The organism is Natrialba hulunbeirensis JCM 10989 (genome assembly GCF_000337575.1).
Classification (GTDB): Archaea; Halobacteriota; Halobacteria; order Halobacteriales; family Natrialbaceae; genus Natrialba; species Natrialba hulunbeirensis.
On the sequence record NZ_AOIM01000034.1, the window covers coordinates 114387 to 171887 of the forward strand.

Sequence of the window (57501 nt, forward strand, 5' to 3'; positions counted from 1 at the left end):
GTTGGTGGCACACCGCCGGTGACCGCCCAGCCGAAGTACAGCATGTAGGCGTCCATCGCGGTTCCAGTGGCGGGCGCGAGCAACACTGCCAGTGCGACGGCGGCGACGACCAGGTTGTTCGCCACGCCCGCGGCGAAGACGCGGAGCCGGCTCCGTCTCGAGGCTGTATCCAGTTTCTCACCGGGGAGGACGTACGCCGCGAGGGGGACGACGCCGAACAGGAGTGCGATGCCGGTCTCCTGCAACGGAATTTCCTCGCGCCGGCAGGCGATTGCGTGTCCGAACTCGTGGGCCACCGTCGCGATCACGAGCGCGGCGATTACGGACGGCGCGGCGGCGAGCGGCATGAACGCGTTGATGCCCGGAATCGCGATCGTGTTCTCGGGTGCGTTCAACGCAGTAGGCTCTGGCTGCTGGAGCGCCAGCCACGCTCCCGTCAGGACGAGGCCGAGCACCGCGACCTGACACGCGAGCAGTAGCCCGATCGAGCAGTCGTGCCATCGGTCCCACCCCGGCCGTTCGGCCAGTGTGTCCAGTCGCTCGCTCCCGCCGCTTCGGTGGAGATACAACACCCCTGCACCGATCTTCACCTGTCGCGGGAGCCGCTCGTTGATCCGCTCCTCGAGACCATCGATCCTGGACCGTACTGACATGTTTCGTGGTCGAACACTACGTTCTTAGCCACTCTATATAACAGTTGACCTGAATGACACGCGTTTCGGGACGTGAGGATGTTCGACCACTAGCTTCTATGGGCGTGCAGCGCCGAGCGTTCGGCACCGACACTGACACTGCACTCGTGCTCGGATCCGCACCGATGATGACATGAAACCAGTCTACTTCTGCGCCCGCTGCGGCGAGGAACTCTCGCGCACCGTCGAGGAGTGCCCACACTGTGGCTACTGCCCGAAATCGATTGCCTGGCGGACCGGCGTCGGCGCACTCATCTTCGGCGGTGCGCTGACGCTCGTCTCACCGCCGGTTGGACTCCTCGGCGTCTTCGCTGGTAGTCTCGCGATCTGTGGGAGTTACCTGCTCTCGCCTGCGGAGTGACTGGCTGTTACCGTTCGTCTGGTCACTGTTTGTCTGTCAGTATTCGACGGCCGTTTTCCCCTTCTTGTTCTCTTTCTCCAGAACCGCACGGTAGTGCTCACTTTCCGGCGACCTGAGTACGTCTGCCACCACCCACGGCGTTCCAGTCGCTGCCTCCCGCAGCCGTTCCGGTGAACACAGCAGAAACTGCAGCGTTCGACCCACCTCACGACATCCGTGGTGCGTCGGCGTTCCACCACTAGATTCGATTTCGCGCTCGAATTCGAAGTGAAAACACCGGTGGGCAATTCCCTCTCGCGGATCCGATCTGTAGCCGAGGAACGACTCGTCGAGCCGCGTCGGGTCGTAGTTATCGACGACGGCGATCCCTGACTCGTGGCTGACGCGATCGAATTCCTCGAGGATCGCACGAACGCCGGCGAGCGACCGACCGAGGCCGAGCTGGGTCCCCACGGCGTGTACCGCACCCACCGAATCGGTGGCCACCGGCAGGGTGTGCATGTCCCCGACGCATACCCGCTCGCACCCGCGCTCACGGGCTGTGCTGATCGCGTTCGGACTCACGTCGACGCCGATCACCTCGACGCCGCGGTCGGCCCACCACAGGAGGTGCGTTCCGGCACCGCAGCCCACGTCGAGAATCGGCTCGTGGTCGGTGAGCCGCTCGAGGATCTCGACCGTCTCAGTCTCCCACGAACTCGAGTCGCTGAAGTAGAACGAGGCGACGGATCCGTCTTGCACGTCTCCGCCGTCGCGATAGGTGAGCCGTCCTGGGTCATCGTGCAGGTGTGCGAGCATCGCGCGACCAAGCGGATCGGGTACCCCACGGCCCTGCTCACGTTCGTGAGCTGACCGCGACGATGAGTTGTTCCGTGACATACAACAATTGACGCCACAGCCGATACTAAATATACAATGACATATGGTCTCTGGTACCGCCAGTCATACTGGTCGACCGCTAACGATTTATCACGATCCACCCAAGTGCCGTCCATGAAAGTCGAATTCGACGAGGACACCTGTATCGGGATGTACCAGTGTGTCGCCGAGTGGGACGGCTTCACGAAAGACAAGTCGAAAGGAAAAGCGATTCTCGAGGACAGCGAGGAGGTCGAAGACGGCGTTTTCGTCCGCGAGGTGCCCGAAGACGCGGAACTGGACGCGAAGTTCGCCGCTCGCACGTGCCCCGTCGACGCGATTCGAATCTACGACGACGACGGCGAGCAACTCATTCCCTGATCGATCGCTCTTTTCGACGCAGTCGCTCCGATTCAGCTACTGACGAGTTCCGCGATGCCATGCAGGTCTTCGACCTCGTACGTCGGTTCCACTCCCAGTTCGACCGCACGACAGTGGGGGCGGCGAACGAAGACGGACTCGAGTCCCGCTCGTTCTGCGGCGAGGATATCGCTCTCACTGTCGCCGATGTAAAGTGCTGACTCGGCGGAGACGGACAGATCGTCCAGTGCACGCTCGAGGTAGTGCGTGTTCGGCTTCTTCAGGCGAAGGCTCTCGATGGTCATCTCGCGACCGTAGTAGGTATCGAAGAACGGGCCGAGTTCGAAGTGTTCCAGGACGAACTCGATGGTGCTGTGGTGGTTGTTGCTCACGACGCCGCAGCTCGCCTCCGTTGGAAGATCGGAAATCGCGGCGACATCGTCGTATCGCGTTCGGGTGCCGTCCCTGAACTCGGCGAACTGGGAATCCTCGTCGTGGCGCTCGCGTGCCGCCCAGAACGCCGCTGGCTCGAGGTCGTACGCCGAGCAAACCTCGTGGAGCGTCTCGGTCGTCACGCCGTTGACGATAGCGTTGACGTGCTGGCGGTCCGGGTCCTCGACGCCGACCGCACGAAAGGCGTCCTGTGTGGCCTCAGTTTGCGTTTCCACTGGCGGCGGCTCGACGAGCACACCGTCGCTGTCGAAGAACACGGCGTCGTATGCTGTCACGCGCTAGTGGTATTCTGAACGGGTAGGTTACCGTTTCGGTCGGGAAGACGAACGCGGTGAGAAAATCGGTCGCGGTTGTCCGTGGTCCGATCCGGCTGATCCGAATCGAGAGCGGTTCGCAACTCTCGCAGCTCTCCAGTTCTCGTCGTGTTGAGCCGATCAGGCGATCTTGTCGTACTGCTCCGAGAGCTTCTCGGCGGCCTCGCCGAGCTGGTTGCGCTCGTACTCCGTGAGGTCCCACTCGACGACTTCCTCGACGCCGTTCGAGCCGAGTTTGACGGGGACGCCGAAGGCAGTGTCCTCGTGGCCGAACTCGCCCTCGAGTGTGACGCTCGCTGGCAGCACTTCGCCGGTGTCGCGGAGGATGGCCTCGACCATGTGGCCGACGCCGGTCGCTGGTCCCCACTCCGTCGCCCCCTTCTTCTCGATGACGTTCATCGCGGAGGTCTGGAGTTCTTCCAAGAGTTCGTCCTTCTCGTCGTCAGTGAACTCGAGATCCTGGCCGTTGACGCGGACCTTCGAGAAGACCGGGACCTGCGCGTCGCCGTGCTCGCCAAGGATGGTCGCTTCGACGTTCTGGATGGGAGCGTCGTAGCGCTGGGAGATCACGTAGCGGAAGCGGGCGGAGTCGAGTCGGCCGCCGAAGCCGATTACCTTGTCGCGTGCGCGGTCGCCCGCCTCGTAGAGGTGGCGATTGAGCAGGTCGACTGGGTTCGACGTCGTGACAGTGATGAAGTCGTCGTTGTACTCCGCGATCGAGGAGCCGATGTCCTCCATAATCGGCGCGTTGTCGCCCGCGAGGTCGATTCGCGTCTGTCCTGGCTGGCGCGGGATGCCGGCCGTGATGACGACGACGTCCGAGCCCTCGGTGGCCTCGTAGCCGCCCTGGCGGATCGTAGTGTTCGAGTCGTAGGCTGCGCCGTGGTTCGCGTCGGCGGCCTGACCGATCGTGTCGTCTTCCTTGTCCGGGATGTCGACGAAGACGAGTTCGTCTGCGATGTCCCGAAGCGCGATGTTGTACCCTGCGGCGGCCCCGACCGTTCCGGCCGCGCCGACCACGCTAACTTTCGTCATACCACGTAACGATCCGCTTGCCCCTGCGTTAAATCCGTCGAATCCCGCTCTTCTCGCACGACCTGACGATATTTCTATCGACGACTGTCGAACTCCGGTGAACGTGGACCCATCATCGTACTCACCTTCGTCGCGCAGCAGGGACAGAGACACACCCCGAACCGATATGAGCCAGCGCTACCGTCTCATCCACATGCGAGTGAGCGTTATCGGCGGCGGAACGATCACGAACGACGAAGCCGACCGCGCCGAGGCAGTCGGCCGCGAACTCGGCCGGCGCGGCCACACGGTCGTCTGTGGCGGTCTCGGCGGGACGATGGAAGCCGTCTGCCGCGGTGCAAAAGACGCGGACGGGACCACCATCGGCATCCTCCCTGGCGACCGCCGGACCGCCGCAAACGAGTACGTCGACGTCCCGATCGCAACCGGCCTCGCCCACGCCCGGAACGCACTCGTTCCGATGAACGGCGATGCGGTCATCGCGCTCTCCGGCGGCGTCGGCACGCTCTCCGAAATCGCTTTCGCTGGCATCTACGGCCGCCCTATCGTTGGCCTCGAAACGCACGAGATCGACGGGTTCGAGATCGAGACCGTCGAGACACCCGCGGCCGCCGTCGATGCCGTGGAGGCGGCACTCGAGTGACCCTGTCGCGACCCGATTCCTGACTCGTTGTACGACAGGCACCATTGGTACCCGCTACCGCCGCCTCACCGAATCGGTACCGGCTTTGTGCATCCCATCCTCGGCTCACCTATGACTGATTCGAGCACTGCCGACGCCACTGCTGATCCGTACTCCATCCGCGAGGAACTCCCTACCCCCGAGACGTTCGCCACGCTGCGTGAGGCCGCCGACATGCCGCCGCGCTCCCGCGAGGGCATCGAACAGGGGCTCCCCAACTCCGTCTACGGCGTAATCGTCGTCCACGAACCGTCGGGCGAGACGGTCGGTATGGGTCGCATCGTCGGCGACGGCGGCACCGTCTACCAGATTTCGGACATGGCCGTCCACCCCGACCACCAGCGCCAGGGACTCGGCACGCAAATTATGACCCAACTCGAGTCCTACCTCGAGACGGAAGCGCCGCCGTCGGCGTACGTCAACCTCATGGCTGACATCGACGGTTTCTACGAGTCGTTCGGCTACGAGGAGACGCGACCGGCGTCGAAGGGGATGTATCGGCGGACGGAGTGACAGTTTGTCGAGTCCGCCTTCGCAGCTTTTTCGACGGATGCCACCGTTCTAGTGGGTATGAGTGACTTCGATAAGGAGGCCGAGCGCGAGAAGCTTCGGGAGAAGTACGAGCGCGACAAGGAAGAGCGACAGGCCACTCAGCGCATGAGCGACCTGCTGCTCAAGGGGGCGACGATGACGAACTCCCACTGTGGCACCTGTGGGGACCCGCTGTTTCAGGAGAACGGCACGACGTTCTGTCCGAGCTGTCACGGCAATCCGGACGCTGTGCAGGGGACCGAACTGGAGGCGGACGCGGCCGAAGCGGATGCAGCCGACGATGCTGCAACCGACGAGAGCGCGCCCGAGGCCGGGACCGGGACCGGGACCGGGACCGAGACGGACGAGCAAAACTCCGCCGCTGACACGTCCGTGACGACTGACCGCGCCACTACCGACGCGACAACCGACCCCAACAGCACGTCTCAGCCGTCGAGCGAGACTGGTTCGGACCGTGCGGATGAGGGCCGGTCACGGCCAGCGCCGCGGTCGCAGTCGCAGCCTCAGTTGCAGCCCCAGAGTCAGACCCAGCCCGACCCACAGTCACCACCCCGTCGCGAGGAGCCGACATCGGCCGGCAGTGTCGACACGAACACCACTGACGACAGCGCCGGCGACCGCTCCGCCGCCCGCGACTCGCTGACGCGTGCACTCGAGAAGTTCGCCGCCGAGGCGGCGGCCACCGACGACCCGCGGTACGCGAAAGAGTGTCTCGAGGCAGCCCGCGAGGCGAGTGAGGCGCTGGAATCGCTTCGCTGAGGTCGGCTGTCGTTGCTGTTGTTGTCGCTGTCGCGACTCGCGACGCCACCGACGACAGATCGCGATCAGGAGAACCCGAGGAACTGCCGGTCGTCCGTTTGCTCTGTGACCGCCGGATACAGTATCACGAAGTTTCCCTCGGTAAGCCGTGCGATTCGCGCTGGCAGTGTCTGGAGTTCCGGATGCCACCCCGCATCCGTTCGACGCGAACTCATACAGACGATCAGGTCGCCCGCCTCTCCCGCGCTGTGAAGTGAGTCGGACAACTCGTTCCAGTTCGCGACCGTGTCGAATTCCACTGTGTGCTCTGGTGTAACGCCCTCCATCAACCGCTCGAACTGCGCTGATTCCTCGCCAACCACAACGGCGTGAATCGGCGCTCCCGTCTGCTCGGCAACGAGCGCCACCGTATGCAACGCTTCGGCGATGCCATCGTTGCGAGCCACACTCGGCGGGAGCACGAGCACGATCCGCTGTGTGGTATTGAGTCGGTCTCGAATCCGCGCGACAAGTGCGAGCTGCGTCGTTCGTCGGAGCACCTGGTCGATCACGTGGCCGAACACTCGCTGTGTCCGCGCACGAGCACCATCCCAGCCGATCACCAGTGTCGTGATGCGATTGTCGACCGCCGAGCCGACGATGCCCGAGGCGACATTGTGGTTTACTCGAGTGTGCGTCTCGAGTGGCACCGCTGCAGCCACGGTCTCGTCTGCCAGCGTCTCGAGTCGCGTCTCCGAATCACCGACTGCGGCGGCGGTCTGCGTGACGGTCCCGGGGCGGACGACGGTGGCCGCGTGGATCGGCTCGTCGGCGCGTTCGTCGCGGATCGTCATCGCGAGTTCGAGCAGCGAGCGGGGGTCTCTCGAGTCGTGTGCTACTGGGACGAGAATTCGCTGTGGGGCCGTAGCTGGATCGTACGGTTCGCGCTCGCGCGCACGAGCGATTTCTGTGCCGAATCGCTGGACGAGCGCGGGGCTAAACAGGCTGACGACGAGAATCATCACCACGACGCCGTTGATCATGTGCTGGTCGAAGCCGCCGACGCCGGCGTCGAATCCGATCTGGACGATCGCGAGCGCCGCCGCGGCCTGGCCGACGGAGAGGCCGAACATGCTGTAGACTTCGTTACGGTCGTAGTCGTACAGCCGGCCGGTCACCCACGCGGCGAGATACTTCGTAGTGACGACCATCCCGAGCAGCGAGCCGGCGATGAGGAGCGTTTCGGTCCCCTCGAAGAAGACTCGCGCATCGACGAGCATGCCGACTGACAACAGGAAGAACGGGATGAATAGCGCGTTGCCGACGAATTCGATGCGGTTCATCAGCGGCCCAGTTTCGGGGATAAGGCGATTGAGCGCCAGTCCGGCGAGGAACGCGCCGATGATGTGCTCGACGCCGACGAGTTCGGCGAGGATCGCACAACCGAAGAGGACGGCGAGGACGAACAGGTACTCGAAGTAACTCTCCTCGCTGTGGATCCGAAAGAACCACCGTCCGAGCCGCGGCACGACGAGCCAGACGCCGACGAAGAACACCGCGAGTCCGGCCGTTAACTGCACCCAGAACGCGGCGTCCAGCTCACCGCCGACTGCGGCGATCACGACTGCAAGGACGAGCAGCGCCAGCGTGTCGGTTAGAATCGTCCCGCCGATCGTCGCCGTGATCGCCTCGTTCTTCGCGATTCCAAGCTGGGTAACCACCGGATACGCGAGCAGCGTATGAGAGGAGAAGATCGCCGCGAACAGCGATGCAGCAGCAACGGACAGGTCAAGTACTGCGACGCCGACCACGGTACCCACAGCCTGCGGAATCGCGAACGAGAGCAGTCCGAAGACGATGCTCCGGTCTCTGTACGCGACGAACTGCGCGAGGTTGATCTCGAGTCCGGCGATGAACAGCAGGTAGATCAGGCCGACCTCGCCGAGCACCTGGATCGTCTCGCCGCGCTCGAGAAGGTGGAGTCCGTTCGGGCCGATCATCGCGCCGACGAGGATGATGCCGACGATGCCCGGCAGCCGATACCGTTTGAGGACGAGCGGTGCGATCAGGAAAATCGCCACTGCGAGCCCGAAGATTGCAACGGGGTCGTCGAACGGGAGTGTCACCGCTACGGAACCCTCGAGCAACCCCGTCAGCGGTGACTCTCCGACAGTCGGCGACGCTGCCGACAAGGCATCTGATTCAGCGGGTGACACTGGCCGCTGTTATCGTCTACGGCAATGACCGTAACCGGTTCGCGTGCATGTGCCCGCTGCCCACTCGGTACGGCCGGTCATCGGCCCGGTTCGAATCACTGGCACTCCACTGGAACAGCTACCGTTTTGGACGCGTGCTAGCCTGGTCCGGTGTACTCGCTGCCGATAACCTCCCGCATTCGTTCAGCAGTCACCTGTCCGACGCCGTCGGCCGCCTGCAACTCGTCTTCGGTCGCGATCATCACCGCTTCAACCGTGCCGAACTCCTCGAGTAGCGAGCGTGCGGTCACCGGCCCAATCTCGGCGATCGAGGAGACGACGTACTCCTGTTGCTCAGCCAGCGTCTTCGACTGCTTCTCGCCGTGGACCGAGACCTCGCGGTCTGAAAGCTCCTGTTCTCGGCCTGCGATTACTGCGAGCAGTTCTGTCGTCTCGTCCTCGCCTTCGGTCCGGAGCACACTCGCACCAAAGTCGACGGCCAGACTCGAGAGTGCCCCGCGAATCGCGTTCGGGTGGATGTCCCGCTGTTCGTACAGGCCGTCGCCCTCGACGACGACGATGGGGCGGGCGTAGTGGCGGGCCATCGCACCGACCTGCTCGAAGACGGAGCGGTCACCGCCGACCAGCGAGTCGACGAAGTCGGCGACGGACTTGCGTTCGACGACGACGCGATCTGAAAGGACGTAGTCGCCCACGTCGAGCGTCTCGAGTCGGACCTCGATCTCCTCGCGTCGGGAGAGGTCGCGGGCGATGTTGGCGTCCATCTCGCGCTGGTCGGCGACGATCTCGATCGCGTCGCCCTCGGCCGACGGCTCGTGCGTTTCCACGTTGTCGGCCTCGCTGTCCGATTCGCCGTCCGCCGTTTCCTCGTCATCGTTGCCAGCCTCGAACTCCTGCAATCCTGGCTGTGGCGAACCCCCTCCGCTTCCACTGGAAGAGTCGGAGACTGCGTCGGGATCGTTCCCGTTTTCGTCTACTTTCACTTCGCTGTCTTTCTGGCCGTCGGCGTCGGTGCTGGCGTTGGCTCCGTCGGTACTCGAGTCCCCACCGAAATCGGCGAGCGACTGTTGGGACTCGTCGAGTTCGTCGGCGAGGTCGTCGGCCATCCCCTTTAGCTCGCGCAGTTCGGACTCCATCTCTTTCTCGCGGCGCCGAGAGATCCAGAAGTAGGCCTCGTCGCGGGTGTCTTCGGCCATGAGGACGACGACGCGACCCTCGGACTGGCGGCCGGTCCGGCCCTTGCGCTGGATGGATCGAATCGCCGTCGGGACCGGTTCGTAGAACAGCACGAGGTCGACTTCGGGCACGTCGAGGCCCTCTTCGGCGACCGACGTGGAGACGAGCACCTCGAACTCGGCGGCGCGGAACTCGTCGAGCACTTCCTGTTGCTGTTTCTGCGTCATGCCGTCCGAGCCCTCGCGGTCACCCTGCCCGACGAAACGCTTCGCGTCGAAGCTATCCGAAAGGAACGCCGTCAGCGCCTCCGCCGTGTCTCGGGACTCGGTGAAGACGATTACGCGCTCGCCGCCCTCGAGTCCGAGCGTCTCCGCGAGGAGCATCCGCGTCTTGCGGTACTTGGGGTGTAACTCGTCGAAGCTCTCGGCTTTCCGCATAGCCTCGCGAACGCGCGGGTCCGAAACCATTCGCTGGCTGGCCTTCGAGGCCCCCGAGGAGCGAGCCTGGTTGCGTTGGCGGTCGAAGTACCGCCGCAGGGCCTCGACGCTCTGGGTTTCGACGAGCGTGACCGCCTGGCGGAGCTTCATCACCTCCGCGTGGACCGACATCCCCTTGAACCCCTCCGACTGGTCGTTGTTGATCAACTGCTGTAACTCGGCGCGCATCCGGTTCAGGTCCTTCTGGGACTGGTCGGGCTGGGTCGACTTCGCGACGCCCAGTTCTTTGAGTTTCTCGAGTCGATCCGTGATCACCTCGTTCAGCGCGTCGCGGATCTCCAGCACCTCGTCGGGGAGGTCGATTCGTTCCCACTCGACCTCCGTGTCGTGGGTGAACTCGTCGACGTCGGCGTCCTCCTCGGTCATCACCTCGACTTCCTGCAGGCCGAGGTTCTCACAGACTTCGAGGATGGCTTCCTCGTCGCCGCCGGGCGAGGCCGACATCCCCGTCACGAGCGGGTCTGCCGCGTCCGTGTGGTAGCGCTCGGCGATGTAGTTGTACGCGTAGTCGCCGGTCGCGCGGTGGCACTCGTCGAACGTCAGGTGAGTCACGTCGGCGAGCGAGATCCGGCTCCCGACGAGGTCGTTTTCGATCACCTGCGGGGTGGCCATCACGACCGTCGCCTCCTCCCACAGTTCGGCGCGGTCGTCCGGGCTCACGTCGCCGGTGAAGACGACGATTTCGTCGTCGGGAATCTGGAGCGCTTCGCGGTAGAAGTCGGCGTGTTGCTGGACGAGCGGCTTCGTCGGGGCGAGCATCAGCGACGTGCCGCCGACCTCGTCGAGTCGCCGCGCCGTCACGAGCAGGCTCACGGTCGTCTTGCCGAGACCCGTCGGGAGACAAACGAGCGTATGACCGTTCGCGGCGGTCCCGGCGAGTTTCAGCTGGTAGAGACGGCGCTCGAGAAAGTCGGACTCGAGTAGCGGGTGATCGATCGAGGGCGGCTCCTCGTCCTGGGCTGCCATTGGCGGCGGCTTCGACGCGGGTCCGGTTAAGGATTGAGAAAGCGAGGTGAAAGTAAATCTATTTTGAAGCCACATATTGTAGCCTGATTGATCGCGCCATATCTCCTGAAATCTGGTGTACGACTTTAATATGGATAATGTGGATAGTAAAAACACATATCTAAAACTACTCAAAATTATATCTGTGTACATCTGTATGCTTGTCTGTATGGCAGATTGTATTAATCAGAAGTTAAGACGAATGGGACGACGACGGTTTCTCAGCACTGTGGCCGGTCTCGGTGTTTCAGGGGCTGCTTTGAACTTTCTCACAAAGGACGCTGTAGCCTCGGTTGATCTTGATGACGAGGTACCTCGCCTGTCGAAACTTCGTCACACGAATCACGAAGCGGTGCTTCGCCGTGAGGAAAAGCCGCAACGTGAACCGATTTTCTATACGATTCCCCGAGACGAGTGGGCTGTCGTTGAAACTGCACACGATGCTGCCGCTCAAGTCAACAGCTTGTTGGAAGCAGAGGGAGCCAGCGACGGGGTAACTGCGGGTGTGACGACTGTCACGCGGGGCCATCATTCCCAGAAAGCCGTCATCGTGAAGCGCACTGTCAACCGAGGGGAGGAGGAAACAATCGAACCTACCCCTTCCAAAGAGAAATTGAGGGGAATGCTCCCTGATACAATATCTGGGACTGCCGGGGATGGTAATTATCGGAGAACGATTGATGGTATTCCGATCACAATTGAGACGGAGCAACTGTCTCTCTCTAGTCAGACCCAGGACACATCTAGTGGCCCTGGAAACTACTATAATCACGAGTACCGACCTGTTCCAGGGGGGTCGGTTCTTCAATGGGGAGATGCTGCGAGCTTTCAGTATGGCTCAGGAGGAACGCCGGTGCATGACGGAAGCAACAATGACTATAATCTTGTGACCGCTGGCCACGTGATTAAGGACGAGGATATGTACCAACCGGCAACTGACGACGATCAACATATTGGTTCCCGAATGGACGACAAACATGACGATCCCGGCACGCCAGAGCCAGCATTCGACGCTGGTGTCATTGATCTTGACACAGATACGTACCATCAGTTCGCTGGGGCCAGTGGTGACGATACTTATTGGGACGATGTCCACATCTTCGGTATTGTCGGTCGAGATGAACTTGTTGACAACGAGAACAGTGACTACAGTCTTCGAAGACGAGGTGCGAGAACAGGTATGGAATCCGGAACGCTCAACGAGGTCTACGACGACCACCATGCATTCGATACATCTGCAGACGAAGATGACGGCGACTCAGGGGGGCCCCACTTCATGCGCGAATACAACTCTGGTCTCGGAATCTACGAAGCATATATTGCGGGAATTCATTATGCCGGGAACACAAAAATGTCCCGTGCAACGATGATGAGCGCCATTGAATCAGAATACTCGGTTGCAGTCTGATGGCTTTGGGTCGTCGCCGGTTTTTGGCTTCCGGTGGTGCAGCGATTGGCAGTGTGTGTGCCGGATGTTCGATGCCCTCACAGACGGATAACCGGAAATACATGATCGGAATGGATACTGGATTGGAGCTTACGGACGTTTCTAGCCACAAAGAAGCCGACGTTCGATTTGAGGCCGAACTGTGCCACGGAACGATCGAGACGCCACCGGAGATCGAGTTCCGACTGACAAATACCGGCTTTCCCCGCCAGTTCTTTTTCGGAGCGAAGCCGCCGTTTACAGCGGTACTAAGCGAGGAGGGAACTCTCACGCTCATTCCTGAAGGTGACGGTACTTATGTAGGGCCAGTTGATCCAGATGGTCCCGAACGCCCGGCAGAGTTCATCCCCGACTCCCCCAACGAGGGATGCTGGCGGGCGCTGGGAACACCACTCAAGGTGAGCATCGGGAAAGCGATACCGCTGGATCGCGATGAGACGATTTCGGTTCGCTACACCGTGCTCGTGTCGGCCGATCACGACGTAGCGTGTCCACCGAACGGCTCTCATCAGGTGACAAGCAGGTTCTCGATTGGGACAGTTCAGGAGAACGTACACGAGGCGACAGCCACACTGCACGTTGGCTAACGACGATACGAGAGTGGAAATTCGAGTCGGTTCGAATTTCGGTATCGGCAGGGGACTCTCTGTGGTCGTCATCGCGAACAAACTTCGACGATTTCATCGATTCGAACTGTCTCGAACGAACGTCCGCCGTATTATCCCTATTTCCAACATGTGACACGAGTGGCACGCAAGGTGCCCTCGGATGCCCGAACACGACATCGAGTCGCTGACGCCCCGTGAGCGCGCCCGAATTATCAAGTCTGCCGTCGCACCGCGCCCCATCGCCTGGATCAGTACAACGAGTGCCGATGGCGTCGACAACCTCGCACCGTTCAGCAGTTACAACTACATCTCTTCCGCGGAGCCTGTCGTCCTCTTCAATACCCCGTACGCAGAGAGCGGCGAGCAGAAGGACACGCCACGAAACGCACTCGAGACGGAGGCGTTCGCGGTCAACGTCGTTCCCGAGGCGCTGGCTGAGCAGATGGACACGACCTCCGCTGATCTCGATCCTGACGAAAACGAGTTCGAGTTCGCCGGCGTTGAGCGGGCCGACTGCGAACGAATCGACGCGCCGCGAGTCGCGGACGCGACGGTCACGATGGAGTGTACGCTATACGATTCGTTGCACGTCCGCGACCGACTCGTGATTCTGGGTGACGTCGAGTACGTTCACGTCGACGAGTCGGTGCTGACGGACGGGCAAATCGACGCCGCGAAGATCGATACGGTGGCTCGCCTCGGCGGGCCCTACTACACCGACAGCGAGCCGATCGAACTCGAGCGCCAGTTCTGATTTCGTCCCATCTTCTGATTCTCACGCGCTATCCCTCTGGCAACCAGTAAACGAGCACCATCGCACCGACCGCAAGGACGGCCAGCAGGATGTACCCCTCGTTGAAGAAGCCGCGGTCGGCGAGCGCGCCGAACAAAACCGGACTCGCCGCGCCGATGGTCATGTAGAACGTCCGCAGGAAGCCGAGCCCTGTCCCCTTCATATCCGCCGGAAACGCCGCTGTCATGTACGTCAGCGTCATCGTTCCGTAGCCGAGGATACTGCTGAGGAGGATGGTGCCGCCCACGATCGGCCAGAACCCCTCGAGGAACGGCAGCGCGGCGAGTGCGAACGCGATGACCCCGAGCACGGCCGGCAGCGAGCGGCGGATGCCAAACCGGTCGTACAGATTCCCCGTCACCGGCTGGACGACGATGCCGAGCGCGAAGAAGGCGCTGAACAGTCCTGTCGCGACCGCCGGCGAGAAATCCTTGATCTCGATCAGATACGTCGGGTAGAAGCCCGTAAACGCCTGCCAGATGCAGTAGGTGAGGATCTGGATCGCCGTGACGACGATAATCGCTCGCCGGCGCAACTGGACGGCGACGTAGCGGACCGTCTCGAGTGACATGCTGTCGACCGCGCTCGACTCGCCGGAGGTTCGGTTCGGGACGACGAGCCACAGAAAGAAGGCGGCGAGCCCGAAGAGGGGGACGGCGAGGCCGAAGCCGAACTGCCAGGCGAGTGTTGCTGCAATCGCGCCGGCAACGAGTGGGAGAACGGCGTTGCCGACCTCGCCCGCGGCCATCGTGATGCCAATCGCGGTGCCGTCGTTGTCGGGGAAGACGTCGGAGAGAATGGTGAACCGGGCGACGCCGTAGAGCGCCGTTCCGAAGCCGAAACAGGCCGTCGCGACGAAGACGATCGGTGCCGAATTGGCGACGGCGACGAGCCCGAGCGTCGCTGCTGAAATGACTGTGCTCACGACGAGCACGTTCCCCTCACCGAGTCGATCAGCGAGGATACCACCCGGCAGCTGTCCGAGCGCGTACGCGAGCCAGAGCACGGTCAGCAGGAAGCCGGCCGTCGTCAGATCGAGGCCGTACGATTCCTGCAGATAGGGAAGCAACACCGGGTACGCCAGGCGAACGCCGATCGAGAGAAACCAGCCGGCGGCAACGGCGGCAAGGATCTTGCCGCGCCTGCCGGTCAGAAACGTTCTCACGCTCGATAACGATTCGGACCGAAACAGGTGTGCCACAGTCTGGCTCAGCCGTTGGCTTTCGTTGCCTATGATAGCATCTGTACGGTACGATGTTGCCGATATCGATACTCGAACTTGCTGGTGCTCCACTCGATGCAGTTCCAACACCAGCCCGCTCCTCCGACACTGCATGCCACCGACCAACGCTTTTGTTGCTCCTTCCCGTACATCGTGATACTATGTGCCACTGCTTCGACGAAGTCGACGACCTGTCCGAGACGAAACGTGAGGCAATCCGCGCCGAACACAGTATCGACGAACTCCGGACGGAGTACTCCGCCGACGAACTCGAGAAACTCGGCGTCAGTGCCTGAATCGGTTCGCTACGCCAACAATAGTCGCCGAGCCACTGATCCTGTCGCGGCTCAGCCACTCTCCTCAGCGATCGCTGTTACGAGTTCGTCGACCCGCGGTGACGCGCCGTTGGCTCGCTCGCCCGTCAGATTCGCCGCGAGCACCGCGAAACTCGTCGCCGGTTCGCCGTCGTCTTCAATAACGCCCGCGAGACACGTCACGCCCCGAAGCGAGCCGGTTTTGGCTCGAATCGTTGCGTCGACGTCCCCGAGTCGGTTCCGAAGCGTGCCGTCCTCGCCGGCGACTGCCATCGTCCCGTAGAACTCCTCGCCCCAGTCGGCGTCGAGTGCCCACTCGATCATCGAGACCGCGTCGCGCGCCGAGGCGAGGTCGTGTCTGGACAGTCCGGAGCCATCGCGAATCTGTGGCGTCTCCGCACCGGCCGCCGCGAGCGTCTCGTCGAGATACGACTCCCAGACCGACCAGGAGCCGTTTCCGGTACCCTCGCGCTCGTAGGCCACCGTTCTGGCGATGTTCTCCGCAACCATGTTGTACGACCAGTGGTTGAGTCCCTCCGCGATGTCGGACAGCGGTACCGACTCGTGAGTCGTCACCTCTTCCGTGAACTCGATCGGCTCGTCGCTGATCTCGATTTCGGGTTCCGGACCGCCGCCACCCGGCGTGATCTCGACACCCTCGTCCGCGAGCGCCCGCGCGAAGACTCTCGCAGCGTGCTCGTTCGGCGTCGCGACCGGAACCGACGCCGTCGCCTCGTCGTCCGGCACCATCCGCCCGTTCACCTCGGCGGTATTCGTCCAGTGGTTGGGCGTCGTTATCGTCACGAACCGGTCGCTGTCGACGCACTCGAGTTCAATCTCGACATCAACGAGCCCCGAGTCGGGTTCGACCGTGTGCTCGAACTCGCAGTCGTCGCCCTGCCGGGAGACCGTTACCTCGGCCTCGTTGTGGTTGACGACGAACGCCGAACTCTTCGAGCCGTACGTGTTCACCGCGTCGCCGAGCGTCCACCCCGGCGGGTACTCGCCGTCGTCGAACGCGGAGACGTCGACGACGAGCCGATCGGTGACGCGCTCGATGCCGGCGTCGGCGACGGCCGCCGCGAGTGCTTCGAGGTCCGACGCCGTGAGGTCCGGATCGCCGCTGGCGACGACACCGAGCGATTCCACGACGCGCTGATTTCGGCGGTCGCCGACGACGCCGACAGTCGTCTCGTACCGATAGTCGGGGCCGAGTTCGTCGAACGCGGCCGCAGTGGTCAACAATTTTGTCGTCGACGCTGGCTGGACGGGTCGTTCCGACCCGCTGTCGGCGATCACGTCCCCGGTTTCGATGTCGCGTGCGAAGACGCTGATCGCCGCCTGATCGAGGTGGTCGAACACGTCGCCGGCGTCGACCGGTGGCCCCTGTTGGGTTTGCTGACTCTGCCCGGCTTGCTGCTCCTGGTCGCTTTCCTGTGTCTGTTCTTCCTCCGCCTCATCCGCGGCGCTGGCCTGACTCCCCGCTACCAGCCCCGTAACTGCTGTGAGTCCCGTTGCCTGTACGAATCGCCGTCTATCGAGCGTGAGCGCGCTGAACATAGCCCGGCCTCGAATGGGCGATGCTAATTACTAACCACCACACCTAGCATGCTAGTTGGTAACGAATACAGTCACGAAACGTAACTGCTCGTGCTCGAGACGAACGGGGAGCAGAACAACAAAATCCGACACAATTCAGACCGGACGAACCCGATTCAGGCAGAGCAGAGCGCCCGTCAGACCGGGACGAATCCGAACCAGATTCAAATCGGGACGAACTCGAGTACAACCCACGCGAGCACGCCGGCGTAGATCGGAATCGTCAGGTTGTCGTCGACGATGAAATCGCCAATCTGGACCTTCACGCCGTCGGCGATGGTCGCGCCGAGGGCGGCCGCGAGGACGGCGAGCGGGGTTTCATACAAGAAGGGCGCGGCGATGATCGCACTCACGACGAACATCGTGACGAGGACCTTCGTGCTCTTGACCCGCCGCAGCGTGTTATCCGAGACAGCGCCGCTGATCGGATCGCCGACCGCGAGCATCAACATCGCCGGCAGCGCGATTTCGGGCTGGAAGAGCAGGACCACGATGGTCATACTCACCATGTAGTAGCCGTAGCCCGCGAACTGGTCCTGTTCGTAGTCGCGGGTCAACTTCTCGTAGATCCAGAGGTCGAGTCCGACGTTCAGTCGGACGAACTCGAGTGCGATCGTGCCAACGGCGAGGACCGTCATCAGGACGCCAAAGCGTTCCCAGGTGAGGCCGAGGTCGAGGTAGGTTGCGAGCAGATAGAGGGCGACCAGGCCGGCCCCACTCGAGTGGACGAGCCGTCGTTTGAGTTCGTCGGCCATCGTTTCGTCTCTGTTTCTCCCGTCGGAGGTGGTGACCTTCAGTGCGTCGGTTACGTCCAACCGTTTGCGCTGCGTGGGCCGCAGAGCGATCGCACTCGGCAAACTGGTGATGAAAAGCCCTCCTCCCTCCGTTTCAGCCCGTACGGGCCTCCACATCGGTCGTCGGCCCGCTCGCTTGGCCTCCGGCCTCGCTCACGGATTCAATCTTGCTCTCGAGGCGGTTCCGACACTCGCAACCGTTTTTGTTCCGTTGCTTCCTCTTACGGACTGCCACTGTCGTCCCTCGTTCTCGGTGACCTCGAGTTCGGCCTCGTTCTGCGGGGGAAGACGCCGACAGCGATGGGGAAGCCTCTGGCTCGAGGGTGAGAGATCCTCGTCCCACACCGATTACATGCCAAAGTAGGTATTATTTTACTGTCGGTTCTAGAACAGTTACAAAATGAGTTCGACCGTGTTGCGTGCGGTGTTTCCGGATCGCCCGCCGACGAAAATCGATGTCGTCTCAGGAGGCCTCGCTGGTGGCCTCGCACTCCTTCACGGAACCTGGCCCGCTCCGGGTAACGGGTTACGCTGGGAGTGGATTGCGCTCGGGTTCGTCCTCGGTGCAATCGTACTGGGACCGGTCGCACAATCGCCGGTCGGGAAGCGGATCGGGACGATGGCTCGCGATCTCAGCATTGCCGCCCGTCTCGTCGTGATGGCGATCGTCATCACAGTGACGCTCGTACTCGCTACTGTCGTTTTTCCAGACGTGATCTTTCGCAACGTCTCCATCGGTATCCTCGCAGTGATCCCGTTCTACGTCGTCGGACACGTTGCCGTCGCCAGAGAACTCGGCGGCTGGAAGCCAGCGTCGGAGTCAGACTCGTAGGCCCCTGTTCTCCGATCGCTGTCTCCGTTCCTCCTGTCGTTCCTGTTCTCCCGTTCCGCTATGCCGCTACCGACTCCCGCTGTTTCCGTTAGAGTTCGTCGAACTCGAGTTCCCCCGCTCGAAGATCCGCCATGATCTCTGGCAGTTCCGACACCGGCAGTCGCGTCTGGTCCGTGGTGTCCCGTTCGCGGACGGTTACGGTGGTCTCCTCGTTCTCGAGTGTCTCGTAATCCACGGTCACGCAGAACGGCGTGCCGACCTCGTCCTGGCGGCGGTAGCGCCGACCGATGTTACCCGAGTCGTCGTAGGTCACCGAGAGGCCCACGTCCCGGAGGTTTGCGACGATTTCGTCGGCGGTGGCCTCGAGTTCGTCGTCGTTCTGCAGCGGGAAGACGCCGACGAAGGTGGGCGCGACTTCGGGATCGAGCGCGAGGTAGGTGCGCTCCTCGCCGTCGACTTCGTCCTCCGCGTAGGCGTGGTGGAGGACGGTGTAGACGAGCCGGTCCACACCGAAGGAGGGTTCGACGACGTGTGGTACGATGTGCTCGCCGGCCTCGGTCTGTTCCTCGACTGCGAAGCCGGTCTTCTCGACGGGAATCTCGTGGTGCTCGCCCTCGAGTTCGATCTCGATGCTGTCACTCTCGAACGCATCACGGTCTCGGCCGGCGAGGGACTCGAGTTCGGAGACGACGGCCTGGGCGTCGCCGCCGAACTCGGGACCCAGATAACTCATGTCGGGGTCGACGGTTGCGCGCTCGACGGTCTTCGGTTCGTCGTACTGCCGGAAGACGGTAAAGCGGTCCTCGGAGTACTCGGCGTGCTTCGAGAGGTCGTAGTCGCTGCGGTAGGCGAAGCCGGCCATCTCGATCCAATTCCCGTCAATCTCACTCTCGGCGTCCCAACAATCTGCTGCGTAGTGCGCGCGCTCACCGGAGAGATGCTGACGGAACCGGAACCGGTCCATATCGACGCCGACGGCGTCGTACCACGGTTTCGCGACGCCGAGGAAGTACGCGACCCATTCGTCACCGATGATGCCCTTGTCGACGGCCTCGCCGATGGTCGTCTCGATCTCTGCACCATCGTCGGCGTTCTGTTCGCTGGCCGGGTAGAGCGTTACCTCGACGTCCGCGACCGCTTCGAGGTCCGGTTCGTCCTCCTCGGGATCGACGAAGTACTCGAGTTCGGCCTGCGTGAACTCCCGGGTGCGGATGATCGAGCGCCGTGGGCTGATCTCGTTGCGGTAGGCGCGGCCGATCTGGGTGACGCCAAAGGGGAGCTGATTCCGGGCGTACTCCTTGAGTCGCGGGAACTCGACGAAGATGCCCTGTGCGGTCTCGGGGCGGAGGTAGCCGGGCTGGGAGTCGCCGGGGCCGATGTTCGTCGCGAACATGAGGTTGAACGTTTCGACGGCCTGGCCCGCCAGCCCCGCACCGCAGGAGGGACAGACGAGTTCGTACTCGGCGATGACCTCCTCAACCTCCGGGATGGGGAGGCTCTCGGCGTCCTCGTACTCGGTGTTATCTTCGACGACGTGGTCCGCGCGGTGGCTCTCGCTACACTCCGGACACTCGACGAGCATGTCGTCGAAGCCATCGAGGTGGCCCGAGGCTTCGAAGACGGGTTCGGGCATGATCGTCGGCGCGTCGATCTCCATGTTGCCCTCGGCGACGGCGAAGCGGTCGCGCCAGGCGTCCTCGACGTTGCCCTTCAGCGCTGCGCCCTGGGGACCGAAGGTGTAGAAGCCGCCGACGCCGCCGTACGCGCCCGACGATTGGAAGAAGTAGCCCCGGCGCTTTGCGAGTTCGACGAGTTTCTCGCTCGTCTGTTCGTCTGCCGCGGCTGCTTCTATCTCTGCGTCCGTCTCCGCAGTTGCCGCTGTCTCTGCATCCGTACTCGCCGTGTTCTGCTGTTGTTCACTCATAGAGTGCCTCCAGAATATCCACGTCACAGACGATGCCGACGAGTTGCTCGCCCGTCACCATCGGAATCTGCTCGATGTCGTTGGTGATCATCTGCTGTGCGGCCTCCTGAATCGTCTTCTCGGTCGAGACCGTCACCACGTCGTCGCTCATGAACTCCCGGACGGGACCGTTTGGAATCTCGATGTCCCGCGTCGGGAGGTAGCGACTGCCGACGCCCTTGATCCCTTCCCAGGACCACTCCGAGTCCTGATCCGGGAAGTTGTTCCCCGTCTCTTCCTCGCCCTCGACGATGCGGGCAACCTCGATGATGTCGACCTCCGTCAAGACACCGCTCATTCCACCCTCGTCGTCCAGCGCGACCGTGTAGGGAACGTTCGCGTACGACAGTTCGCGCTCGGCGACCGGCAGCGGAGCGCCCTCGTAAGTCGTGTTCACGTCCTCACTCGCGTAGCCGCCGACGGTGTCGTCGGTCTCCTGATCGCCCGTCGCGATCGCGTGGATCACGTCCGTCACTGTGATGATCCCCTCGAACTCGCCGTCGACGACCGGAACGCGGCGCGCGCCTTCCTCGACCATCGTTCGGGCGACCTCCTCGAGTCCCCTCTCGCGCGTCGTCGTCGGCACCTCGTCCATCAACATGACCAGCTGGTCCTCGTCGGGCTGTTCGATTAGCGTATCTCGAGAGACCAGTCCGCGGTACTCGGGGCCGTTGTCCGTCGGTTTTACGACCGGCACTGACGAGAACGACCGCTCCTGAAGGTACTCGAGTACGTCCGAGCGAGTGCCTGGCAGGTCGACGGTTACCACGTCCTCGCGGGGTGTCATCGCGTCGGCTACGTTCATGTCCCTACAGTAGGGCAAAAATGAGTATAAACCCAGTGTTTCGTGCGCCCGCGTTCGGCGCTCGTGTCAGTCCGTTTGTGTCTTCTGAGAGGTCGATTCGACGCGCTTATATGTCTTGGATTGTCACTCTCTACCATGGTGTCGAAACCCCACACCACAGCGGCAGACGAGACGGTCGTCGGCTCGATCGATTCGACGGATTCGAGCGACGAGTACGTCATTGCGGATATCTCGGCCGACGACGCATGGCTCTCCATGCGAGCGGACGAGGCAATGACACTTCCGGCGTGGCGATAGGGGGGTTTCACTGTTCGACACGGTGGGGGCCTGTCGGGCTGCAGTGGCGTACAAGCGGGCGCTTCGTTCGCGTCCGCTACTTCTTAGCTATCGTAAAAACGTCTTTGAGCTTGCTTTGTTTCGCCTCATCAAGGTGCTCGCCGAGAATCTCTTTAGCGTCGTCAGGTCGTGATGGACTTTTTTCGTAGGCTTGAGTACAAAAATTCGAGTTTTCGGAGAAACGTGCTATCTAGTATATCTCCTCTTGGAGACATAGCACTGGAACGACCGACGTGTCGTCTCGCTCCGGGAATGTTACCGTAACTTCGGCAGATTGGGGCGTCGATTCGACGACTGTTTCGAAGTCCACCTGGGGTCCCCAGTTCTCACCCGATCCATACTCGATTTCACCCTCGTTCGAATACATTGTTGTATGACGGACGACGGGGGTGACAGCGACCTCGCTCTCGGATTCCGTCCAGTCAACGGCTTCTTCGTGATCGAAGAACCCGTCCGTGACCGCATCCGGTTCAACGTCGATCGCGGTTTCCCTCTCTTCGGCTCCATCTACCGTCGCCTTCACGATACCCTCTTCTTCAAGGAGCGTTTGGACGTGATCTATAGTGGCGCTCGTTGCCTGTCTTGTGCTCCATTCGTCAAACGCCATCTCTTTCGTCTCTCCTGTTTCGGTCTCGATGGAGACACGATTGTCGTCCCCAGAATGTTCGTACTCTTGGTCGGGAGCCGCTTCAATCGAAACGGGGGGTGCTTCACCGAGAGCCAAAGCACGTTCGGTGGTCCCAGCATCTTCGCCGTCAACCTCCACACTCACTGTCTCGGGGATTCCGGCCATCTCATCGGTGATACGGAGGACTAATCCATGATAGGCCAAATCGTGGTCTCCTGCGTCTGGAGAGACGGTCTCTACGATTGCATGGATACCGGACTCCGTGCGATCCATCGCCGCCAGTTCTAACCGATGCGGACTTGACCACAACCCTGCCAAGATAGCTACAAGATATGAATTGTTGAAATCCGTCTCGTTGATAAACGCATCTACATCCCCGTGCTGTTCTAGCCGAGCTTCGGCTGCCGCTCTATCGGCAAGAACCGTCTGGTAGGATGACGGTGTGCTTGATAGACCGCTTGCCAGTTCGGTATCCGCAAGGGGAGAGGCCCGGTAGAGAGACTCAACGGACATCCCGACAGGGTTCTCTGATCCAGTCTCTTCTCCTCTACCCAAGCAACCTATTACCCCGAACGAAAGGAGCGACGACGTTGCGAGGAGTTTCCGACGCTTCATCACGGGAAATTAATATCACCACACACAAATATCTTCTTCAAGCACAAATATCGATTTTACAGTCGTAATCGTCCCAGTATGGCGCTCGCGACATGATCTCTTACGGTGAGTCGCCTCGTTTAGTGATTTACCAGAGCCCAACATTTAGTACACCGTCGTTGATGTCGTAGTCGATGGTCGATCATCAGCGCACAGATAGCCGACGTGACGGCGGTCGAACTGGCGGAAATCGACCGCGAAGATCTGGCGTCGGCCCTGGTCCCGGCCCCGGCCCCGGTCCCGGACCCAGAACCAACTCCGGAACCGGACTCGAGTCCACGTCTGACTCCCGGTACTCGATCGCGTCGTTGCTCTCGTCGCTCGTCCCCAGACCGCTCGCTCGGCGGGCGATTTCGGTGTCGGTGACGAGCGACCGCGACGTCTACGCGCAGGACGAAGCCGTCTCGTTCACCGTCGCGTTCCGCAATCGACTCCCGGTTTCGGTTGCCGTACCCACGCCGCGCCGTCGCCGCTGGGGCTGGTCTGTCGACGGTGAACTCGAGGCGAGCGACGAGCGCCGCTATCTTCAATCCGCCCCCTCCACGTTTCGGTTCAGCGCGGGCGAGCGAAAGGAGATCCGCGTAACCTGGAACGGCCGCTTCGAGCGGACCGCGGGTCGCCACGAGTACGTCGTCCCAGATCCGGGCGAGTACGAGATTCGGGCGTTCATCGCGACCAGGGAGGGCCGCTACCAGCCGAGCGATTCGACTGTTGTCCGAATTCGATGACCGATTCGCGAAGGCGGGTGTACTCGAGTACAGTAGTACAGTGTGTCGAGCGTGACGTGTACAGAATCGAGCGCACGGGAGTACGAACGTCGACCGCATCCCACGATCAATTGCTATGGGAGACGAACCGAGAGTGGAGGGGTGAGAGCGCAGCGAACAGAGCGAGGGTGGAGACCGACCGGAGGGGAACCGGACTCCAGCGGTTCAGCCGGCAGTTTCGGAGTTCTGCCGCTTTATCCGGTGAGGAAGCCACCCGGCGGGATGCGCGTCGATGGACGTCCATCTTCGTCGGCGTTGGTATCGTCACCGAACTCCGGGGAGTGTCGGATGGTTCGTCGAGCCTTTGCGACCGTGCGGTTACAGGCGGCAACCGTAGCGAGGATCTTACTCATACATGAGTTAATAGTGCCGTCGGCCACATAAGTATTTATGAGATGGAAGATCATGTGTTTCTCGTCCGTGTATCTCTGCTTCTCGTGAACGAAGACTGGTGTTTAGTGCGTAGATAGGGCTCAATACAGTTGTTCTACAGTTACTATTTTTGGAGTGAATGGGGAATCATGATATGTGTGAATTGTGAGTAGTGCTCGCCACACTGCCAGCTCCACCCAACTCACCGCTGTAAATGACAGGCAGTGAAATGCGACTCGCCGCCGTACTCCGGCTCAATCTCGTAGGCCGGTCGCTCTCGCGCACAGATACTCTGCTCGGCAAAGGACTCGAGTAGCAACGTCGTCGCAGAGTTCCAGGCGACCACTCGCGACTGACCGCCGCCGGCAGTCGCCTGTCCGCCGTCGGTGGCCGTCTCACCCTGCTGTCCCGCCTGCGTCACCTCGGCGGCCGACTCGTGATCCGTCGCGACGAGTTCGATAGCCTCCTCGACGATTCGGCCGGGTTCGCCCTGCGGGAGCGTCCCACCGAAGAAGTCGGCGCGCAACTCGGCGGCCGTCATCGGCTCGAACGTCCGCCGCTTGACCGCCCGCATGAACGCTCGCGTCTGTGCCCACTCCTCGTCGGTCCACTCGTACGCCTCCGGCGCGATCAGGCGCGGACACCGCGTCCGGAACCGACACCCTGAGGGTGGATCGACCGGGCTCGGCACCTCGCCCTCGAGTACCCCCCGCGCGCCAGTTTCCCGGGGGTCGGGAACCGGGATGGACTCGAGTAGCGCCTCGGTGTAGGGATGCTGCGGGTTCTCAAAGAGTTCCTCCTTGTCGGCGAGTTCGACGATGTTCCCGAGGTACATCACCGCGACCCGGTCGGAGATGTGGCGGATGACAGAGAGGTCGTGGGCGATGAAGAGGTAGGTAAGTCCAAACTCGTCCTGCAGGCGCTCCATCGTGTTCAGTACCTGCGCCTGAATCGAGACGTCGAGCGCGGAGACGGGTTCGTCACAGACGATGAAGTCCGGGTTGACCGACAGCGCGCGGGCGAGGTTGACCCGTTGGCGCTGGCCGCCCGAGAAAGCGTGGGGATACCGATTGTAGTGGTGGGGGTCGAGGCCGACGCGCTCGAGGAGGTCCTTCGCTCTGGCCTCCCGTCCTTCGTCGTCGAGCATCCCATGGGCGTGCATCGGTTCCTCGATGATTTGCCCGATCGTCAGCCGCGGATCCAGCGAGGCCTGCGGATCCTGGAAGATCATCTGGATCTCCGAGCGCTTCGTCCGCAGATCCTCGCCGCTGAGCGTCGCGAGATCCTCTCCCTTGAACGAGATCCGTCCTGCGGTCGGCTCCAGCAGCCGGAGGATCGTCCGACCGAGCGTGCTCTTTCCACAACCCGACTCGCCGACGAGGCCGAGCGTCTCGCCGCGGCGAATGTCGAAGGTCACGTCGTCGACGGCCTTGACTCGCTCCTCGCCCACGCTGATCGGCGGGAACTGGCTCGTATCGACGGAGACACCCGAGAACAGGCCGGAGCTCTGGTCGAAGTATTTTTTCAACCCCTCGATCTCGACGAGCGGTTCGCCGTAGGGGACGGTCTCGCCGGACATCTCCGAGCCGAACTGGCCGGCCTCGCTGGCGAACTGACCGGCGTCGCTGGGGGTGTCGGTATCGGTGCTGGCGTTGGCGTTGGTGTCAGCACCGGTGCCAGTATCGGTCCCCGACGTACGCTCACTCATCGTGTTCACCTCCGTCGGTCCGTTCGCTCTCGCCGCGGCCACCGTCGGTCGCGCTCGCGGGCGTCTGCTGGTCGGCTCCGGCACCGTTCTCGATCGGGACGCTCTCCTCGTAGTCCGAACCGAAGACGTCGTGTTTGATGCAGGCGGCGCGGTGTGGGTAGCCCTCGGCGCGTGCGACCTCCCTGTTCTCGGGATGGATGCGCTTGCACGCTTTCCGGGCGTCGGGACAGCGCGGGTGGAACCGACAGCCCGACGGCGGGCTGATCGCCTCCGGCATTACGCCTGTGATCGGGTCGAGTTCGTCGACGGTCCGGTCGGGCCGCGGCATCGAGTCCAGCAGCGCGTCGGTGTAGGGGTGTTTGGTGTCGTAGAACAGTTCGTCCACCGGCGCTTGCTCGACGATTTCGCCGAGGTACATCACGTTCACGCGGTCGCAGATTTCGGCGACGACGCCCATGTCGTGGGTCACCCAGATGAAGCTCGTATCGTACTTCTGCTGGAGTTCGTCGACCAGGTCGATGATCTGGCCCTCGACGGTCACGTCGAGCGCCGTTGTCGGCTCGTCGGCGATGATGAGACTCGGTTCGCAGGCCAGCGCCATCGCGATGAGCACCCGCTGGCGCATCCCGCCGGAGAACTGGTGGGGATACTCCTCGTAGCGCTCCTCGGGATCGGGAATGCCGACCTCGCGAAGCATGTCGATCGCCTCCTGTCGTGCCGCACCGTTTGACAGATCGCGGTTGAGTTCGATGAACTCCCGGAGCTGACTACCGACGGTGAAGACGGGGTTGAGCGACTCCATCGGATCCTGAAAGATAACGGCGATCTCGTTGCCCCGGATACGCGTGCGCACTTCCTCGTTCGTGAGCATGTCCTCGCGCTCGCGGAGTTCGCCGTCGGGGCCCTCCTCGAGTCCAAAGATCGTTTCGCCCTTGTAGGTAATCTCACCGCCGACGATCTCCCCGGGTGACTCGATGAGCCGAAGGAGACTCATCGAGGCGACGCTCTTGCCGGCCCCGCTCTCGCCGACGAGGCCGACGATTTCGCCCTCGTAGACCTCGAAGGAGATGCCGTCGACTGCCCGCACGGTTCCTGCGTCCGTGAAGAACTGTGTCTTGAGGTCCTCGACGCGAAGGAGTGGTTCTGCGCTCATGGGTGGGGTGGTGTTGTCATCGTCGGTGTCGTGGGTTACTCGTGATCGGTTCGGTAGTCGGTCAGTCGTCGATTCGCGGATCGAGCGCGTCCTGCAGGCCGTCACCGAACAGGTTGAATCCCATAATCGTGATCAGGATTGCAAGGCCCGGCCAGATCGAGAGCCAGACGTTCGAGTGCATGTAGCCGTGTGAGACGTTGAGCATCTGTCCCCAGTCCGGCGTCGGTGGCTGTGCACCGTAACCGAGGAACGAGAGGCCGGCGACGATGAGAATCGTGACGCCGATCTGGAGGGTTGCATAGACCAGCACAGGCGCGAAGCTGTTCGGAATCACGTGTCTGAGGATGATGTTTCGGTTCTTCACACCCGACGCCTTCGCGGCCTCGATGTAGTCCATCTCGCGCACCGAGAGTACCTCGCTGCGGATGATCCGGGCGAAGACGGGGATGAACGTGATTCCGACGCCGATGATCGCGTAGGTAATATCCGGTGTCCCGCCGCTGACGAACACCGTGAAGACGATGATGAGGATCAGCGGGGGGATCGCGTAGACGGTTTCGACCATCCGCATGAGCACGTCGTCGACCCGGCCGCCGTAGTATCCGGAGACCGCTCCAATGAGCGTTCCGCCGACGAAGCCGATCAGCGTCGAGGCGATGCCGACGCTGACGGACACCTGTGCGCCGTAGACGATTCTGGTGAAGTAATCGCGGCCGCTCGGATCGGTGCCAAGCGGATTACTCAGTGAGCCATCGGCGTGAAACGCCGGTGGAACGTTCTCCTCTCCCTGTCCCGGTGGTGGAATCCGCTCAGGATGATCGAAGATCGGGAGCGCCTCGGCGAACGTAAAGTCCGACACGGCACCGAAGGTGAGCCGCGAGAGGTTGCTGTCGATCATCGTGTACGCCGAGATCAGCAGGACGATTGCGACGACGTATAGCCCCCATCGCGCGGTCGTATCCTGCATCACCTTCGCGAACGTGTAGCGCCAGCCGAACTTGGCTTCGACGTCCTCCGGTGGGCCGCCGGATCGATCTCCCATCTGGCCTTCACCGATTGCCATGCTTAGTCACCTCCTGTGGTGGTGTCGCTGTTCCGAACACTGTTCAGACCAGTTCCCAGGTCGCTTCCATCGCCGAGCGTGGTACTAATTCCTCGCATGGTCAGTCACGATCTCCGTAGGTCACTCGAGGGTCGATGTAGGCGTAGGAGATGTCCGTGATGATCACGCCGATGACGAACATCGTCCCGATCACGATCGTGATTCCCATGATTAGCTGGTAGTCGAGACTCTGGATCGCCTCCAGGAACAGCCGCCCGATCCCGTTGATGTTGAACACGTACTCGATGAGCACGGCACCGCCGAGCGCCGTCGAGAGGTTGAGTCCAACGATCGTGATGATCGGCAACTGGGCGACCTGGAAGGCGTGCTTTCGCAGGATCGTCCGCTCCGGAACGCCGTACGCTCGCGCGAGTTTGACGTACTCCCCCTGCAGCGACTCGATCATCTGCGTGCGCTCGACGCGCATCAGCGTCGCCATCTGCAACGTCCCCAGTGCAACCATCGGCAACAGCAGATGGCGTATCGTCTGGAACGCCAACTCGAGATACCCGCTGTAGCCGTAGTGTGCTGGACTGCGCCACGGATAGACGAGCCCACTCGAGGGCAGCCATCCGAGCTGGATCGCGAAGATCAGGATGAGCATAATGCCGATCCAGAACGAGGGGGTGCTCACACCGATGAGCGCGACGATGCGTGAGACGTGGTCGGTCGGCTCGTTTCGCCGGGTTGCGGCGATGATACCCAGCGGGATCGCGGTTACGAGCGCGAAGGCGTACGCGGAGATGACGAGCAAGAGTGTCGGTCCGGCCCGCTGGATGAGCAGGTCGGTGACGGGCCGGTCCCGGTGGATGCTGTGTCCGAGGTCGCCCTGCAGGAGGTTGACCATGTAGGTGACGTACCGCTCGTGGAGCGGGCGATCGAGGCCGTACTGGCGCTCGACGCGCTCGATCACCTCCTGGTCGACCTCCTGGCCCTGTAGCATGAGCCGAACGGGGTCGCCGGGGGCGAGGTTCGCGAGGATAAACGTGATGACGGTGATCCCGATCAGGACGGGGATCGCCTGCACCACGCGAAAGGCCGTGTATCGTAGGAGTCCCATGTGAGTGCGATAGCGATGTGAGCGTTGGTGGTGGTCGGAGTCGAGTTGCCGTCTCTTCGCGTCTCAGGCCGCCGCCGGCATCGTCTCCGGTCTCAGCTGCAGCGGGTCCGGCTGTGTGCTGTTCCGGCGTCGCTCTCTTTGTCCAGCGGGCGTCGGCAGTGGTAGCCAGGGCCGGTTCAAACCAGCCCTGACGCCACGAGCGAGACGGTCCCGGTCAGTCGTCGATCCAGACGTTGCCGTACTCGGAGACGGGACGCGGGTTCTGCTGGACCATCGGATGGGCGTGTAGGTCCCGGACGTGTTCGCCCGACGCCATCGTGTTGTGGAACGAGTACGCCGGGAGCGACGGCAACTCTTCTAAGATTTCGAGCATGACACCCTCGTAGAGGTCATACCGTTCGTCCTGATCCGCCAGCTCGCGAGCCTCCGCGATGTCGTCGTGGAAGCTGTCACTTCCCTCGTAGAAGTGCGCTTGATTAACGCCGACTTGACTTTCGTGATAGAGGTTGTACATGTAGGCGTCCGGGTCCGGCCCGCCGGTCCAGCCGAGGAGATACGCCTGGAAGTCGTCCGGACTCGGATCCTCGTTGTACACCGTCTGGTCGAGCAACGTCCCGAAGTCGAGCGTCTCGGCCTGAGCACCCTCGTAGCCGATCTCGTGAAGGCGGGTCACGATCCGCTCGGCTAGATCACCACGGTGGTCACCCGGTGCGGCGATCGTCGGACTCCAGTCGTCGTCGACCGCGCCGTCGAGCAACTCTTCGGCCTGGTCTGGATCGTACTCCGGATAGTGCTCGTCGTGCCACTCGTCGAGCGGGAAGCCCCACTGGTCGTTCGTGATCGGCGGAATCGGTGCCGATAGCGGCTGTGCAACGTTTCCGAGGCGCGACTCGACGAAGTCGGTCATCGAGAACGCGTGACAGATCCCCCGACGCACGTCGGGATCGCCCGTCGGCGCGTCGTCCCGACAGTTGAACGTCAGGTGCATGTACGACGGGCTCTCGCTGATGTGGACTCGCACGTCGTCGTCGCCCTCGAGTTCCCCCCAGTCGTCGTTGGGGACGTCGGCGATGGCGTCCGTGTCGCCGGCGCGGATCTCGCCGACTCGGCTCGCCTCGTCGACGTTATCGACGAAGGTGATCTCCTGGAGATACGGCTCCGGATCGTCCCAGTAGTCGTCGTTGCGTTCGAGCGTGACGTACTCGTTAAACTCGAAGTCGCTCCAGACGAACGGGCCGGAGCCGACCGGGTTCGTGTTGAACTCCTCGCGGTCGTCCTCGCTCTCACGTTCGCTCTCGGGAACGATGGAGATCGCCATCGTCTGCAGTTCCCACGGCCCGTACGGATGCTCGAGGTCGACCTGCACCTGGTAATCGTCGATCGCCTCGGCGTCTTCGATCATGTCGTACTGGGCTTCGTTGACGCTGTCCTCCTCCTGGTAGGCCATGAAGGTGTGGGCCACGTCGCTCGCGGTGAGTTCCTCGCCGTTGTGGAACTCGATTCCCTCGTGGATCTCGTAGAGGTATCGTGTGCCGTCGCGCTCTACGTCGGGCATATCGACGGCAACCTTCGGCTCCAGGTCGAGGCCGGCGTCCCACTCGTAGAGGCCGTCGAACACGAGGTTGTACACCTGCGCGCTGTAGGCGTCGTTGGAGTGAATCGGGTCGAAGTCCTCGTCCCGTTCTAGCTCCTGGGTGTACTCCATCGTGCTCTCGCGAGCAGCGTCCTCGTCGTCGGGTTCCTCCCGATCGTAGTCGTAGTCTGTGGGATCGATGATGTCCTCCTCACCGTTTTCGTCCTCACCGTTCCCACCGATGCACCCTGCGATGGCCGTCGCCGACACTGCCGTTCCGGTCGCAAGAACGTATCGCCGGCTGACGTCTGGTAACTTCCGTACCATCCCGTCGATATACACAGTCATCGACTCTTTGTTATCCTCTCCCAAACGAAGGGAATAACGGCAATACTGACGAAGGCCCCAACGTAATGCGATTTTACACGCTTTTTGCCGTCCTTTGGTCGCCATTGCTGTGTACTACTGAACAGATGTGGTTCCTCGAAGCGTCCGTCTGATGAGTTCTCGACTCGTTTCACTCATCCGACCCGGTGAGCAGACACTCACGGTCGGTGATCTGTTGTGTGACGCTACCACCCTCTCGTGGCGTTCGGTGGTGTTACAGTTGCGCTCTGACACCGCCACATCGTCCGCTATTGACTGGAACAGTGACCTTTTTCCACCGGCACATACAGTATCGCTGTATGAACTACCGAGCCGTCGACACCGACGCGGAGTACGTCGCCCGCCTCGACACCGGCGCGGACTGGCGCGCCGAACTCGAGTCGCTCGCCGACGAGGTCGCGGCCGACGCCGCCTGGTTTACCGCCCTCGGTGCCGTCCAGGACGCCGAACTCTGGTTCTACGACCAGGACGAGTGTGAGTACTACCCCATCGAGTTCGACGAGCCACTCGAAGTCGCAAGCTGTGTCGGCAACGTCTCCCTGCTGGAGGACGAGCGTTTTGCCCACACCCACGCCGTCCTCTCTGACCCCGACGGTACCACCTACGCCGGCCACCTGAACGCGGCTACCGTCTGGGCCGGCGAGGTCCACATGCGCGTCTTCGAGGAGGGCCTCGAGCGCGAGTACGACGAGACAACCGAGCTCGACCTCTGGCTCTGAAATGCGCACGGAAGACGAACGATACTTCGAGCAACTCGAGTCCCAGCTCGAGGAGGCGTTCGACGTCGCCGAGGAAGCCAAAGAACGCGGCAGCGATCCCGAACCTGACGTCGAGATTCCGACCGCACGGGACATGGCCGACCGCGTCGAGAACATTCTGGGGATCGACGGTGTCGCCGAGCGCGTCAGGGAACTCGAGGGCGAGATGTCTCGCGAGGAGGCAGCTCTCGAACTCGCGGAGGACTTCGCAGAGGGTCGTGTCGGTGACTACGAGACGAAAGCCGGCAAGGTCGAGGGCGCGGTTCGAACGGCGGTCGCCCTGCTCACGGAGGGTGTCGTCGCAGCGCCGATCGAGGGGATCGACCGGGTCGAGATTCTGACGAACGACGACGGGACGGAGTTCGTCAACGTCTACTACGCCGGACCGATCCGATCTGCGGGCGGGACGGCACAGGCGCTCTCCGTGCTAGTCGCAGACTACACCCGCGCGCTCGTCGGTATCGAGCAGTACGACGCGCGACAGGAGGAGATCGAGCGGTACGCCGAGGAGATTGCCCTCTACGACAAGGAGACGGGCCTGCAGTACTGCCCGAAGGACAAGGAGGCGAAGTTCATCGCCAAACACCTCCCGATCATGCTCGACGGGGAGGCAACGGGGGACGAGGAGGTCTCCGGCTTTCGCGACCTGGAGCGGGTCGACACCAACAGCGCCCGCGGCGGGATGTGTCTCGTGCTGGGTGAGGGGATCGCGCTCAAGGCTCCCAAGATCCAGCGCTACACCCGAAATCTCGACGAGATCGACTGGCCGTGGCTGCAGGATCTGATCGACGGCAATTACGCGGCGGATGTGGAGGTCGACGAAGATGAAGACGCTGACGACGCGGCTGCCGAAGACGAGACCGGCGAACAGGACGAGGGAGACAGCGACGAAGAGAGCGGAGCAGACGCCGAGACGGACGAAGCTGACCCCGACACAGCCGACGACGGCGATACTCCGGCCGACGACAGCGACGATGCCGAGGGACCACCCCGCGTCGGCAAATCCGAAAAGTTCCTCCGCGACCTGATTGCCGGCCGGCCGGTCTTTTCCCACCCCTGTGCGGCAGGCGGCTTCCGCCTGCGCTACGGCCGCGCGAGAAACCACGGCTTCGCGACCGCCGGCGTCCACCCCGCCGCCATGCACCTGGTCGACGACTTCCTCGCGACCGGCACCCAGATCAAGACCGAACGACCCGGCAAGGCCGCCGGCGTCGTTCCCGTCGACTCCATCGAGGGGCCGACCGTCAAACTCGCCAACGGCGACGTTCGCCAGGTCGACGACCCCGCCGAAGCCAAGGAGATCCGAAACGGCGTCGAAGCGATCCTCGACCTCGGCGAGTACCTCGTCAACTACGGCGAATTCGTCGAGAACAACCACCCGCTCGCGCCCGCCTCCTACACCCCCGAGTGGTGGATTCAGGACATAGAGGCTGCCGGTGTCGACATCCAGGCCCTGCAGGACGACCCGCGCATCGACCTCGAACACCCCGACCCCGACGAGGCGATCGAGTGGGCACTCGAGTACGACGCGCCGTTGCACCCCATGTACACCTACCTCTGGCACGACTTGCCCGTCGAGGACTTCTGTGCGTTGGCGGACGCAGTGGCTGCTGGACGGGTCGAGCAGGCCGAAGACGGGATTGGCGGCGATGGCGCAGAGACTGGCACCCTCGTCCTCGAGTACACCGAACCCACACGCGAGGCACTCGAGACGATCGTAATCGAACACCGCCAGCGCGAGGGCAGCGACGAGGACGATGGCCGAATCGAAATCGACGACTGGCGGCCGCTCGCGCGTTCGCTCGGCTGTGAGATCCGACGGACGGCGACCGACGGCTCCTCACGGTCTCCTGGCGCGAACGTCTCTCCTGACGGACCGGACGCGAGTACCTCGTCAGCGACGATCGAACTCGAGCGCACCTGGGCCGACGACGACCTCTCGACGCGCGCTCGCACCTGGGGCCACGAGGACCAGCCGGACGGCTCGAACGCTGTCGAAGCCGTCAACGAGGTCGCACCGTTCGAGATTCGAGAACGCTCGCCCACTCGCGTCGGCAACCGAATGGGCCGCCCGGAGAAGTCCGAGCGCCGCGACCTCAGCCCGCCAGTCCACACCCTCTTCCCGATCAGCGAGGCCGGCGGCGCACAGCGCAACGTGGCCGACGCGGCCAAACACGCCGAAACCATGTCGGACACGCCCGGCGTCGTCGACGTCCAGATCGGCCGTCACCAGTGTCCGAGCTGTGGCACGGAGACGTTCAAGAACCGCTGTCCCGACTGCGAGACCCGAACCGAACCCGACTACCGCTGTCCCGACTGCGAACAGTCACTCGAGCCCGACGATGCTGGACGCGTCGAGTGTGGCCGCTGTGAGATCGAGGGGACCTGCGTCGAGACCCGCGAGGTCGACATCAACGACGAATTCCGGAGTGCACTCGAGTCCGTCGGCGAGCGAGAGAACGCCTTCGAGATCCTGAAGGGAGTGAAGGGGCTGACCTCGTCGAACAAGGTTCCAGAACCCATCGAGAAGGGGATCCTGCGCGCCAAACACGACGTGTCGGCGTTCAAAGACGGCACCGTTCGCTACGACATGACGGACCTGCCGGTGACATCAGTCCGCGCGAGCGAACTCGACATCGACGTCGGGCAGCTTCAGGCGCTGGGCTACGAGGAGGATATCCACGGTGAGCCACTGGTCCACGAGGATCAGCTGGTCGAACTCAACGTGCAGGACATCGTCCTTTCTGACGGCGCAGCCGAACACATGATGCAGACGGCTGCCTTCATCGATGACCTGCTTGAGCAGTACTACGGGCTCGAGCCGTTCTACGAACTCGAGGATCGTCAGGATCTGGTCGGCGAGTTGGTGTTCGGCATGGCACCGCACACGAGCGCCGCAACTGTCGGACGAGTGATTGGTTTTACGAGCGCAGCGGTCGGATACGCGCATCCGTACTTTCACGCCGCAAAGCGTCGCAACTGCTTCCATCCAGAGACGAACCTCTGGTACCAGAACGAAAACGACGCGTGGGGGTACGAATCGATCGAAACGGTCGTCGAAGAGCGGTTGACTGAGCCAGGTACGGACGATTTCGGGACACTCGTACAGGATGTTGATGGGCTTACCGTTCCGTCAGTTTCTGCCGACGGAACGCCCACTGAGCGACCCGTTACTGCCGTTTCGAAACATCCGGCACCTGATCACCTCGTTCGCGTCGAAACACGAAGCGGTCGAACGATCACTGTAACGCCAGATCACACGTTCCATCGGTGGACGCCCGCAGGGTTGGAGGCTGTCGACGCTCGAATGCTCTCGCCGGGTGACGAACTGCCGAGTCCGAAGTCAATCGACTTTGAGGGAACGCAGAAATCGATCGATCTGCTGGACGCGTTTATCGAGACGGACGCAATTCCGAACGACTCACTCGTTATTCGTGGCCTCGGCTCGGATCGAATCACGGAACTACTCGACGATGCGACAACGGAACAGGCATATCTCAAGCCAGTCGCTGAACGACTTGATCTCTCTCAGTCCACGGTCTACAACTGGGTAAATCGAGATAGCGTTCCGGTCGGTCCACTTCTTTCCCTGTTCGAGACCGACGAGTTCCTCGAACGGATTCCGGACGACATTACGCTCGGAGTTAAACGGGACAGTGCGAGTGTTCAACGACAGTTTACAATCGACGAATCCGTTGCGACACTGCTCGGCTATTACACTGCTGAAGGATTTTCCCGTCAGGAAGATGGATCCTTCTATCAGACGACGATCTGTACGCCTGACGACGTAGCCCGAGATGAGATTATGGATGCGTTCGACCGTGCGCTCTCCATAGATGCGTTCGAAGAGAACGAGTGGAAAGTAACTGTCTCGAGTCGTCTCGTCGCGGTGCTATTCGCGGACGTACTCAATCTCGGAACGACCGCAGAAACGAAACGGATTCCGAACTCCATCCTTGATAGCCCACAATCTCAGTTGCGAGCGTTCCTTGCTGCGTACTTCAGCGGCGATGGGAGCACGTCAAGTGATCGTATCGATATTCGGGCCCACACAGTCAGCGACGAACTTGCGGATGACCTCGTCGCCGCGCTGAAACGCTTTGGAATTGCAGCGAAAGCGTACCGTGAAACCCGTTGTCCGTCTACCGGTGCCGTTGCTGAGTTTTATGCCGATGACGGACCTGTCCCAGAATTCGAGACCTGGATTCTCAAAATAACGTCCGAGAACGCTGCTCGATTCGCCGACCGGATCGGATTCCATCTCGAACGAAAGCAGGACACGATAACCGATGTCCTCGAGCAAACGGAGTGTCGTACACAGCGACTGTTCGCTGACGGCGGTGAAACGTGGCTTGATGAAGTAGTTTCGACCGAAATTGTCGAAAGTAATACCGACTACACGTACTGTCTCACTGTTGAGGAAACGAATACGCTCGTTGCCAATGATGTTTTTGTCGGGCAGTGTGACGGGGACGAAGACTGCGTGATGCTTCTCATGGACGGACTTCTCAACTTTAGTAGAAGTTTCCTCCCCGACAAACGAGGTGGGCGCATGGACGCGCCTTTGGTCATGTCCTCCCGGATCGACCCCTCCGAGATCGACGACGAGGCCCACAACATGGACATCGTCTCGCAGTACCCCCGCGAGTTCTATCTCGCAACCTTAGAGCAGGCCGATCCGGAGGATGTGGACATCCAGATCGGCGAGGACACGCTCGGCACCGATGGCGAGTACACCGGCTTCGAGCACACCCACGACGTGACAGACATCGCAATGGGCCCGGACCTCTCCGCGTACAAGACGCTGGGTTCGATGATGGACAAGATGGATGCCCAGCTCGAACTCTCGCGGAAACTCGCCGCCGTCGACGAAACAGACGTCGCAGAACGGGTCATCGAGTACCACTTCCTGCCGGACCTGATCGGGAACCTGCGGGCGTTCTCCCGACAGGAAACCCGGTGTCTCGACTGCGGCGAGAAGTTCCGCCGGATGCCACTGACTGGCGACTGTCGTGAGTGTGGCGGTCGCGTCAATCTCACCGTCCACCAGGGATCGGTGAACAAGTACATGCAGACGGCAATCGAGGTCGCCGAGGAGTACGACTGCCGAGACTACACCAAACAGCGACTGGAAGTACTCGAGAAGTCACTCGAGAGCATCTTCGAGAACGACAAGAACAAACAGTCCGGTATCGAGGACTTCATGTAGCCGCTATCGGGGAATTTGACCTGCCAGTCATCCGTTTCTGTCCGTTCGCTTGCCGATAGCCGTCGGTCTCAGCCCCACCCCTTCTCGCGTTCTTCTCAACGTGTTGCACTCGAGTCCGTTGTCCTCGCTCGCGTCTGCTCCCTCTCTCCAGGGCTATTTCATATATCGTTATACACTACATCGTGGGTATGTCGACACAGTACGACGCTCACGGAAACCGGTTACTCAGACTCTCCAGTCTGCGTACTGGCTTTCTGCGCTCTCGAGTACTACGACACGTATGGGTTCCAGACACGATGACTCTAATCTGCATCTCGGCGTCGGCACGACGGTCTACACCGGAGACAGTGAACCACTCGGAAACGGTCCCGGCTTCGACGTAACGATTCGCGACGGAATGGAGGGACTGAGCGTCGAACACGTTCGTTCCGGCCACGAGTTTGGCGAGGCACACCTGATGTGGCGTTGTCTCGAGTGCGGCGAGATGGACGACCTCGATGAGGACCTGCCCGAGCAGTGCCCGTCCTGTGGCACGGAGCGAGAGAACCTCTATTATTGGACCGAAGACTAACACTTTATCGCGCTGGCGTCCCGTCCTTTGCACGATGGAGATCGTGGTCTTCGGTGCCGGTAGTCTCGGTAGTCTCGTCGGTGGCGTGCTCGCTCGAACCGATGAGCACACGGTAACACTCGTCGCCCGCGAGCCACACGCGAGAGCAATCCGTGAATCCGGACTCCGACTCGGTGGCGAGTTCGACGAGACGGTCACCCCCGACGCGACGACAGATGGCAGCAATCTCGCAGCCGACCTCGCGATCGTGACGGTCAAATCGTTCGATACTCCTGCTGCAGCTGAAACGCTCGCGACCGGCGCGTTCGACGCTGTCCTCTCGCTGCAAAACGGGATGGGGAACGAGGAGACGCTCGCCGCTGCGATCGACGCGCCGATTCTGGCGGGAACGGCGACGTATGGTGCGATTCTCCAGGAACCCGGCGTCGTCGAATGCACCGGACTTGGCGAGATCGTGCTCGGCTGGCTCGACGGCGGGTCAACCGGGAGCGATTCCAACTCGAGTACCCAGGCGACACACATCGGGGGTGCCTTCGACCGAGCGGGTCTGGAGACTGCCATCGCGGAGGATATGCCACGACGGCTATGGACGAAACTCGCGATTAACGCGGGCATCAATCCGGTAACGGCGCTTACGGGAACGACGAACGATGCGGTTTCGTCCGGTCCTGCAGCAGAGGTGGCGAGAGACGCAGCCCGTGAGACGGCACGGGTTGCAGAGGCTGCGGGGGTTTCACTTTGCGAGCGGGAGGTGGTCACGGCGATGGACCGTGTAGCGACGGGAACGGCTGCGAACACGTCGTCGATGGCCCAGGACGTTGCTGCCGGTCGACGGACTGAGATCGATTCGATCAACGGGTATGTGGTGGAGCGGGCGACGGCGCTCGAGGTCGACGTTCCGACGAATCAGATACTCACGACCCTGATTCGGACGTGGGAACGAGGTTGTGGTGTACGCACAGCGTAGCGACTGTTGGTGATTGTAGTGTGCGCACAGCGTAACGACTGTTGGTGGTCGTGGTGGTCGGTGAGATGGGATCGCTCCGACTGCGCGGGTAACCGTAGAACCGTGCTCGTCTCGTTTCTACCCAGTCGCCAGTGGTCTACGCTCTCTGTCCGTCACGATCAGTAAATCGCTGCCCGTCTCGAATCGAACAGACAAACTCACACCGAGGCGGACGGTGCGTTAGAACGGAGCTTCCGGTCCTTCGTCGGCTTCGCCGCCGTCGTCGTCGACGGTCTCGCCGGGGAAGGAGGGGCTCGTGCCACCGCCCATGTCGCCACCGCCGTCCATGCCAGTGTGGGCGTTGACCTGCTCGATCTCGGGAATTTCCTTGACCATGCGGCTCTTGATCGCCTGGATCGTCATCGGGGAGATCCCACAGCCACTGCAGGCGCCACCGAGTGCAATGGTGACCTCACCGGTCTCACGGTCGAGATCCTGAATCGCCGCGCTGCCGCCGTGCATCTGGATCTGCGGGAAGTTCCGTCGCAGGAAGTTTGCGACGCGGTCCTCGAGATCGTCTCCGCCCTGGGTTTCGGTACTCATATCTCGGCGTTAGGGACGAACCTCCCTAAACCTTCCGTCGTTTCCCGCTGGTGGTCACTGCTGTTCGGTGTGTTGCTCTTGCTCGGGCCGGTCTGGCGACTTAGGCCAGGTTGAACACGCGCTCGAGTTCGGTCTCGATCTCTCCGATGTGGATCTCGAGTACCTCCTCGAATCGGTCCTGGTCGACGACCACGCCGGTAAGCCGCTCGTATGGGTTCTCGGGGAGTTCGATGCGGAACTCGCTGTCCGCGTCGTCATCGTCACCGACGTAGAACGGCTCGCTCTCGTTCAACACCTGCTGGTCGATTGCGTGGACCAGTTCGGAGTCGTACTGGTCGTTCATCCGGTTGAACGCGTTCTTGTAGGCCTGCTGAAGTTCGGGGAAGTAGTTGGCGTACTTGTCCTCGAACGCCTCGGGATCGAACTCGCTATTCGTGTGTGCCATACTGGTGCTACGGACGAGCGCAGACAAAAGTCGGACGATCAGTCTTGCCACTCTGGATTCACTGGTAGACAGTCACGCGAACTTCACTGACAGATCGTCACGCGAACCGGTGTTGTCTGCCTCAGCTGGAAGTAGGGGGACCCTACAGAGCAGGGTGCGCTTGCAAGCCGAACCGACACCTCTCCGAGTGGCGCTATCGACAACTATGCCCCCCGATCACCATCCCATTCCATGGGAGCAACTCCCTCCGGAATGGGGACCAACTGAGCACGACGACGGCTGTTTCGCCTATCGACACCGCCGATCACCAACCGTTCTCGTCGCCGATCGAACCCCTGCCGCAAACTCCCACCCTGGATTCGGTCTCTGTTGTTACTGGGAACTGCGTTGTCGCTACTCGCTCGGTGACCGTTCGCTCTCTGAAGCGATCGCTCGCGTCTCCACGCGCAGCGCGGCCGTGGAGGGGCTACTCGAGTGCATGCATCGCGTTCACGACTCGGTCGAGCAGCCGACGGATCCGATCGAGGTGGTGAACGTACTCCGCGAGGTGTCCATGTCCGATATCGTCCCGGAGCGACGGTCAGGCTCGAAGTAAGAGTCGATCGTTGTGGATAGCCTCTCGCTGACGAAGGCAGATTTTGTATAGCACAATCTGATATATGATGCAGTGTACGATGACTTGACTTTTCGTTCACAACTGCTTTCCAGGCCAAAACCCCCCGTTTGACACTGGCGCTACTGTCAACCAGACGCATAGCGCTGGACTCGAGTTGGGAGCGGTGCGTCGCTGTGAACCGCTGCCAGCACGGGGGGGTTCGACTGTACTGCACTCGAGCCCCCTGTGTGAATTGGCTATCCAATCTGGCGAGCCAACGCTTTCGTCTACGAAACACGCCGATTCGAGCGATTGGTTCCACGGTTTTGGCCATTGTCACCGCCTTCGCAGTATCGACTGCAGTGACTGGCCAGTCTTTGTCTGCCTGAATCACAGGTCTCCCGTCGTTGTGCGTCACCACCAGCCGATCTCTTCGATCAGCTGTGGCGATGTCCAATCGTGCCAAACCAGCCGATCCACTGAATACGGCGTCACCGTCACCCGTTCTCCCTACCAGCACCCTCCATTGTGCAGACACGATTCACGTCCGATGGCTGTTCCATACTGCACCGGCTCCAGAAGTCAGTAGCGCCTTCCCCATCCAGCACTGCGTGTGCGGACTCAACTTGTGTACTCGGCTACGTGGCTACTCGAGTACCGTTGAACACGGCTGTAGCGTATCCGTACGGGCTGTTGAACGCTGGATTTCACTGTAGTGTTTGCAATCAACAGTGCAGAGCCGTAGCGAGCCGGTTGCTGTCGTCTCTCGCCCGTCACAGCAGCAGGAAATAAATCATATATTGCGATACAAAATCGGGTACTATCGCCCGCCGCGTACCAGCGGAGTGTTTATGCCACTATCGGCGGTACAGGGGATAGCTCCCGCTGGATTCCTATGACACCGCTTCCCTTTGCGATCGACTTTCACGTCCACTCGGACGACTCCTACGACGGCCACGAACCGATCGAACTGATTCTCGAGCACGCAGCGGACATCGGTCTCGACGGGGTCGTCATTACGGACCACGATGAGATCGGCGAATCACTCCGTGCGGCGGCGTTAGCACCGGAGTACGGACTCATCGGTATCCCAGGCGTCGAGGTATCGACGCGTCACGGCCACCTCCTCGCGGTTGGTGTTGAAGAGCGACCAGATCCCGGGCAGCCGTTCATGGACACCGTTGAGACGATTCGCGAACTCGGTGGAATCACGATCGTCCCGCATCCGTTCCAGCGTAGCCGTCACGGCGTCCGAAAACGCCATATCGAGGATGCAGACGCGATCGAGACGTACAACTCGATGCTCTTTACGGGGTATCGCAATCGTCGGGCGCGGACGTTCGCCCGCCGCCGCGAGTATCCAGAGATCGGGGCGAGCGACGCACACTACCTCCCCAACGTCGGCAAGGCGTACACTGAGATTCTCGTTACGCCGAAACCGGCCGGTAGCACGCCTTCGAAGGCAGAGATCAGCGGCGACGACCTCGTCGACGCGATACTCGAGGGACGAACTCAGATTCGCGGGAAACGAACGCCGGTCCACAAGAGTTCGGTTCAGTACGCGAAGGGTGGGGTCCGTAAGTCGGCCTACATGCTGACCTCGCGTGCACCGCTCGTGCCGACGATGCCGGCGTCGATGAACCGGTCACGATAGTTGTTCGTCGACAATCACGATATTGCCGTCACCGCTCACGATAGCTGCTCGCCGACGAGTTCGTCCGCGTGCTCGATAAAGTCCGCCTCGTTCCCTTTCGGGACGGTCGCACCGGCCGCTACGTCGTGCCCGCCGCCGTCACCGCCGACGGCGCGTGAAGCCTGTCCCATCACGGCGGAGAGGTCGAGCCCCTTCCGAACCAGACCGTGCGTGCCGCGAGCGGAGACTTTGACCTCCTGATTCTGGTCGTCCGTCGAGTCCGGGTCCGCGCCCGCTCCCACGTCGTCGTCCGACTTGTCTGCGAACGCGATGATCGGCTTCGAGCGACTGATCCCCTCGTTGCCCATCGCCATGCCGGCCACGATGCCGACGATCGTCTCGCGGATTCGATCCTCCGCGTGGAACCACTGGAGGTTGTCCGTATGCGTCACGCCCTCTTCGGTCACGAGATCGATCCCGTTCGAGAGGTTGCGCCGGTGGTTTCGCAACAGCGTGCGGGCCTGCTCGAGTGCCTCCCCGCGATCACCGAGACAGACCGCCAGGCCAACGTCGGCACGTTCGTAGCGCGCGGTCGCGTTGAGCAGCGTCGAAAACTCGCTGGCGTCGCGCAGTTCGGTACCCACGGGTTCGTCGCTCAGGACGTACGCGGTGCCGACGAGTCGGTCGATCTTCCCCGCCGGTACCCCGCGGGAGACGGCCCGCTTGACGAGCGCGCTCGCAACGGTCTGTTTCTCTTCGGCGGTTAGTTCCGCCCAGCGGCGCCACTCGCCAGCGTCGTCGCCGTTGCTGTCACCACCCCCGTCCGCCGGCCGGCGCAACTCGAGTGGCAACTCGTCCAGAAACGAAAGCACCCCACGTTCGCTGCCGGAGATGCCCGGGATGCGAACGTCGGTGGCGTACTCGAGTAGCTTCGGGAGCGGGCGGGTCTGCTTGCCGTAGAGGGCGAGGTCGGTGCTGGGTTCGACGACGCCGGCGTCGACGCCCTCGGCGACGATTTGTTCGTTCGCGCCGTGGAGTTCGCCGTCGGAGTCTTGCATGTCGCCGACGGCACCGACGATGGCGAGGGCGGCGAGGTCGCGATTGTCGGCGCGGGCTGCGGTTACACTGCCGCCGTCGGGGATGACTGTCTCGTCCGAAACCTCGGCGAGCGCCCGTGCAAGGACGTAACTCGCGCCAGCACCCGAAAGCTCGGACGCGCCGTTGATGCCGAACAGGAGCGGGTTGAGATGGTAATCCGTCTCCGCGTCGGCGGGCTGGTGGTGGTCCGCGATGACCGGCGTAAACGCGCCGTCCGCTTCGTGGACGCTGATCTCGTCGAGCTGGCCGCTCCCGAAGTCAGTAAAGAGGACGGTCTCGTACTCGGTCGCTGCAATAGCCTCGATCGCCGCCGCGTCGAGCTGTTTTTCGAAAACGGTCTCGAACGGAATGCCCGCGCGTTCGAGCGCCTGGCTCGCGATGGCGGCGCTCGTCAGTCCGTCGGCGTCGATGTGAGAGGCGAGCAATACGCGCTCTGCCTCACAGAGTTTCTGTGCGCACTCGAGTGCGCGGTCCTCGAGTTCGGGGATTGGGCCAGCCATCGCGGTATCGTTGGATCGGCTTCCCGAATAAAGGTGCGGATCAGGCACAGGTCGTGAGTGGGGGTGGCTGGTCGGACGTTCGTACCGGTGCCTGCCTCTCACTCGATGACGTACAGTTCCTATCGAGACGCGTGCGTTCTACGGACTCCGCCGTTAGAGAGGACGTTCGGAAGGTCCCAGATCTCAGGGTGTGTTATCTGACAGAACGGCACCTATTACCACGACACAAGATCCCAAAAATCAGTTGAGGGTAATATATCCAAGAAGTGTCGCTGTTGTTATAACGATCCCAGCTAGAATCATCCCGAACGAAAATGTTGGCGGTTCTATACCGCTCAGATGCGAGTCAATCATCAATAAGCCACCGACCAGGGATATATGCATTCCAACAACACTGATGTGTGTTTTTCCCATAGGGGAGTGTTACTAAATACGATCTAAAATTTTGCCATTAGTCGTTGATGATACGGCTTCGTAATTCAAACTGAGGTGTGATACTCGCAGCGGGTACAGGGGAAACAATTGCTGCAGCGACCATCGAACTGTCACTAACGGGTCGCTGATCACAGATACTGTGTGGCTCGCAACCGTTAGGAGAGTACGTCGACCGTCTCTCGGGCCAGTGCGTCGAACGTCGCCTCGCTCGCGACGAGGTCGACGTCGATGCCGAACTCGGCGGCGGTCTCCCGGGTCGGCTCGCCGATGACGCCGACGGTCGCGTCTTCGAGTCCCGCCAGCGCGTCCGCTCGAACGTCGCGCTCGGCGGCCGCCTCGAAGAAGTGTTCGACGGTCAGCGACGAGGTGAAGCAGGCCGCGTCGAGGTCGCCTGCGGCGGCGCGCTCGGCTGACTCGCCGCTCCCCTCGGGTCTGACGAGTCGGTAGAGCACCGTCTCGTGGACGTACGCGCCAGCGGCTTCGAAGCCGTCGAGTAAGACGGGGCTGCCGTGGTCGCTGCGGGCGACCTCGACCCGCACGCCATCGAGATCCGACTCGAGTTCGGCGACGAGACCGCTTGAGGTGTACTCGTCGGGCACGATGTCGACTTCGTAGCCCGCAGCGCGGATCGCGTCGGCGGTCTTGGGGCCGATCGCACAGACGGTGGCCTCGCCGGGCTTCCAGTCCGTCTCCGCGACGAGTTCGACGCCCGTCTTGCTCGTGAGGACGACGTAATCCGCATCCGTTCGGGGGACGGCATCGGTCGGTTCGACGGCGAGCATCGGGTCCGGAACCGCCGTCGCACCAAGCGAGTCGAGCAGTTCGACCGCATCCGCGAGGCGTTCGTCGTCGGGGCGGAAGACGGCGACGGAGAGGTCGCGCATGGGTTAGCGTTCCTCCTCGCTCTCTTTGGTCGCTTCGGTTGCCTCGTTCGCTTCGTTCGCCAGAAACTCGAGTACCCCCTCGCGCGTCCCGGCAACGTCACCGATGACGGTGACCGCGGGCGGCGAAATCTCGTGCTCGTCGCGCACGTCGACGATGGACTCGAGTGTCCCCGTCGCGACCTGCTGGCCGGGCCAGGTGCCGCGTTCGATGAGCGCGACCGGCGTCTCGGGGGTCATTCCGGCCTCGCGCAGGGCCTGCGTGTAGTCCGGGAGTCGACCGACGCCCATCAGGACGACGATGGTGCCACCGGTGGCGGCGAGGGCGTCCCAGTCGACGGCGGATTCGTCCTTCGTCGGGTCCTCGTGGCCGGTGACGAACGAGACCGAGGAGGCGTGGTCGCGGTGGGTGACCGGAATCCCGGCCACCGCGGGGGCGGCGATGGCGGAGGTGACGGCGGGGACGACCTCGAACAGGACCCCATGATCCGCCAGGTACTCCGCCTCCTCGCCGCCGCGGCCGAAGACGAACGAGTCGCCGCCCTTCAGCCGGACGACGCTCTTGCCCTCGCGGGCGAGTTCGACCAGCCGCTCGTTGATCTCCGACTGGGGCGTGCGCTCGCCGCCGGCGCGTTTGCCGACGTCCTCGCGTCGGTCGTCCGGTAGCTGATCGATGATCTCTGGCCCCGGGAGTTTGTCGTGGAGCACGACGTCGGCGGACTCGAGTAGCCGCGTCGCTTTGACGGTGAGCAGGTCGGGGTCGCCGGGGCCGCTGCCGACGAGATAGACGGTACCAGGCTCGGGAGCGCTCATCTATTTGCCCTCCGGCTGGTCCTCCTGGCTTGGCTCGGACTCGCTCTCGGTTTCCTTGCGCGCGTTTTCGATTAGTTCTGCAGCGCCGCGGTCGGCGAGGTCCTGTGCGAACTCGCGGGCGGCCGTCGCGTGGTCCTCGACCGGAAGGTCCCGCGTCGCCGCGACGGATTCCTCGCCGTCGCGGTCGAAGACGCTGACCGCCGCGTGGACGTACTCGCCCTGGATGATGGCGTAGATGCCGATCGGGGCGATGCAGCCGCCGCCGAGTTCGGCCAGTACGGTGCGCTCGACGGTGGTCTCGACACGGCTGCGTGGGTGGTCGATCGCGGACTGGATCTCCGTGGCGGTCTCGTCGTCCGTTGCGGTGACGGCGAGTGCGCCCTGTCCCGGTGCGGGGACGAACGTTCCGGTGGGGAGCTCCTGTGCGTCGACGTAGTGGTCGAGACCGCTGCGCTCCAGCCCTGCCTGTGCGAGGACGATAGCGTCGTACTCCGTTTCGATCTCGCGGCCGAGGGCCTGCTTTTCGAGTTCCGAGAGCCCGTCGAACCACTCGTCGACGGTCTGGTCGAACTCGGGCTCGAAGTCCTCATTACCGGTTTCTCCCTTCCGCTCTTTGTCGGCCTCGCTGCGCTCCTCGTGTTCGGCCTGCAGCGACGGCGCGAGGAGCTTCTCGAGTCGGGTGTCGACGTTCCCGCGCAGTGGCTCGACGGTGAGGTCGGATCGCTCGGACAGAAGCTGTGCACGCCGACGGAGACTCGAGGTGCCGACGGTCGCGCCCTGCGGAAGCTCCTCGAGTGTCGCCCCGTCGGGCGTGACCAGGTAGTCACCGGGGCGGCCACGTTCCGGTACGGCCGCGGTGACGAGGTCGTCGGGCTGTTCAGTCGGCATGTCCTTCATCGAGTGAATTGCGCCGTCGAGGTCGCCCTCGAGTACCCGTTCGTCGAGTTCGCGGACGAAGGCACCCGTCTTGCCGAGCCGATGGATGAGTTCGTCTCGGATCTGGTCGCCTGTGGTCTCGACGGTGACGAGTTCGACCTCGTACCGGTGGTTCTCCAGGGCCTCCTTGACGAGTGTGGCCTGCCGCCGGGCGAGAGTGGATCCCCGTGTCGCCAGTCGCAACGTCCCACGCGTTTTCATAGAAGGTAGTCCTCGCCTGAGGTATGAAAAGCGCACGCTTGTCGCCCGACTCGCTTGGTACTCGAGTACGACCCGATCACAGGGCTCGATCAGTCAGTACTGCAGTTCATTGAATGGCTAACAATGAACATGGGTGTTACACTCTATCAATATTTGTGGCCAACATATTCGGGGAGTGGTTTATGCGACTTACGTGGCAACCTGAACGCGATGACAGACACCCTGTACGACCGACTCGGTGGAGAGGACGCGATCGGTGCCGTCGTCGACGAGTTCTACGACCGTGTCGTGGCCGACGAACAGGTCGCACACTTCTTCGACGACGTGGACATGCAGAAACAGCGCGCCCACCAGACCCAGTTCATCAGTTCGGTCGCGGGGGGACCGGTCGAGTACTCAGGCGGCGAGATGGAAGCCGTACACGACGGCATGGGGATTGACCACGACGAGTTCGATGCGATCGCGACCCACCTCAACGATGCGCTGATCGAGTTCGATGTCGGTGACGACGACCGCGAGGCGGTTCTCGAGGCGATCGAGAGCTACCGGAAGCCGATCGTCGTCGCAGCGGACTGACTCTCCAGTTCTGTTCGATCTCTATCGGCTCACTCGTCGCCGAGCCCGATCTCTCGCCGTCGCTTTCGCAGGTAGTACCCCGCGACGAGCGGCTGCAACGGCGCAATCGAGAGGCTCAGGAACGCGAGTCCCAGATAGACGCCCGGATTCGGCCGCCACGAGTTCGACTGAGTACAGACGTAGGCCGCATCCTGGTGGATCGCCACCGGAAACGCACCGACGGCGATCGCACCCGCGAGCCCGATCGCAGCGGCAACGACGCCCGGAATCGCGAGCAGGAACGCCACAATCGCGGCGACGAGGCCACCAATTGTTGTCACCAGTGTGGCCGCGACCACGAGCCACCAGCCCGACCAGCCCGCCGGCGTCCCGAAGCGCCTGTGTCGGCGCGCGAGGTAGACGACGCCCGCTACCGGTGCCCAGACGAGCGCGAAGAGTCCGTTGAGCCACGGGTGTGGCCGCCAGTTCCCACTGGCCTTCGGCTGTTCGCGAACCCGTTTCGCATCCAGCACGAGCGCTACCGCGAGTGCCAGCGTCAACACCGTGTAGCCAAACGTCCCGACGAGAAAGAGCCCGAAGTCGAGTCCCGGGACGGGGTACTCGAGTTCCTGGAGCACGCCGACGACACCGACGCCGATCACGGGTGGAAAGAGATACAGGAGGCGCTCGACGACCCGTGCCCAGTCGAGTCCGGCTACGATCGACAACACCTGCGAGAGCGAACGATGTCCGGCCTCATAACAGTTCGTCGTTTCATCTGGTCGCGGCCGGTTTTGAGGGGGCCGACGCTACAGCGCGTGTTTGTACGCCTCGAGCGTCTCCTCGACGTCGGCCTCGGTGTGGCCGTAGCTGACGAACTGGCACTCGAACTGGTTCTGTGAGAGGAAGACCTCCTGCGCTTTCATCTGGCCCCAGAAGACACGCCGCCAGCGGTCCGTTTCGGCGTTCTTCACGTCGGCCGCGTTTTTGGGTGCCTCGCCGTCGCGCGTGAAGATCACCTTGAACATGCTGTCGGTGCCCGCGACGGTGTACTCGGGGGCCTGATCGGCGACGATGTCGGCGAGTCCCGAACGCAACTGGTCGCCCAGCGCGTTGACGTGGTCGTAGACGTTGTTCGCCGCGGCGAACTGGAGCGTCTCGAGTCCGGCCGCCATCGTGACGGGGTGGCCGGAGAAGGTGCCGGCCTGGAAGACGGGGCCGGAGGGGGCCAGTTGCTCCATAATCTCTGCGCGACCGCCGAGTGCGCCGACGGGGAAGCCGCCGCCGATAATCTTGCCGAACGTCGTCAGGTCGGGCGTTACGCCGAACTCGCTCTGGGCGCAGCCGAGGCCGCCGACGCGGAAGCCGGTGATCACTTCGTCGAAGATGAGCAGGGAACCGTGTTCGTCAGTGATCTCCCGCAAGAAGTCGTGGTAGCCGTCGTCGGGGTCGACGATACCGTAGTTGGCGAGGATCGGCTCGGTCATGACGGCGGCGATGTCGTCGCCGTGTTTCTCGAACGCCTCGCGGACGGCGTCCTCGTCGTTGAACGGCACCGGAATCGTGTGCTCGGCGACCGACTGCGGGACGCCGGCCGAAGAGGGGGCGACGCTCTCTACGTCGCCCTCGACCAGCGTCGAGTCCTGAGCGCCGTGGTAGCCGCCCTGGTTGACGATGATCTTGTTTCGGCCGGTGTAGCCGCGGGCGAGGCGGACGGCCGAGGTAGTCGCTTCGGTACCGGAGTTGACGAACCGGATCTTCTCGACGCTTGGAACGTGGCGGACGACGAACTCGGCGAGGTCGACCTCGATTTCGGTCGGCGTACCGTACATCGGTCCCTCGCTGGCGTTCTGCTGGATGCCGGCCTGGACGGGTTCGGGGAGGTTGTGGCCGAGCAGCAGCGGGCCGAGACCCATTACCCAGTCGATGTAGCGGTTGCCGTCGGCGTCGATGACGTGGCCGCGGTCGCCCTTCTGGACGAAGAACGGGTAGGGCTCGATCGCGGCGCGGACGGCGGAGTTTACGCCGCCGGGCATCACCGAGAGCGCTCGATCGTACAGCGCGCGCGAGTTGTCGTCGTTCATGCGCGGGCCTAGGGAACGGGACGGCAAAGTAGTACCGAGGTTCGCCTGCGATCTGTCCGGTGGGCGTTGGTGTCTGCCGAGCCCATCAGCCTCGACAGTGTCACCGCAAGTGGCTGGCTCAGCGCCCCTTCCGCTCAGACTGGCGCCGTCGAATCGTCTGGGCCACCTGCTCGTAGTCCGGAACGCCCTGCAGCTGCAGATCACCACCCATGCCGAAGCCGCTCGGCGTCACCGTGTGCGAAACCGTGATCGTGCCGTACCCACGACTGCGGCTGAACGATGTCGTCTTTGTCTGGAACCCGCTCACGTCTTCGACCCACGTTTCGTTCGTCGTTCTGGTCGTCATTCCGGCCACGACGATAATGCGCCGGTCGGTGACGAGATACCGCTGGTAGGTTCGCTGGTACCAGACGTAGCCTGCGATCAGGACGCCGGGAACGAGCGCCAGTATTCCAAGTGCGAGCTCGGCGACGCTGAGAAGGAGCCCCAGGCCGACGAACATGCCCGCAAGCGTGAGAGAGCCAGTCCATCCCCACCACGTCGGCCGCGTGTCGACCAGCACAGTTTCGTCGTCGAGAAGGAACGACTCGTCATCCGAACTGGTTCCCGTCTTCGCTTGTGCTCCAGGGTCTGCTTCGCTTCCCTTTCGCTCCGTTTCGTCGTACTCCACCGTCGATTGGTTTCCCCGCTGACTCATTCATCAGCTATCTTCGAGAGCGGTGTGATAAATATGGGTCATCTCTGGAGACAATCCATCTCTCTGATACGCAGACTGAGGCGGGGTCGCGGTGGTATCCAGGCGCGGAACCACGGACGAGACGCTGCCGATCAGACCGCCTCAGTTCCCGTCTTTCCGGTGCGAACCTGGTAGGCGTCTGCGACCGGAAGGACGAAAATCTTCCCGTCGCCTGGTTCGCCCGTGTTCGCGGCGTCGGCAATCGCGTCGACGACCTCGTCCGCCGGAATATCGGCGACGGCGCACTCGATTTTGACCTTCTGGTGGAGGTCGACAGTGTACTCCTCGCCGCGCCACTGCCCCCGCTTTGCGGGCTGGGAACCGCGTCCAGAGACGTTGGTGACCGTCAGCGATGGCGCACCGACCTCGGCCAGCGACTGCTTGACTGCACCGAGGCGGTCCGGGCGGATGATCGCCGTGACCAACTCGATCTCACTCCCGTCGGTCGTTCCCCCATCGGAACGCAGGGACGGGTCACCGCCATCCGTGCGAGTGATCGAACTCGAGTGCCCGCCGTCTGCAGCGACATCGGGTTGGCCGAACTCCGGGTAGGTGTCGACGCCGTGTTCGGCGAGGTCGAGACCGTCGCGTTCGTGGTCGGGGGTGACGCGAGCCTGACCGATCAGCTTGAACGCGCCCCAGACGGCTGCAGTCGCCACGACGGTCCAGATCGTGATGGCTGCAACGCCGAGGATCTGTGGTGCGAACGCGCTGGCTTCGATCGAGAGGATGCCACCGGAGACGAGTCCGCCGCCGATGACCGTTCCCTCGACGGACCACAGCGGGTAGATGAGCAGTCCGAGCATACCCGCAGTCCCGTGAACGGGGAAGACCGCACAGACGTCGTCGATCTTGAGTTTCTCGTCGACGAGTTTGAAGACGAGCGGAAGCTGTGCGCCGGCGAGGAAGCCGATCGCGATCGCCCCAACGGGCGTGATGAGGTCCGTCGGACCGGTGACGCCGACGAGGCCGGCGAGCATCCCGTTCGCGACGTACAGCGTGTCGACCTTTCCGTTCATCGCCAGGGAGACGGTCGACGCGCCGAGTGCGCCGAGTCCCATACCGAGCGCGGTCACGATTGCGACTCGTCCGACGATGGCGAAGTCACCGAGGACGAACTCGCCCGTGTCGATCACCAGTGCAGCCGTTCCGACGTTGAAGCCGAACCAGCCGAAACAGAGGATCAACGTCCCCAGCACGGCGAACGTCAGCGAGTGGCCGGGAATGATGTTGACGCTGCCGTCGTCGCCGTACTTGTCCATCCGTGCGCCGATGATCCAGGCTGCGGTGAGTCCTGCGACGCCGCCGACGCCGTGGACGACCATCCCGCCCGCGAAGTCGGCGAAGCCGAGACTGTCGAGTATCGGCGCGTCAGCGCCGGGTGCGTACCAGACCATCGCCGCGACCACCGGGTAGATGACCGCTGCGAGCAGGAAGGTGTAGGCCACGTAGGCGCGGAGTTTTGCACGGCCCGCCACCGCACCGGACACGATCGTCGCGGCCGTCATCGCGAACACCGCGCTGAACAGCAACTCGGCCATCTCGACGCTCGGATCGAGTCCGAACTGCGTCAGCGGACTCGAGCCGCTGCCGCCGCCGAGTATCGTCCCGACGTTGTTCGCGATTCCCATCCCGATGACGACGAACACGAGAATACCGACCGCCCAGGTCAGCATGTTCTTCGTCAACTGGTTCGCGACGTTCTTCGACCGGACCTGTCCCGCTTCGAGCATCGCGAACCCGGCGTGCATGAAGAAGATCAGGAAGGTGACCGTCAGCATCCACACCAGGTTCAACCCCGTCGCGAGCGACTCGAGGTCGCCCATCTCGGCTTGCAACACGACCGATTCAACCATTACGCACGCACCTCAGTTCCGTTCGAACGGATCACTCTAACCGGACACTGTAGACAATCGTCCACTATTCTTCCATCTCCACTGCAGTTCGTGTTCCAAATCACGTTCGACTGGGATGTAACAGTAGAATATAAGGCTACGCGTTGTTGTTCGTCAAGTATCCTGCCCTATTAGGTTAGATCGTCAAACTCTAGAGTCAATATAATGTGTATTAGGTTTCCGATGTCCGCAGTTTGGCGCGGATTCGCGCTACAACTGGGCGTTTAGGTACCACTTCACACAGTGGCTGTGGCAAGTACTACCGGTCACCGCCCAGCAAACCGTCGATCAGTGTCGTGCGCGGCGTCTTTCGGTCAGTTTCAGTGATCGTCTCCCCTGTGACTGGACGTTCATCAACTCCCCTTCTGATTCCGGTCCGCTCCAGGTGCACACCACCGCAGAACACACTCCGGCTGGGAGACTCAGTGCAGTCGTCCCGCAACGTCTTCGGCGAAGTAGGTCAGAATCAGATCCGCTCCCGCCCGCTTGATCGAGAGCAGGGACTCGAGTGCGACCTCCTCTAAGTCGAGCCAGCCCTTCTCGGCGGCGGCGTGGAGCATGGCGTACTCGCCGGAGACGTTGTAGGCGGCGACGGGGTGGTCGAACTCCTGGCGGATGTCGCGGACGATGTCCAGGTAGGGAAGGGCGGGTTTGACCATGAGTACGTCTGCGCCCGCTTCGGCGTCGAGGCGGACTTCGCGCAGCGCTTCGCGCGAGTTCGCGGGGTCCATCTGGTAGTGGCGGCGGTTGCCGAAGGCGGGTGCGCCGTCGGCGGCGTCCCGGAACGGGCCGTAGAACGCGCTCTCGTACTTCGCGGCGTAGCTCATGATGGGGACGTCGTGGAACCCTTCGTCGTCCAGTCCGTCGCGGATCGCGCCGACCATGCCGTCGGTCATGCTGCTCGGCGCGACCATGTCCGCGCCCGCGTTGGCGTGAGAGACCGCCGTCCGCCGGAGTGAGGTGAGGGTGGCGTCGTTGTCGACGGTCAGCGAGGGGGCTGGCATTTCGGAGTCGTCCTCACGGAGTTCCGGCTCGAGTGTGCCGCAGTGGCCGTGTTCGGTGTACTCACAGAGACAGACGTCGGTAATCACGTAGGCGTCCGTCTCGGCGGTGATTCGTCGGGTTGCCTCCTGAATCACGCCGTCGTCGGCCCAGGCGCGTGTTCCCGTCGCGTCCTTGGATTCGGGGATGCCAAAGAGCATGACGGCTTCGACGCCGGTCTCGAGTACTTCCTTAACGCGCGCGACGCTGTCTTCGATCGGGACGCGCTCGTGGCCGGGCATCGACTCGATTGGTTGGCGCGTCGTCGCCGTCGCGTCGATGAACACCGGCGCGATGAGATCCGCCGGCTCCAGGCTCGTTTCGCTGACGAGCCCGCGTATCCGGTCTTGCCGGAGCCGACGCGGACGGTGTGTAAGATCCATACCGGCGTTACTGACGGCATATGCAAAAGCGGTGCGTTCACGATCCGTCTCGTTCGGTGAAAGATCAGTTTTAGCTAGCGGCTCACTTATACTATTTCTCCAACACGTCCCTGTATGGACCGCCGCCGCTGCCATCGCTCTCGCCGCCGCTTCCTCCAGACCGCTGCTGGTGGACTGGCCCTTCTTGCAGGCTGTGCCGATCTCGGACAGACGGACGACGAGCCGGACCGTGATCCTGCACAGGTTGGTTCGAACCCGGATGTGAATGCGGACGCGGATAACGACGTAACCATCGGGTGGCCAACTGCGGATGTGACCGTCGTCGACTTCGAAACGGCACCGCTGACCGCTGTCGTCACTGGCAGCGTTCGAACCGAAGACGGCCTCGGTGCGACACTCGATTTCGACTCGCCAGCGACCGCCTCGTCGCCGGCGACGCTTTCGGGCGTGATCGCCAACCACCGCAACTACGAGCAGACGTTCGATCCGACTCGGCTCGTCGTGCTCAACGATCCGGCTGCGAGTCGGTCGTCCGGCGACGCAACCGACACAGCCTACCTCGTCCCGACGGCGGAGCACCCACTCGCCGAGACGGTGGTACCGTCCAGCCGAGACGACGATGGCCGCTGGCGGGTCGACACCGTCCACGGTGACTGGTATCCAGAGACGCTCACGCTCGAACCCGAGCAGCGACTCGAGTGCGAGTATCACCTGCTTGGCCACCACGAGCGAGTGTCACAGCCAATCGAGGCCGGTCGGTACGAGTTCGGCGCTCAGGATCGCGGATTCGCGATCGCCGTCTGGCCGACCGACGCGCCGGGGCCCGACGGTGACTCGCAGTTTTCGGGGACGGACGTGCCGGCGCTTCCCGAGTCAGTCGACGAGGAGGGAGCCGAACCCGCCGACCTCAGCTGGTATCACGAGGCGACCCCGGAAACGCCGGTGTATCTCGAGCCGGACCAGGAAGCGGTCACCGCACCGGCGCGGATCGAATTCAATCTCGTCAATCACAGCGACGAGTACCTGTCGGGGAATCCCCATCAGTGGCGGCTGTCCAAACTCGTCGCCGGCGAGTGGTACCGGATCGCACCTGATATCACCCCGGACCCGCTGTCGTGGGTCGCGCCGGGCACCGTCACGACGTCGACGCTCGACCTCTACGACGGCCGGCCGATCGACCGTGATCGGTCCCGAACGGTCGGCTACCTCGGCGGCGGTCGCTACGCCTACTCCGTCGGCTACAGCGTTGACGGTGAAACCCACGCCGCCCTGTTCGATCTCGACGCACCGCCTCTCGCGGTGGAGCCGGAGCCGGACGCCACCGTTGACGACACTGGAAACGGAACCGCGGCTGACCGCGTCGTCCGTCTGCCGAATTACGAGGACGCCCGCCGCCCCGCGACGGTCACGATTACTCGAGTCGATTCCCATTCTCCCTCCGACGCCGACGCCAGTACCGATACTGACACTGACACCGGCACCACCGACGCCGACACCGATACCGACATCGGCATCGACATCGATGCCCACCTCATCCCCGAACAACTCCCGCGCCGTCGATTCCGGAGTTTCCGAAACACACTCCCGCTCTTCGATGACGACAGTATCGACCGCGTCGTCCTCGAAACGGATCGCGGAACAGCGCTCGGCTGGTTCGGCTACGAGGAGGCCACGCGAACGGTTTCTTACAAGGAGGCCGTGTTCGAGGTGGCGGGTGCACTCGAGTCCGACTGAAATCCATTCGTCCCCTGCTCCCACTCGTTTCGACTCGCTCAGACAACTGACTCGACACCCTCGAACGCCGCAGCGATACGGTCCTGGATGTGAGTTCTGTCTCCGTCTTCGTCTTCAGCACCGTCACCACCCACCGACAACACCAGCGCCACCTTCAACCGCGCCTTCCACGCCGGTAAATCACCACCCGAAATCGCACCCGCCTCACGGAGCGTCTGCCCACCACCCGGCCCACCGTACAGCCCCGCCGTCGCGCCCGCGTAACACCGCGAGGTCAACACCACCGGGAGGCCGTCATCGATAGCCGACTCGAGTACACTCCCCAACTCACCGGTCGCGTTCCCGAGCCCGGTGCCGGCGAGGACGATGGCGTCGGGAGCGGCGGTGGACTCGAGTGCCTGCGCGAGCTGTCGGCCGTCGGCACCCATCGCGTTCGTTACGATGTCGACGCGGATGTCGGGGTCGATTCGCGCGCCGGCGTCCGGAATGGCCGACGTGTCGCTGTAGCTGCGCGGTTCGCGAAACGTTCGGAGGCCGTTGGGGGTCAGTTCGGCCACCGGCCCCGCGCCGGGTGAGGCGAACGTCTCGAGTTTGCTCGTGTGGGATTTGACGACCCAGCGGGCGGCGTGGACGGTGTCGTTGAACGCGAGGTAGCTGCCGGTCTGGAATCGGTCGTCGACGGCGGCGCGGACTGCGGTGAGCAGGTTCGCGGGGCCGTCGGTTCCCTCCTGGTCGAACGGGCGCTGTGCGCCGGTGAAGACGACCGGCACGTCGGCGGTGGTGACGAGATCGAGGTAGTACGCCGATTCGGCCATCGTATCGGTGCCGTGAGTGACGACGACGCCGGCGACGCCCTCGTCGGCCGCGCGTTCGGCGGCGTCGACGATGTCGGTCGCGTTCTCGACTGTCATCTGGAAGCCGGAGCGCTGGCAGACCGTGTCGACGTCGAGGCTGGCGTACTCGGTGAGTTCCGGGACGGCGTTAACGAGGTCCTCGCCGGACACCGACGGGGTCTTGCCACTTGTGTCGTCGTCATCGCCCGTGCTCGCGATGGTACCGCCGGTGCTGATGACTCTGACGTGTGGCTGTGACGACGATGCGGACGCCGACGACGGTGCCGAATTCGGTGGTGACATATCCGTGTGCTCGGCTTCCAGGGAGAAGGATCTTCCCGCCGTCGGGGACGACAGCCGTCGTTGACGCGGATTCGGCCTGTAGCCGTTCGATTCCGGGACGACGGCTGCCGGGATCAATACCCTCATCTGTCAGCGTCGGTGACGAACGGGTGAACGATCAGAACGACGATGGCGAGGCATTCGATGAGACGGAGACCGATACGGAGACGGCTCGCTGGTGGCGAATGAGACGCTGGCGATACAGCGAGACAGTTCTCGCGCTGTGTACACTCGCGTTCTTCGCGACGATGGTCGGCCGGCTGGCAATCAGCCCGGTGTTGCCGCTGATCACCGAGGACTTCGGCGTCACCAACTCGGTCGTCGGCGTCGCGATGACTGGGATGTGGATGGCCTACTTCCTCTCGCAGTATCCGAGCGGGATCTTTGCGGACCGCTACGGCGAGCGGCCGATCATCCTGATTGCCGTCGGCGGGACGGCAGTGACGAGTCTCTTTCTCGCACTGTCGCCCGTCTTCGCAGTGTTCGTCTTTGGTACGGTTGCACTGGGTGCCGTCGCCGGTCTCCACTACAGTGTCGCGACGACACTGTTGACCCGGACCTACGACGAGATCGGGGCCGCGATCGGGATTCACAACAGCGGCGGTCCCGCTGCGGGTCTCGTTGCACCGCCGATCGCCGGCTGGGTTGGTGTTACCTACGGCTGGCGAGCGGCCGTCGCGATCGCCGTTCCTATCGCGATTCTCGTCTACGTGCTGTTCTCTCGGTTTATCGACCCGACAGCGCCTCGCAGACCGAACCAGCCCATGCAAGAGCGCGTCGATGTCGGCGCGATCACGGACCTCCTCTCGCGGCCGAAGATCGCGTTCCCGATCTGTCTCGCCATCGCCGCGGCGTTCGTCTGGCAGGCGACCTCGACCTTCCTCCCCACGTTCCTGACCGAACACCGGGAGCAGTCGACCGAACTCGCGGCCGTCGTCTTCGCGAGTTACTTCGTCGTACAGGCGATCACACAGGTCGGTGTGGGTGCCGTTTCGGACCGCGTCGGTCGTGACTTTGCGACGGCTGGCTGTCTGCTCCTCGCGGGCATCGGCTTCGTGATTTTCGTCACTGTTCCTGGATTCGAGGCCGTCGTCATCGGAGTAGTACTGGTTGGGACCGGCCTCGGTTGGGGAGCAGCCCTGCTCCCGCGGTTCATGGACGTCCTCTCGGACGCAGAACGCGGTGCCGGATTCGGTCTTATTCGTACCGTGTACGGCT

General features: G+C 62.6%; 52 protein-coding genes (2 of these 52 running past the window's edge). 21 read left to right on the plus strand and 31 right to left on the minus strand.

From position 1 onward, the window contains the following. Positions 1-653: the 5' portion of a site-2 protease family protein gene (locus tag C483_RS10980; RefSeq protein ID WP_006653429.1), read on the minus strand. 265 nt of this gene lie to the left of the window's left edge; only the first 653 of its 918 coding nucleotides appear in the window; the start codon lies at positions 651-653; its stop codon lies beyond the left edge, outside the window. Positions 654-825: 172 nt separating this feature from the next. Here C483_RS10980 and C483_RS10985 point away from each other — a divergent pair, with 172 nt between their 5' ends. Next, positions 826-1053 carry a zinc-ribbon domain-containing protein gene (locus C483_RS10985; protein WP_006653430.1) on the plus strand — a complete coding sequence of 76 codons (228 nt, stop codon included), beginning with the start codon at positions 826-828 and terminating at the stop codon, positions 1051-1053. Positions 1054-1089: 36 nt separating this feature from the next. Here C483_RS10985 and C483_RS10990 read toward each other — a convergent pair whose 3' ends face one another. After that, positions 1090-1851, minus strand: a complete 762-nt coding sequence (locus C483_RS10990; RefSeq protein WP_006653431.1) for a class I SAM-dependent methyltransferase — start codon at positions 1849-1851, stop codon at positions 1090-1092. Between the two features lie 195 nt (positions 1852-2046). On the opposite strand from C483_RS10990, the gene C483_RS10995 reads away from it, so the two are divergent. Further along, the gene (locus C483_RS10995) at positions 2047-2292 is read left to right on the plus strand and encodes a ferredoxin (RefSeq protein WP_006653432.1); all 246 of its coding nucleotides are present in this window, start codon (positions 2047-2049) and stop codon (positions 2290-2292) included. Positions 2293-2324: 32 nt separating this feature from the next. On the opposite strand, the gene C483_RS11000 is transcribed toward C483_RS10995, so the two are convergent. Continuing rightward, complete coding sequence (locus tag C483_RS11000; RefSeq protein ID WP_049912583.1) at positions 2325-2999, minus strand: HAD family hydrolase; 675 nt, start codon at positions 2997-2999, stop codon at positions 2325-2327. Positions 3000-3158: 159 nt separating this feature from the next. Beyond that, positions 3159-4073: a malate dehydrogenase gene (gene mdh, locus C483_RS11005; RefSeq protein WP_006653434.1), complete on the minus strand. Its 915-nt coding sequence runs from the start codon at positions 4071-4073 to the stop codon at positions 3159-3161. Positions 4074-4266: 193 nt separating this feature from the next. Here mdh and C483_RS11010 point away from each other — a divergent pair, with 193 nt between their 5' ends. The 3 genes from C483_RS11010 to C483_RS11020 all read left to right on the plus strand — a co-directional run bounded on the left by C483_RS11010 (position 4267) and on the right by C483_RS11020 (position 6066). After that, positions 4267-4716 (plus strand): TIGR00725 family protein, encoded by a 450-nt coding sequence (locus C483_RS11010; RefSeq protein ID WP_049912585.1) that lies wholly within the window; start codon positions 4267-4269, stop codon positions 4714-4716. A gap of 111 nt (positions 4717-4827) precedes the next feature. After that, the gene (locus tag C483_RS11015; protein ID WP_006653436.1) at positions 4828-5268 is read left to right on the plus strand and encodes a GNAT family N-acetyltransferase; all 441 of its coding nucleotides are present in this window, start codon (positions 4828-4830) and stop codon (positions 5266-5268) included. 57 nt (positions 5269-5325) lie between these two features. Further along, positions 5326-6066 carry an Sjogren's syndrome/scleroderma autoantigen 1 family protein gene (locus tag C483_RS11020; protein WP_006653437.1) on the plus strand — a complete coding sequence of 247 codons (741 nt, stop codon included), beginning with the start codon at positions 5326-5328 and terminating at the stop codon, positions 6064-6066. Positions 6067-6131: 65 nt separating this feature from the next. Here C483_RS11020 and C483_RS11025 read toward each other — a convergent pair whose 3' ends face one another. Both C483_RS11025 and C483_RS11030 read right to left on the minus strand, forming a co-directional pair. Next, entirely contained in the window at positions 6132-8261 is a 2130-nt protein-coding gene (locus C483_RS11025) for a cation:proton antiporter (protein ID WP_006653438.1), read from the minus strand. Positions 8262-8398: 137 nt separating this feature from the next. Next, a complete protein-coding gene (locus C483_RS11030) occupies positions 8399-10900 on the minus strand; it encodes a DEAD/DEAH box helicase (protein WP_006653439.1) in 2502 nt (833 codons plus the stop codon). Between the two features lie 208 nt (positions 10901-11108). Between C483_RS11030 and C483_RS19965 the strand changes: the two genes are divergently transcribed. The 3 genes from C483_RS19965 to C483_RS11050 all read left to right on the plus strand — a co-directional run bounded on the left by C483_RS19965 (position 11109) and on the right by C483_RS11050 (position 13748). Continuing rightward, the gene (locus tag C483_RS19965) at positions 11109-12347 is read left to right on the plus strand and encodes a hypothetical protein (protein ID WP_152419867.1); all 1239 of its coding nucleotides are present in this window, start codon (positions 11109-11111) and stop codon (positions 12345-12347) included. A 71-nt stretch (positions 12348-12418) separates the two neighbouring features. Further along, a complete protein-coding gene (locus tag C483_RS11045) occupies positions 12419-12973 on the plus strand; it encodes a hypothetical protein (RefSeq protein ID WP_152419868.1) in 555 nt (184 codons plus the stop codon). A 181-nt stretch (positions 12974-13154) separates the two neighbouring features. Next, on the plus strand, positions 13155-13748 hold the full coding sequence (locus C483_RS11050; RefSeq protein WP_006653443.1) for a flavin reductase family protein: 594 nt from the start codon (positions 13155-13157) through the stop codon (positions 13746-13748). 28 nt (positions 13749-13776) lie between these two features. Here the strand turns inward: C483_RS11050 and C483_RS11055 are convergent, their stop codons facing one another. After that, positions 13777-14988, minus strand: a complete 1212-nt coding sequence (locus C483_RS11055) for an MFS transporter (RefSeq protein ID WP_006653444.1) — start codon at positions 14986-14988, stop codon at positions 13777-13779. 182 nt (positions 14989-15170) lie between these two features. Here C483_RS11055 and C483_RS21085 point away from each other — a divergent pair, with 182 nt between their 5' ends. Next, positions 15171-15305, plus strand: a complete 135-nt coding sequence (locus tag C483_RS21085; protein WP_006653445.1) for a hypothetical protein — start codon at positions 15171-15173, stop codon at positions 15303-15305. 51 nt (positions 15306-15356) lie between these two features. Here C483_RS21085 and dacB read toward each other — a convergent pair whose 3' ends face one another. Together dacB and C483_RS11065 are read right to left on the minus strand one after the other, a co-directional pair. Then, entirely contained in the window at positions 15357-16883 is a 1527-nt protein-coding gene (gene dacB, locus C483_RS11060; RefSeq protein WP_006653446.1) for a D-alanyl-D-alanine carboxypeptidase/D-alanyl-D-alanine endopeptidase, read from the minus strand. 203 nt (positions 16884-17086) lie between these two features. Continuing rightward, positions 17087-17677, minus strand: a complete 591-nt coding sequence (locus tag C483_RS11065; protein WP_006653447.1) for a hypothetical protein — start codon at positions 17675-17677, stop codon at positions 17087-17089. A gap of 439 nt (positions 17678-18116) precedes the next feature. Between C483_RS11065 and C483_RS11070 the strand changes: the two genes are divergently transcribed. Continuing rightward, the gene (locus tag C483_RS11070) at positions 18117-18548 is read left to right on the plus strand and encodes a hypothetical protein (RefSeq protein ID WP_006653448.1); all 432 of its coding nucleotides are present in this window, start codon (positions 18117-18119) and stop codon (positions 18546-18548) included. A gap of 88 nt (positions 18549-18636) precedes the next feature. Here the strand turns inward: C483_RS11070 and glyS are convergent, their stop codons facing one another. Together glyS and C483_RS11080 are read right to left on the minus strand one after the other, a co-directional pair. Continuing rightward, positions 18637-20472, minus strand: a complete 1836-nt coding sequence (glyS, locus tag C483_RS11075; RefSeq protein ID WP_006653449.1) for a glycine--tRNA ligase — start codon at positions 20470-20472, stop codon at positions 18637-18639. Beyond that, positions 20465-21316, minus strand: a complete 852-nt coding sequence (locus C483_RS11080; protein ID WP_006653450.1) for a CBS domain-containing protein — start codon at positions 21314-21316, stop codon at positions 20465-20467. The genes glyS and C483_RS11080 overlap by 8 nt, the downstream gene beginning before the upstream one ends. A gap of 135 nt (positions 21317-21451) precedes the next feature. On the opposite strand from C483_RS11080, the gene C483_RS20440 reads away from it, so the two are divergent. Continuing rightward, on the plus strand, positions 21452-21613 hold the full coding sequence (locus C483_RS20440) for a DUF7556 family protein (protein ID WP_004267462.1): 162 nt from the start codon (positions 21452-21454) through the stop codon (positions 21611-21613). 229 nt (positions 21614-21842) lie between these two features. On the opposite strand, the gene C483_RS19970 is transcribed toward C483_RS20440, so the two are convergent. Further along, the gene (locus C483_RS19970; protein ID WP_152419869.1) at positions 21843-22895 is read right to left on the minus strand and encodes a hypothetical protein; all 1053 of its coding nucleotides are present in this window, start codon (positions 22893-22895) and stop codon (positions 21843-21845) included. Positions 22896-23068: 173 nt separating this feature from the next. On the opposite strand from C483_RS19970, the gene C483_RS11090 reads away from it, so the two are divergent. After that, positions 23069-23662 (plus strand): hypothetical protein, encoded by a 594-nt coding sequence (locus C483_RS11090; protein ID WP_006653452.1) that lies wholly within the window; start codon positions 23069-23071, stop codon positions 23660-23662. A gap of 233 nt (positions 23663-23895) precedes the next feature. Here the strand turns inward: C483_RS11090 and C483_RS20445 are convergent, their stop codons facing one another. From C483_RS20445 to C483_RS11115, 6 genes are all read right to left on the minus strand, one after another. Continuing rightward, positions 23896-24054, minus strand: coding sequence for a hypothetical protein (locus tag C483_RS20445; protein ID WP_006653453.1), 159 nt, complete (start codon positions 24052-24054; stop codon positions 23896-23898). A 221-nt stretch (positions 24055-24275) separates the two neighbouring features. Continuing rightward, positions 24276-25652 carry an ABC transporter ATP-binding protein gene (locus tag C483_RS11095; RefSeq protein WP_049912598.1) on the minus strand — a complete coding sequence of 459 codons (1377 nt, stop codon included), beginning with the start codon at positions 25650-25652 and terminating at the stop codon, positions 24276-24278. A gap of 121 nt (positions 25653-25773) precedes the next feature. Next, positions 25774-26934, minus strand: coding sequence for an ABC transporter ATP-binding protein (locus C483_RS11100; protein WP_006653455.1), 1161 nt, complete (start codon positions 26932-26934; stop codon positions 25774-25776). Between the two features lie 61 nt (positions 26935-26995). Continuing rightward, the gene (locus C483_RS11105) at positions 26996-27997 is read right to left on the minus strand and encodes an ABC transporter permease (protein WP_006653456.1); all 1002 of its coding nucleotides are present in this window, start codon (positions 27995-27997) and stop codon (positions 26996-26998) included. A gap of 100 nt (positions 27998-28097) precedes the next feature. After that, positions 28098-29096 carry an ABC transporter permease gene (locus tag C483_RS11110; protein ID WP_006653457.1) on the minus strand — a complete coding sequence of 333 codons (999 nt, stop codon included), beginning with the start codon at positions 29094-29096 and terminating at the stop codon, positions 28098-28100. 214 nt (positions 29097-29310) lie between these two features. Beyond that, entirely contained in the window at positions 29311-31017 is a 1707-nt protein-coding gene (locus tag C483_RS11115) for an ABC transporter substrate-binding protein (protein ID WP_006653458.1), read from the minus strand. Positions 31018-31355: 338 nt separating this feature from the next. Between C483_RS11115 and C483_RS11120 the strand changes: the two genes are divergently transcribed. From C483_RS11120 to C483_RS11135, 4 genes are all read left to right on the plus strand, one after another. Next, complete coding sequence (locus C483_RS11120) at positions 31356-31775, plus strand: PPC domain-containing DNA-binding protein (protein ID WP_006653459.1); 420 nt, start codon at positions 31356-31358, stop codon at positions 31773-31775. A gap of 1 nt (position 31776) precedes the next feature. Then, on the plus strand, positions 31777-37023 hold the full coding sequence (locus C483_RS11125) for an LAGLIDADG family homing endonuclease (RefSeq protein WP_006653460.1): 5247 nt from the start codon (positions 31777-31779) through the stop codon (positions 37021-37023). Positions 37024-37303: 280 nt separating this feature from the next. Next, on the plus strand, positions 37304-37594 hold the full coding sequence (locus C483_RS11130) for a DUF7130 family rubredoxin-like protein (RefSeq protein ID WP_006653461.1): 291 nt from the start codon (positions 37304-37306) through the stop codon (positions 37592-37594). A 34-nt stretch (positions 37595-37628) separates the two neighbouring features. Then, positions 37629-38561: a ketopantoate reductase family protein gene (locus C483_RS11135; RefSeq protein ID WP_006653462.1), complete on the plus strand. Its 933-nt coding sequence runs from the start codon at positions 37629-37631 to the stop codon at positions 38559-38561. A 219-nt stretch (positions 38562-38780) separates the two neighbouring features. Here the strand turns inward: C483_RS11135 and C483_RS11140 are convergent, their stop codons facing one another. After that, a complete protein-coding gene (locus C483_RS11140) occupies positions 38781-39143 on the minus strand; it encodes a NifU family protein (protein ID WP_006653463.1) in 363 nt (120 codons plus the stop codon). A gap of 100 nt (positions 39144-39243) precedes the next feature. Further along, positions 39244-39588 (minus strand): DUF5783 family protein, encoded by a 345-nt coding sequence (locus C483_RS11145; protein WP_006653464.1) that lies wholly within the window; start codon positions 39586-39588, stop codon positions 39244-39246. A 205-nt stretch (positions 39589-39793) separates the two neighbouring features. Here C483_RS11145 and C483_RS11150 point away from each other — a divergent pair, with 205 nt between their 5' ends. After that, entirely contained in the window at positions 39794-40183 is a 390-nt protein-coding gene (locus C483_RS11150) for a hypothetical protein (RefSeq protein ID WP_049912589.1), read from the plus strand. Positions 40184-41078: 895 nt separating this feature from the next. Continuing rightward, complete coding sequence (locus C483_RS11155; RefSeq protein WP_006653466.1) at positions 41079-41837, plus strand: PHP-associated domain-containing protein; 759 nt, start codon at positions 41079-41081, stop codon at positions 41835-41837. 35 nt (positions 41838-41872) lie between these two features. Here the strand turns inward: C483_RS11155 and C483_RS11160 are convergent, their stop codons facing one another. The 5 genes from C483_RS11160 to hemC all read right to left on the minus strand — a co-directional run bounded on the left by C483_RS11160 (position 41873) and on the right by hemC (position 46680). Beyond that, on the minus strand, positions 41873-43414 hold the full coding sequence (locus C483_RS11160; protein WP_006653467.1) for a DHH family phosphoesterase: 1542 nt from the start codon (positions 43412-43414) through the stop codon (positions 41873-41875). 240 nt (positions 43415-43654) lie between these two features. Further along, positions 43655-43828 carry a hypothetical protein gene (locus tag C483_RS20450; protein WP_169331425.1) on the minus strand — a complete coding sequence of 58 codons (174 nt, stop codon included), beginning with the start codon at positions 43826-43828 and terminating at the stop codon, positions 43655-43657. Positions 43829-44004: 176 nt separating this feature from the next. Beyond that, positions 44005-44733 carry a uroporphyrinogen-III synthase gene (locus C483_RS11165; protein ID WP_006653468.1) on the minus strand — a complete coding sequence of 243 codons (729 nt, stop codon included), beginning with the start codon at positions 44731-44733 and terminating at the stop codon, positions 44005-44007. 3 nt (positions 44734-44736) lie between these two features. Continuing rightward, on the minus strand, positions 44737-45543 hold the full coding sequence (gene cobA / locus C483_RS11170) for a uroporphyrinogen-III C-methyltransferase (protein ID WP_006653469.1): 807 nt from the start codon (positions 45541-45543) through the stop codon (positions 44737-44739). After that, positions 45544-46680: a hydroxymethylbilane synthase gene (gene hemC / locus C483_RS11175; RefSeq protein ID WP_006653470.1), complete on the minus strand. Its 1137-nt coding sequence runs from the start codon at positions 46678-46680 to the stop codon at positions 45544-45546. Positions 46681-46890: 210 nt separating this feature from the next. Between hemC and C483_RS11180 the strand changes: the two genes are divergently transcribed. After that, entirely contained in the window at positions 46891-47256 is a 366-nt protein-coding gene (locus C483_RS11180) for a group I truncated hemoglobin (RefSeq protein ID WP_006653471.1), read from the plus strand. Between the two features lie 29 nt (positions 47257-47285). Here C483_RS11180 and C483_RS11185 read toward each other — a convergent pair whose 3' ends face one another. The 5 genes from C483_RS11185 to hemB form a co-directional block, all read right to left on the minus strand. After that, positions 47286-47966 carry a hypothetical protein gene (locus C483_RS11185; RefSeq protein ID WP_006653472.1) on the minus strand — a complete coding sequence of 227 codons (681 nt, stop codon included), beginning with the start codon at positions 47964-47966 and terminating at the stop codon, positions 47286-47288. A 78-nt stretch (positions 47967-48044) separates the two neighbouring features. Further along, positions 48045-49319 carry a glutamate-1-semialdehyde 2,1-aminomutase gene (gene hemL, locus C483_RS11190; protein WP_006653473.1) on the minus strand — a complete coding sequence of 425 codons (1275 nt, stop codon included), beginning with the start codon at positions 49317-49319 and terminating at the stop codon, positions 48045-48047. A 118-nt stretch (positions 49320-49437) separates the two neighbouring features. Then, a complete protein-coding gene (locus tag C483_RS11195; protein WP_049912591.1) occupies positions 49438-50016 on the minus strand; it encodes a PH domain-containing protein in 579 nt (192 codons plus the stop codon). A 131-nt stretch (positions 50017-50147) separates the two neighbouring features. Beyond that, complete coding sequence (locus C483_RS11200; protein ID WP_006653475.1) at positions 50148-51911, minus strand: ammonium transporter; 1764 nt, start codon at positions 51909-51911, stop codon at positions 50148-50150. Between the two features lie 461 nt (positions 51912-52372). After that, the gene (gene hemB, locus C483_RS11205; RefSeq protein ID WP_006653476.1) at positions 52373-53374 is read right to left on the minus strand and encodes a porphobilinogen synthase; all 1002 of its coding nucleotides are present in this window, start codon (positions 53372-53374) and stop codon (positions 52373-52375) included. A gap of 114 nt (positions 53375-53488) precedes the next feature. Between hemB and C483_RS20625 the strand changes: the two genes are divergently transcribed. Continuing rightward, positions 53489-55108 carry a hypothetical protein gene (locus C483_RS20625; RefSeq protein WP_006653477.1) on the plus strand — a complete coding sequence of 540 codons (1620 nt, stop codon included), beginning with the start codon at positions 53489-53491 and terminating at the stop codon, positions 55106-55108. 38 nt (positions 55109-55146) lie between these two features. Here C483_RS20625 and C483_RS11215 read toward each other — a convergent pair whose 3' ends face one another. Next, positions 55147-56244 carry an asparaginase gene (locus tag C483_RS11215; RefSeq protein ID WP_006653478.1) on the minus strand — a complete coding sequence of 366 codons (1098 nt, stop codon included), beginning with the start codon at positions 56242-56244 and terminating at the stop codon, positions 55147-55149. Between the two features lie 149 nt (positions 56245-56393). Between C483_RS11215 and C483_RS11220 the strand changes: the two genes are divergently transcribed. Then, on the plus strand, positions 56394-57501 hold the 5' portion of the coding sequence (locus C483_RS11220; protein WP_006653479.1) for an MFS transporter. 143 nt of this gene lie beyond the right edge of the window; 1108 of the gene's 1251 nt are visible here — the first part of the coding sequence; its start codon is at positions 56394-56396; its stop codon lies off the right edge, out of view.

Bases quoted from the DNA above. Each gene is read 5' to 3' on its own strand.
- C483_RS10985 (WP_006653430.1), top strand. From the start codon at position 826: ATGAAACCAGTCTACTTCTGCGCCCGCTGCGGCGAGGAACTCTCGCGC.
- C483_RS10990 (WP_006653431.1), bottom strand. From the start codon at position 1,851: ATGCTCGCACACCTGCACGATGACCCAGGACGGCTCACCTATCGCGAC.
- C483_RS10995 (WP_006653432.1), top strand. From the start codon at position 2,047: ATGAAAGTCGAATTCGACGAGGACACCTGTATCGGGATGTACCAGTGT.
- mdh (WP_006653434.1), bottom strand. From the start codon at position 4,073: ATGACGAAAGTTAGCGTGGTCGGCGCGGCCGGAACGGTCGGGGCCGCC.
- C483_RS11010 (WP_049912585.1), top strand. From the start codon at position 4,267: ATGCGAGTGAGCGTTATCGGCGGCGGAACGATCACGAACGACGAAGCC.
- C483_RS11015 (WP_006653436.1), top strand. From the start codon at position 4,828: ATGACTGATTCGAGCACTGCCGACGCCACTGCTGATCCGTACTCCATC.
- C483_RS11020 (WP_006653437.1), top strand. From the start codon at position 5,326: ATGAGTGACTTCGATAAGGAGGCCGAGCGCGAGAAGCTTCGGGAGAAG.
- C483_RS11030 (WP_006653439.1), bottom strand. From the start codon at position 10,900: ATGGCAGCCCAGGACGAGGAGCCGCCCTCGATCGATCACCCGCTACTC.
- C483_RS19965 (WP_152419867.1), top strand. From the start codon at position 11,109: ATGGCAGATTGTATTAATCAGAAGTTAAGACGAATGGGACGACGACGG.
- C483_RS11045 (WP_152419868.1), top strand. From the start codon at position 12,419: ATGCCCTCACAGACGGATAACCGGAAATACATGATCGGAATGGATACT.
- C483_RS11050 (WP_006653443.1), top strand. From the start codon at position 13,155: ATGCCCGAACACGACATCGAGTCGCTGACGCCCCGTGAGCGCGCCCGA.
- C483_RS21085 (WP_006653445.1), top strand. From the start codon at position 15,171: ATGTGCCACTGCTTCGACGAAGTCGACGACCTGTCCGAGACGAAACGT.
- dacB (WP_006653446.1), bottom strand. From the start codon at position 16,883: ATGTTCAGCGCGCTCACGCTCGATAGACGGCGATTCGTACAGGCAACG.
- C483_RS11065 (WP_006653447.1), bottom strand. From the start codon at position 17,677: ATGGCCGACGAACTCAAACGACGGCTCGTCCACTCGAGTGGGGCCGGC.
- C483_RS11070 (WP_006653448.1), top strand. From the start codon at position 18,117: ATGAGTTCGACCGTGTTGCGTGCGGTGTTTCCGGATCGCCCGCCGACG.
- glyS (WP_006653449.1), bottom strand. From the start codon at position 20,472: ATGAGTGAACAACAGCAGAACACGGCGAGTACGGATGCAGAGACAGCG.
- C483_RS11080 (WP_006653450.1), bottom strand. From the start codon at position 21,316: ATGAACGTAGCCGACGCGATGACACCCCGCGAGGACGTGGTAACCGTC.
- C483_RS20440 (WP_004267462.1), top strand. From the start codon at position 21,452: ATGGTGTCGAAACCCCACACCACAGCGGCAGACGAGACGGTCGTCGGC.
- C483_RS19970 (WP_152419869.1), bottom strand. From the start codon at position 22,895: ATGAAGCGTCGGAAACTCCTCGCAACGTCGTCGCTCCTTTCGTTCGGG.
- C483_RS11090 (WP_006653452.1), top strand. From the start codon at position 23,069: ATGGTCGATCATCAGCGCACAGATAGCCGACGTGACGGCGGTCGAACT.
- C483_RS20445 (WP_006653453.1), bottom strand. From the start codon at position 24,054: ATGAGTAAGATCCTCGCTACGGTTGCCGCCTGTAACCGCACGGTCGCA.
- C483_RS11095 (WP_049912598.1), bottom strand. From the start codon at position 25,652: ATGTCCGGCGAGACCGTCCCCTACGGCGAACCGCTCGTCGAGATCGAG.
- C483_RS11100 (WP_006653455.1), bottom strand. From the start codon at position 26,934: ATGAGCGCAGAACCACTCCTTCGCGTCGAGGACCTCAAGACACAGTTC.
- C483_RS11105 (WP_006653456.1), bottom strand. From the start codon at position 27,997: ATGGCAATCGGTGAAGGCCAGATGGGAGATCGATCCGGCGGCCCACCG.
- C483_RS11110 (WP_006653457.1), bottom strand. From the start codon at position 29,096: ATGGGACTCCTACGATACACGGCCTTTCGCGTGGTGCAGGCGATCCCC.
- C483_RS11115 (WP_006653458.1), bottom strand. From the start codon at position 31,017: ATGACTGTGTATATCGACGGGATGGTACGGAAGTTACCAGACGTCAGC.
- C483_RS11120 (WP_006653459.1), top strand. From the start codon at position 31,356: ATGAACTACCGAGCCGTCGACACCGACGCGGAGTACGTCGCCCGCCTC.
- C483_RS11125 (WP_006653460.1), top strand. From the start codon at position 31,777: ATGCGCACGGAAGACGAACGATACTTCGAGCAACTCGAGTCCCAGCTC.
- C483_RS11130 (WP_006653461.1), top strand. From the start codon at position 37,304: ATGGGTTCCAGACACGATGACTCTAATCTGCATCTCGGCGTCGGCACG.
- C483_RS11135 (WP_006653462.1), top strand. From the start codon at position 37,629: ATGGAGATCGTGGTCTTCGGTGCCGGTAGTCTCGGTAGTCTCGTCGGT.
- C483_RS11140 (WP_006653463.1), bottom strand. From the start codon at position 39,143: ATGAGTACCGAAACCCAGGGCGGAGACGATCTCGAGGACCGCGTCGCA.
- C483_RS11145 (WP_006653464.1), bottom strand. From the start codon at position 39,588: ATGGCACACACGAATAGCGAGTTCGATCCCGAGGCGTTCGAGGACAAG.
- C483_RS11150 (WP_049912589.1), top strand. From the start codon at position 39,794: ATGCCCCCCGATCACCATCCCATTCCATGGGAGCAACTCCCTCCGGAA.
- C483_RS11155 (WP_006653466.1), top strand. From the start codon at position 41,079: ATGACACCGCTTCCCTTTGCGATCGACTTTCACGTCCACTCGGACGAC.
- C483_RS11160 (WP_006653467.1), bottom strand. From the start codon at position 43,414: ATGGCTGGCCCAATCCCCGAACTCGAGGACCGCGCACTCGAGTGCGCA.
- C483_RS20450 (WP_169331425.1), bottom strand. From the start codon at position 43,828: ATGGGAAAAACACACATCAGTGTTGTTGGAATGCATATATCCCTGGTC.
- C483_RS11165 (WP_006653468.1), bottom strand. From the start codon at position 44,733: ATGCGCGACCTCTCCGTCGCCGTCTTCCGCCCCGACGACGAACGCCTC.
- cobA (WP_006653469.1), bottom strand. From the start codon at position 45,543: ATGAGCGCTCCCGAGCCTGGTACCGTCTATCTCGTCGGCAGCGGCCCC.
- hemC (WP_006653470.1), bottom strand. From the start codon at position 46,680: ATGAAAACGCGTGGGACGTTGCGACTGGCGACACGGGGATCCACTCTC.
- C483_RS11180 (WP_006653471.1), top strand. From the start codon at position 46,891: ATGACAGACACCCTGTACGACCGACTCGGTGGAGAGGACGCGATCGGT.
- hemL (WP_006653473.1), bottom strand. From the start codon at position 49,319: ATGAACGACGACAACTCGCGCGCGCTGTACGATCGAGCGCTCTCGGTG.
- C483_RS11195 (WP_049912591.1), bottom strand. From the start codon at position 50,016: ATGAGTCAGCGGGGAAACCAATCGACGGTGGAGTACGACGAAACGGAG.
- C483_RS11200 (WP_006653475.1), bottom strand. From the start codon at position 51,911: ATGGTTGAATCGGTCGTGTTGCAAGCCGAGATGGGCGACCTCGAGTCG.
- hemB (WP_006653476.1), bottom strand. From the start codon at position 53,374: ATGGATCTTACACACCGTCCGCGTCGGCTCCGGCAAGACCGGATACGC.
- C483_RS20625 (WP_006653477.1), top strand. From the start codon at position 53,489: ATGGACCGCCGCCGCTGCCATCGCTCTCGCCGCCGCTTCCTCCAGACC.
- C483_RS11215 (WP_006653478.1), bottom strand. From the start codon at position 56,244: ATGTCACCACCGAATTCGGCACCGTCGTCGGCGTCCGCATCGTCGTCA.